The sequence below is a fragment of the Mesorhizobium sp. WSM3860 genome, assembly GCF_002294995.1.
GTDB lineage: Bacteria > Pseudomonadota > Alphaproteobacteria > Rhizobiales > Rhizobiaceae > Mesorhizobium.
Window position 1 is genome coordinate 1 of sequence record NZ_NSGF01000032.1, and the last position, 44,380, is coordinate 44,380.

Consider the following 44,380-nt stretch of genomic DNA (forward strand, 5'->3'; position numbering starts at 1 on the left):
CCGGTCCTCCCGGCTGGCGAGAAAACTGTCACCCATCTAATCGGTCCATTCTGTTACCTATCTATCCGGTTCGGACACGCTACCCAAACTTCCCCGTCCTCGGGAAACCCTTCGGCACCATGCGGCCGGCGGCAGCGCGGGCGCCGATCCACTCGGCCAATTCCTCGCGCGACTTGGTGAAGGTGCGGTCGGCCGAATCCTGCCAGGTCAGCCCCGCTGCGATCGTGAACGTTTTCAGGTCCAGCACGCCGCCGTCCTTGTATTTCTGCAGGCGCACACCCTTGCCGCGCGCCATCTCCGGGATTTCGGACAGCGGGAAGATCAGCATCTTGCGGTTCTCGCCTACGATGGCGAGATGATCGCCGGCGACCGGAATGCAGCGCTTCGCCTCGTCCGGCGCCTTGACGTTCATCACCTGCTTGCCCTTGCGGGTGTTGGCGACGACCTCTTCCTCTGAGACGACGAAGCCGTTGGCGTCGTAAGAGACCAAAAGCAGCCTGCGCTTCGGGTCGTGCACGAAGGCGGTGACGATGTCCTGGTCGTTCTCCATGTCGACGATGATGCGGATCGGCTCGCCATGGCCGCGCCCGCCCGGCAGCCGGTCGGCGCCGATGGTGTAGAACTTGCCACCGGTGGTGAAGACCAGGATCTTGTCCGTTGTCTGCGCGTGGAAGGCGAGCTTCAGGCTGTCGCCTTCCTTGAAGGCAAGCTGCGAATAGTCGGTCAGGTGGCCCTTCATCGCGCGCAGCCAGCCCTTTTCCGAAACCACGACGGTGACAGGCTCGCGCTCGATCATGGCGTGCGCGATATCGGTGAGGTCATGCTCGGGCGCGTCGGCGAACTGGGTGCGGCGTTTGCCGAGTTCGGTCTCCGGACCGAACTTCTTACGGACCTCAGCGACTTCCCACTTGATCGTCGCCCATTGCTTGGCGTCGGAGGCAAGCAATGCCTCGATCTGCTTCTTCTCCTCGGTAAGGCCGTCGAACTCCTTGCGGATCTCGATCTCTTCGAGCTTGCGCAGGGCGCGCAGCCGCATGTTGAGGATGGCTTCGGCCTGATTGTCGGTGAGCGACCAGCGGGCCATCATCACCTGCTTGGGCTCGTCCTCCTCGCGGATGATCCTGATCACCTCGTCGATGTTGAGATAGGCGATCAGATAGCCGGCCAGGATCTCCAGCCGCTTCTCGATCTCGCCCAGCCGGTGTCTCGAGCGGCGGATCAGCACGTCGCGGCGGTGATCGAGCCATTCCTTGAGCACGCCCTTCAGCGACAGGACGTTCGGCACCTTGCCGCGCGACAGCACGTTCATGTTGAGCGGGAAGCGGCTTTCGAGCTCGGTCAGCTTGAACAGCGATTCCATCAGGATGCCGGGATCGACGCTGCGGCTCTTCGGCACCAGCACGATACGGATGTCCTCGGCGCTTTCGTCGCGGACGTCTTCGAGCAGCGGCAGCTTGCGCGCCATCAGGAGCTCGGCAATCTTCTCGATCAGCCTGGCCTTCTGGACGCCGTAGGGGATTTCGGTGACGACGATGCTCCAGGTGCCCCTGCCCTGGTCCTCCTGGCTCCATTTGGAGCGCACGCGGAAACCACCGCGGCCGCTCTCATAGGCTTCGAGGATCGAGGCGCGGCTGTCAACGATGATGCCGCCGGTCGGGAAATCCGGCCCCTGGACGAAGTCCATCAGCTTCGCCACCGGCGCGTCCGGATGCTCGATCAGATGAAGTGCCGCGTCGCAAAGCTCGGCGGCGTTGTGCGGCGGGATCGAGGTCGCCATGCCGACCGCAATGCCGGACGAGCCGTTGGCGAGCAGGTTCGGGAAGGCGCCGGGAAGAACGGACGGTTCCTCGTCCTCCTCATTATAGGTCGGCCGGAAGTCGACGGCGTCCTCGGTGATGCCGGCAAGCAGCTCCGTCGCCACCTCGGTCATGCGCGCCTCGGTGTAGCGCATGGCGGCGGCGTTATCGCCGTCGATGTTGCCGAAATTGCCCTGCCCGTCGACCAGTGGGTAGCGCATCGAGAATTCCTGCGCGAGGCGCACCAGCGCGTCGTAGATCGACTGGTCGCCATGCGGATGGAACTTGCCCATCACCTCGCCGACGATGCGGGCGCACTTGGCGAAGCCCTGATCCGGGTTGAGCCGCAAGAGCCGCATGGCATGCATGATGCGGCGATGTACCGGCTTCAGTCCGTCGCGGACATCCGGCAGTGCCCGATGCATGATGGTCGACAGCGCATAGGCGAGATAACGCTTCTCGAGCGCTTCCTTCAGATCGACCGGTTCGATGTTGTCGCCGCCATTGTCTTCAGGCGGCAAATGCCTTTTGCCCATGGATTTGGACTAGCCGAGCGGGTGATTCGCGGCAAGCGCCGGGTTGGAAGTCGGCGGATTCGTCGCAAACAGCGACGTGAAGGATTTCACGGAAGCGGCAAGGCGAACATTCCAGTTTGCCCATCTGCAACAGCCCTCGGCTGCAAGCGGGGTAACCGGCCAACATCAATCTGTTACATGCGCCCCCTATCTGGGCAGGCAACGCGCCGACGGAGGAGAGCCGCGGTCTTCATGACAAATTCACCGCATCATGCAAAGCGTGCCGGCCGAGTTTGCTTTTCATCGCCGTTTTCGACAAATGTGCCGGGATACGCCTTTTTCCGGTCCCGTTCGTCGCGGAATGGTGATTGAGTAGAATTCAAAAATACTTTTCAGGACAGGGAACTCGCCATGACAATCCAACGCTCAATGCTCAAGAAACTGGCTTTTTCAACCTTTTTGCTGACCCTGCCGCTCAACACCGCCTTCGCCGCCGAGCCAGCGGTGGCCGAGCGCGTCAAGGCGGCCCTTGCCGCCCAGGGCGTCGAAATTTCCTGGACCGGCGTCTCGGGCGACGATTCGAACGCAGTGCTGCAGGGCGTCTCCATCAAGCCGGCAGCCGAGAAGGAAGCCCTGCCGATCGGCGACGTGAAGCTGGAGGGGGTCACCGAGGCCAATGGCGGCTTCGAGATCGCGACCGTTTCAAGCTCGGCATTCGAGCGCAGCCAGGACGGCGTGACGCTCAACCTCAGCCCCGTTGTCATTCACGGCATGAAGGTGCCGGCCGAAGGCAGCACCGACCCGCTCGGTTCGCTGATGATGTACAAGTCGGCCGAGCTCTCCAACATGACGGTCAAGGTCGGCGACAAGACGGCCTTCTCGATGGACGGATTGGCCGTCCAGATCACCCCGCCGGCCGACGGCAAGGCGATGGACTTCACCGCCAACACGGAAAAGTTCAACGCCGACCTGACGCTCGTCGAGGACCCGAAGTCGAAGGAGGCGATCCAGGCGCTCGGCTACCAGAACATCTCCGGTACCGTCTCGATGGCCGGCACCTGGCAGCCCAGCGACGGCAAGATGGAGCTGTCGAAATATGACATCTCGGTCGAGAATGCCGGCACGCTCGGCATGACCTTCAATCTCGGCGGCTACACCCGCGACTTCATCAAATCGATGCAGGAGATGCAGAAGAAGTTCGCCGCACAGCCCGAGGGCGCCGACAATTCCGCGCAGAGCATGGCCATGCTCGGTCTCTTGCAGCAGCTGTCCTTCAACGGCGCCTCGGTGCGCTTCGACGACGATTCGCTGACCGGCAAGGTGCTCGACTATGTCGGCAAGCAGCAGGGCATGTCCGGCAAGGACGTCGCCAACCAGGCCAAGGCGATCGTGCCGTTCGGCATGGCGCAGCTCAACAATCCCGAACTGACGGCCGAGGTGTCGGCCGCGGTCAACAAGTTCCTCGACGACCCCAAGAGCCTCGAGATCTCGGCCGAGCCGCCGGCGTCGGTGCCGTTCGCGCTGATCATGGCCGGCGCCATGTCCAACCCGCTTGACCTGCCAAAGACGCTGGGCGTCAAGGTCAAGGCGAACGAGGACTGATCGAATTAGTCGCCTTCTCCCCGTCACTATACGGGGAGAAGGTGCCGGCAGGCGGATGAGGAGCAGCGCCGACGCTTGCGAATATGAAATTCGATGCAGAACCGATTGCCTGTCAGAACGCCTCAGGCCGCTACGATTGCCCGTAAATCACCAGTTGCTCGCGCTGCCCCTCATTGTCCTGCCGGACATTTGTCCCCGTACAGTGACGGGGAGAAAGGGGCAGTTGCTACGCTGCCGTCAGTCCTTCTTAGCTACCGCGACGCGCAGCGACAGATCGCGAAGCTGCTGCGGGGTGGCTTCCGAAGGCGCGTTCATCAGCAGATCATAGGCCTGCTGGTTCATCGGGAACATGGTGACCTCGCGCAGGTTCTTGGCGCCGACCAGCAGCATGACGATGCGGTCGATGCCTGCCGCCATGCCGCCGTGCGGCGGGGCGCCGTACTGGAAGGCGCGGTAGAGGCCGCCGAAGCGGTCCTCGACCGTCGCGCGATCGAGGCCGACCATCTCGAAGGCCTTGACCATGGTCTCCGGTAGGTGATTGCGGATACCGCCGGAAGCGATCTCGAAGCCGTTGCAGACCATGTCGTACTGGAACGCCTTGATGCCGAGCGGTTCCTGGCCGCTGAGCGCATCGATGCCGCCCTGCGGCATGGAGAACGGATTGTGGGCGAAGTCGATCTTCTTCTCGTCCTCGTTCCACTCGAAGAACGGGAAGTCGACGATCCAGCAGAGCTCGAAGCGATTGCGGTCGACGAGGTTCAATTCCTCGCCGGCGCGGGTGCGCGCCGCACCCGCGAAGGAAACGAACTTCTTCGGGTCACCGGCGACGAAGAAGGCGGCATCGCCATCGGCAAGGCCGAGCTGCTGGCGAACCGCCTCGGTGCGCTCCTCGCCGATGTTCTTGGCGATCGGGCCGGCGCCTTCGAGCTTGTCGCCCTCCTTGCGCCAGAAGATGTAGCCGAGACCCGGCTGGCCCTCGCCCTGCGCCCAGGAATTCATGCGATCGCAGAAGGCGCGGCTGCCGCCGGTCTTGGCGGGGATTGCCCAGACTTCGGCCTTCGGATCGTTGGCCAGGATGTTGGCGAAGACCTTGAAGCCGGAATCGCGGAAATGATCCGAGACGGCCTGCATCTCGATCGGGTTGCGCAGGTCCGGTTTGTCGGTGCCGTAGGTCCGCATCGCCTCGTCATACGGGATGCGACGGAATTTTTGTGTCACCGGCTTGCCGGCGGCGAAGGTCTCGAAGACGCCGCGAAGCACCGGCTCCATGGTGGACAGCACGTCATCCTGCTCGACGAAGCTCATCTCGAGGTCGAGCTGGTAGAATTCGCCGGGCAGCCGGTCGGCGCGCGGATCCTCGTCGCGGAAGCACGGCGCGATCTGGAAATAGCGGTCGAAGCCGGAGACCATGATCAGCTGCTTGTACTGCTGCGGCGCCTGCGGCAGCGCGTAGAAGGTGCCGGGATGGATGCGCGACGGCACCAGGAAGTCGCGCGCACCTTCCGGCGACGACGCAGTCAGGATCGGCGTCGAGAACTCGGTGAAGCCCACATCGCCCATGCGCTTGCGCATCTCGGCGATGATCTTGGTGCGCGCAACAATGTTCTTGTGCAGCGTTTCGCGGCGCAGGTCGAGGAAGCGATATTTCAGGCGAATGTCTTCCGGATAATCCGGCTCGCCGAACACCGGCAGCGGCAGCTCCTTGGCCGCCGACAGCACCTCGATCTCGCGCGCGAACACCTCGATCTCGCCGGTCGGCAGGTTGGGGTTGACGGTCTCCGGCAGGCGCGCCTTGACCTCGCCGTCGACGCGGATAACCCATTCGCCGCGCGCGGTCTCGGCGATCTTGAAGGCCGGCGAATCCGGATCGGCGACAATCTGCGTCAGGCCGTAGTGGTCGCGCAGGTCGATGAAGAGCAGCCCGCCATGGTCGCGCACGCGATGCACCCAGCCCGACAGGCGGACGGAATTGCCGACGTCGCTCTTTCTCAATTGGGCACAGGTATGGCTGCGGTAACGATGCATTGTCATTGTGAAGTCCGGAATTGCGGGCGAAGCCCAGCTCGAAAATTGGCGCGAAAAGCGCATGAGAGGCCCGCTTTGTCAAGGCAAGCGGTCACACGCAGGCGCGGCGCCCTGGATCAGGCAAAGTGGATTTCGGCACCCAGCCGTTCGAAATCCGCAAGGATGGCTGAAGGCGCCGTCTTGTCGACCACCAGATGGCGGATCGCATCGGGCGCGGCGACGCGGTAAGGCGCCGCGGTGGCGAGCTTGTCGCTGGTGGCGGCGATGACGATGCCGGCGCTGTTCCTGGCCATAGCGCGCTTGACCTCCGCTTCCGCCGAATCGAAGGCGGTGACACCGCGCGAGGCGTCCAGCCCGCAGGAGCCGAGGAAGAACAGATCGGCGCCGAGCTGCGCCACAGCGGCAAGCGTGTCGCCGCCGACGCAGGTGCCGAGGTCGCGGACATAGCGGCCGCCGAGCACAATCAGCTCGACTAGAGGCAGGTCGGCGAGAGCCGATGTGACGCCGAGCGAATTGGTTGCCACAGTCAGCTCGACGTCGCGCGGGATTGCCCTGGCGATCGCCTCGTTTGTCGTGCCGCCGTCGATGAACAGGGTCTGTCCCGATGCGAGCACGCCAACCGCGGCCTTCGCTAGTCGCAGCTTCTCCTCGACCGCATGGCTGCCGCGCTGGCCGATGGTTGCCGCCGCAAAAGGCGCCGGTGCGACCGCGCCGCCATAAACGCGACGCAGCTGGCCGCTCTTGGCCAGTTCCCGCAAATCGCGGCGAACCGTATCTTGCGAAACGCCGAAGCGGCTGGCGAGCTCGCCAGCCAGGACCTTGCCTTCGGCTGCCAGCCGGTCGCGAATAAATTGATACCGTTCCTCGGTGAGCATGCACGATCCTATTTCTTTGTGCACGTTCTTGCATGTTTTGCGTGTTTATGCAAGAAATGCGTATTGGACCGGCGATGCCGTCCCCCTCCCCGATGGAAATGTCGCAATGACCTTTGGCTTGAAACTCGCCCCTCAGCACCGCGTCTATGCCGGTTTCGCGATCTACTCCTTCGCGATGGGCAACATTTTTCCGCGTTTGCCGGACATCAAGCGCGCCATGGCGATCGAGGACGGCACGCTGGGACTCAGCCTGATCGGAACGCCGATCGGCACTTTGACCGCACTGACGCTGGCGACGCCCGTCCTGGAGCGTGTCGGCTTTCGCCGCGCACTGCTCTGGCTCGTCCCGCTTCTGGCGCTCGTCTATTCAGTCGCGGTGCACGCGCCGGGGCCGCTTGGGCTGTTCCTGATGCTACTGCCGGTCGGTCTGATGATCGGCAGCGTCGAGATCATCCTCAATGTCGAGGCCGACAGGACGGAGTTCCTGCTCAAGCGCCGAATCATGAACCGGGCGCACTCCTTCTGGAGCGCGGGCTTCTTCGGCGCCGGGCTGTTCGGCGGCGCCATGGCGCATCTCGGCCTGTCGCCGCAGCTGCATCTGGCGCTGGTGGTGCCGACGGTGACGATTGCAATGGCTCTGTTTCTCGGCGGCTTCGAACCGGCACCCGCCCGCTTCGCCAGCTCCGGCGACAAGGCGCCGATGTTCGCGCGGCCGACATTGCCGATCCTGGTCCTCGTCGCCGTGACGCTTTCGGCGATGCTCCTGGAAGGCGCCAGCATCGACTGGTCGGCGATCTACATGCGCACCGTCTTCGACTCCGGCCCCTTCGTCGCAGGCTTCACCGTGGCGCTGTTTGCCTTCTCGCAGGCAGCTACACGCTTTTTCGCCGACTCCTTCGTCGACCGCCACTCGCCAAGCGGGGTCGCGCGCGTGCTGCTGGCCACCATGGCGGCCGGCGTGCTTATCGTCTTCTTCTCGCCATTGCCGGCCGTCTCGATGCTGGGCTTTGCCCTGTTGGGCATCGGCAGCAGCGCTCTGTTCCCGCTGGCGATCTCCGCCGCCGCGCAGCGGACGGATCGGCCGGCGGCGATCAACGTCGCAGCGCTCTCGCAGATCTCCTTCATCGCTTTCCTGCTCGGCCCGCCGCTGCTCGGCTTCGCATCGGACCATTGGGGCATCCGCTCCGCCTATGGCATCGGCATCCCCTTCATCGCGCTCAGCCTGCTGACCGTAGGTTCACTTGGCCGGAGGCCGGCAGCGGAAAGCATCCATGCGTTTCCGGGCGAGACACCTGCTACGGTCGAGCTGGAGATAGAAATCCGGGCCGGCAAAGCTTAGAGCCCGGTTGGGACCCCATCTCCTCGGCCGAGTGCAAGGATGTGACCGTGCTCGTGTCGCATTTGCCGCTGGCGTTGACCGGATCTATGGTCCAAGAAGAGGTCACAGATCCGTGATTGCCTCTCTTAGATGTCGTCCATCCGCCCGCTTATTCCGCTCCTCATTGCCGCAGGCATCCTGCTTGGCGGCAACGGACTGCAGGGCACGCTGATTGCCTTACGTGGGGCGCGGGAAGGCTTTTCCGCTTCCGACATCGGCCTCATAGGCACGTTCTATTTCGCCGGCTTCCTGCTCGGCTGCCTGGCGGTCACCCGTATCCTGAAGGCGGTGGGCCATGTCAGGACTTTTGCAGCGCTGGCCGCGATCGCTTCGGTCGGCACGCTGCTTCTGGTGCTCGTCATCGACCCCGTCATGTGGTGTGCGGTGCGCTTTGCCGGCGGCTTCTGCTTCGCCGGTCTGTTCACCGTCATGGAAGCCTGGCTGAATTCGGGCGTCGGCAACAAGGACCGCGCCCGGGTGCTCGCTATATACCGCATGGTCGACATCGGCTCGGTGACCGGCGCGCAATTCCTGATTCCGATCTTCGGCGCCGGCGGTTTCGCCATCTTCGCCGTCATGTCGATGATGATCACCTTTTCGCTGGTGCCGGTCTCGCTCGGGGACCGCTCGAACCCAGCGCCGCCCGAAGACGTCAAGCTCGACCTGCCGCGCGTCTGGCGGATCTCGCCGCTCGGCTCGATCGGCTGCATCGCCGTCGGCGTCACAAACAGCGCCTTTCGCACGCTGTCGCCGGTCTATGCCGAGGAGATCGGCATGTCGGTTGCCGATGTGGTGACCTTCGTCAGCGTCGGCATATTCGGAGGCGCCCTCATCCAGTATCCGCTGGGCTATCTCTCCGACCGCCGAGACCGGCGCTCGGTGCTGTTGGCGACGACGTGCTGCGCCATGCTTGCCGCGCTGGCGCTGGCCTTCGTGGCGCGCGCCGACCCGTTCCTCAACTTCATCATCGTCTTCATCTTCGGCAGCTTCGCCATGCCGCTCTATTCACTATCGGCCGCGCATGCCAACGACCGGGCCGGCAAAGGCGAGTTCGTGCTGATCAACGCGGCGCTGATGCTGTTCTACTCCTTTGGCGCGATCGGCGGTCCGATCGCGGCCTCGGCGGTGATGCAACATTTCGGTCCGAGCGCGCTGTTCGTCTTCAACGCCGTCGTCTATGCCGTTCTCATCATCGTGATCCTCTACCGGATGCAGGTGCGGTCGGGTGTGCCGGCCGGCAGCCGCAGCCGTTTCACCGCGCTTTTGCGCACGTCGACGCTGTTCGCGCGGCTGGCGCGGCGGGGCGGTGATTCAGACAAGCAGGCCTAGAGCGGTTCGCCGTTTCACCGAAACGCCGAACGCCCTATCTCTTTGTTTTCACGCAATTCCGGACGGAAAACCATTGCGCACTTTTCTGGAATTGCTCCAGCTGCGGCTTGACGAAAGTGTTTGCGGCTGAAATTGAAAGAGGCCTGACATGATGCCAAAAGCGATTTGATGCACGTCATCACCACCCAGAAAGAACTCGAGAGCGTCATCGCGGCGTTCGAAAAGTCCGAATTCGTCACCGTCGATACCGAATTCATCCGCGAAACGACCTTCTGGCCGATCCTCTGCCTCATCCAGATGGCCGCACCAGGTGTGACGGCGCTGATCGATCCGCTCTCGCCCGACATCGACCTCAAACCCTTCTTCCGGCTGATGGCCAACGAAGCGGTGGTCAAGGTTTTTCACGCCGCGCGCCAGGACATCGAAATCATCGTCCATCTGGGCGACCTGGTGCCGCATCCGGTGTTCGACACGCAGGTGGCGGCCATGGTCTGCGGCTTCGGCGACAGCGTCTCCTACGATCAGCTGGTGCAGCGCATCACCGGCGCGCGGCTCGACAAATCCTCGCGCTTCACCGACTGGCGGCATCGGCCGCTCTCCGACAAGCAGCTCGAATACGCGCTCGCCGACGTCACCCACCTGATCAAGGTATACGAGCACCTCAGCGCCGAGCTGGAGCGCGAGGACCGCGCCCATTGGCTGAACGAGGAGATGGACGTCCTCACCTCGCGCCAGACCTACGATCCGCATCCGGAGGATGCCTGGAAGCGGCTGAAGATGCGACTGCGCAAGCCGCAGGAACTGGCGATCGTGCAGGCGGTGGCGGCATGGCGCGAACGCGAGGCGCGCGAGCGCGACGTGCCGCGCGGCCGCGTGCTCAAGGACGATGCGATCTACGAAATCGCGCAACAGGCGCCGCGCGACGCGACCGCTTTGGGGCGGCTGCGGACGACGCCGAAGGGCTGGGAGCGTTCGGCGACGGCAACCGCGCTGCTCAGCGCCGTCAACACCGCCCTTTCCCTGCCGAAGGAAGCGATGCCCAAACTGCCGAAGACGTTCCAGCCGCCGGAGGGGTCGAGCGCGGCGGCGGAACTGCTCAAGGTGCTGCTCAGGATCGTCGCCGAAAAGGAAGGCGTCGCCTCCAAGGTGCTGGCCTCCAGCGACGACATCGACCGCATCGCCGCCGAGGGTGATGCCGCCGACGTGCCGGCGCTGCAAGGCTGGCGGCGTGCCGTGTTCGGCGAACAGGCGCTTAGACTGGTGCGTGGCGAGATCGGCATCAAGTTCGACAAGCGCAGGATAGCGGTGTTCAATCTTTAGCGCCTCTCCTTCTCCCGCTGCGGGAGAAGGTGGATCGGCGCGCAGCGCCGAGACGGATGAGGGGTGTTGGAAGGATCGCGGCGTCAGGCTGTCTGGCTCCGCGCGTCTGATTTGGACGAAGGTTCCGCCAAGCTGGAACACCCCTCATCCGACCGAGCTTCGCTCGGCCACCTTCTCCCGCAAGGGGAGAAGGGGAGTCGGCGCGCGCTCACACCGCCCCAAGCAGGTGCAGCGCGAACCAGATCCAGGCGACGAGAAGGATGCCCGCGCCGAGGAAGAAGGCGCGGCTGCGGTGCAGCAGATAGTTTCTGGTGAGATGCACCCAGGCATGCACATAGCGCGTCACGACGAAGAGCCACATCAGCGTCAGCGTCAGGTAATTCACCCCATTGGTGACGAACAGCGCCAGGCATAGCACGTGAAAGAGGACCGGCAGCTCGAACTGGTTGATGAGGTTGTTGGCGACGGTAACGCTTGAGGCCGGCTCGGCCGAGCGGACCTTATACTGGCTGATTTTCGCCTCGCCGGACTTCACGGCAAGATAACGCCGCTTCAGCATCACCAGATAGACGATGTAGACCAGCAGCACCTGCGCCAGCATCGGCCAGAAGATGGCGGTCTGGTTCATCCTGCCCCTACCGTTAGCGCCGCCGCTGCCCGGCAAGCGCCAGGACCGCGACGACGCCGAAGGGGATCGCCAGAAGCGTGAACTTTGTGACGGTCAGCGACGAAGCGAAGGCCAGCGAGTCGGGATTGGCCGACTGGAAATCCGACAAAAGCCGCGCCACGGCGAAGTTCTGCGCATAGTCGGCGATCATATAGGGCAGCACCAGCACCAATGCCGACAGCGCCTGGAACTGGGCAGGCATGGTGCGGAAATTGCTCAGCCGTCGGCCGAAGGCCAGGATCAGGCTGAGCAAGGTGAGCGACAGCAGCGCCGGGAAGAGCAGATCAAACGTCAGATAATGCCAAACGATGATGATCTCGCCGCCGCGCCGGCCCAGCGCGGTCAGCCATGCCATGCCCTCATCCGGCGTGAAGCCGGTAACGCGCATGTCAAGCGAAGGAAGCCCGCCGCTCAGGCGGCGGAAATAAAAGAACTCGAGCGCCGTCATGACGATGAAGATCGCCGCGGACGCAATGGAGAGCGCCGCCGCGTGACGCGACAGGCGCAACACCGTGACGATCAGGTTGCGCCATAGCCCCAATCGATCCGGCCGCTCGTCCGCCCGATCAAAGTCCGCCCGGATAGTTCGGGCTTTCGCGGGTGATCGTGACGTCATGGGCGTGGCTTTCACGAAGTCCGGCGTTTGATATGCGCACAAAGGTGGCGCGTTCGCGGAACTCGGCAAGATCGCGCCCACCGACATAACCCATAGCGGCTTTCAGGCCGCCTGCAAGCTGGTGCAGCACACCAGCCACAGGTCCTTTGTAGGGAACCTGCCCTTCAATGCCCTCCGGAACCAGTTTCAAGGTGTCGCGCACCTCGGCCTGGAAGTAGCGATCGGCCGAACCACGCGCCATCGCGCCGACCGAACCCATGCCGCGATAAGCCTTGAAGGAGCGGCCCTGGTGCAGATAGACCTCGCCCGGGCTCTCGTCGGTGCCGGCAAGCAGCGATCCGATCATGGCGGCACTCGCGCCGGCGGCGAGCGCCTTGGCGAGATCGCCCGAATATTTGATGCCGCCGTCGGCGATCACGCTCACGCCCGACTTCTCAGCCGTCTCCACCGCCGACATGATCGCCGAGAGCTGCGGCACGCCGACGCCGGCGACGATGCGGGTGGTGCAGATCGAGCCGGGGCCGATACCGACCTTGACGGCGTCGGCGCCGGCATCGATCAGCGCCTGCGTGCCCTCGGCGGTGGCGACGTTGCCGGCCAGGATGCGCACCGAATTGGAGAGCTTCTTTGCCCGCGTCACCGCGTCCAGCACGCGCTGCGAATGGCCGTGCGCGGTGTCGATGACCAGAAGGTCGACGCCGGCATCGATCAGGCGTTCGGCGCGCTCGAAGCCGTCGTCGCCGACGCTGGTGGCGGCGGCTGCGCGCAGCCGCCCCTGAGCGTCCTTGGTGGCGTGCGGGTTGAGCTGTGACTTCTCGATGTCCTTGACGGTAATCAGGCCGACGCAATTGCCCTTGCGGTCGACGACCACCAGCTTCTCGATCCGGTGCTTGTGCAGGAGGCGCTTGGCCTCGTCCTGGTCGACATTCTCTTTCACCGTGATCAGGTTCTCACGGGTCATCAATTCGTAGACCTTCTGCGACGGATCGGAGGCGAAGCGCACGTCGCGGTTGGTGAGGATGCCGACCAGCCGGCCGACCGTGTGGCCGCCGGTGCCGCCGTTCTCGACCACCGGAATGCCGGAAATGCCATGGGCGCGCATCAGCGCCAGGGCGTCGGCGAGCGTGGCGTCGGGGCCGATGGTAACGGGATTGACCACCATGCCGGATTCGAACTTCTTCACCTGCCTGACCTGCTCGGCCTGCTCGGCCGGCGAGAAGTTCCGGTGGATGACGCCGATGCCGCCGGCCTGCGCCATGGCGATGGCCAGCCTCGCTTCGGTGACCGTGTCCATGGCGGCCGAGAGGATCGGCACGTTGAGATCGATGTCGCCGGCAATGCGGGTGCGAATGTCGGTCTGGCCGGGCATAACCTCGGAATGGCCCGGCTGCAACAGCACGTCGTCGAAGGTCAGCGCCAGAGCGCCGGTGGACGTCTCGATGATTTTTGCCATGGCCAGTCCTTTTTGAATGCGGAAAAGGCGCTGGGCCGAAATGGCCAGCGCCGACTCTCATCTTCCCTTTCAGGATTGGCGCTGGCTGGTAACACGTCCCGCGGGCGATGAAAAGCCGATCGTTGCGTTCCATCGCAAAGTGTTGAGCATACGGCTTTTGAAACCACCAGCCATTGCGGTCGCACAAAAGTGACAGCAAATTAATGCGACAGCCGGGCCAATTGGTGGTACCGCCCCGGCGTGCCGGCTCGCCCCTAAGCCAGGCCTGGCATCGCGAAGTCAAACCAGGGCGTTCCCTTGAACCGCATCATCCCGCTCATCCTGGCGGTCGCACTTTTCATGGAGAACATGGATTCGACCGTGATCGCGACCTCGCTGCCCGCGATCGCCATCGACATCCATACCAGCCCGATCGCGCTGAAGCTGGCGCTGACGGCCTATCTGGTGTCGCTGGCGATCTTCATTCCGATCAGCGGCTGGATGGCAGACCGGTTCGGGGCCAAGAACGTGTTTCGGGCCGCGATCGCCGTCTTCATCGCCGGCTCGGTCGCTTGCGCCTTCTCCAATTCGCTGCCGGCCTTCGTGGTGTCGCGCTTCCTGCAAGGCATGGGCGGCGCCATGATGACGCCGGTCGGGCGCCTGGTGCTGGTGCGCGCGACGCCGAAGAGCGAGCTGGTCGCCGCGATGTCATGGCTGACGGTGCCGGCGTTAGTCGGGCCGCTGGTCGGCCCGCCGATCGGCGGCTTCATCACCACCTATTTCACTTGGCACTGGATCTTTTTGATCAACGTGCCGATCGGGATCGCCGGCATCTGGCTTGCTACTCGCTATTTGCCGGAAACCGACGCCACCGCAACGCCCCCGCTCGACTTCCCGGGCTTCGTGTTCAGCGGCCTCGCGGCGTCCGGCATCGTCTTCGGCCTCTCCGTGGTCAGCCTTCCCGCTTTGCCGCCGATCGCCGGCTTCATTACCGTTGCCGTCGGCCTGGTTTCGGGCGTGCTTTATCTGCTGCATGCGCGGCGCGCCAGGAACCCGCTGCTGGCGCTGGAACTCTTCCGCAACCAGGTGTTCCGTTCCTCCGTGCTCGGCGGCTCGCTGTTCCGCATCGGTATCGGCGCGGTGCCGTTTCTGCTGCCGCTGATGTTCCAGATCGGCTTCGGGCTGACGCCGTTCCAGTCCGGTATGATTACCTTCGTCTCGGCGATCGGCGCCATCGGCATGAAGTTCGTCACCGCGCTACTCTTCAGGCTGGCCGGGTTCCGGCGGGTGCTGATCTGGGGGTCGCTGATCGCCGCCGGCTCGATTGCCATCTACGGCCTTTTCACTCCCGAAACGCCTTATGCGCTGATGCTCGCGATCCTTTTGGTCGGCGGCTTCATCCGCTCGATGTTCTTCACCGGCGTCAACGCGCTGTCCTACGCCGAAGTGTCGACCGCCGACACCAGCAAGGCGACGCCGATCGTTGCCGTCTTCCAGCAGCTGTCGATCGCGCTCGGCGTGGCGCTGGCCGGCGGCATCCTAGAAGTGTCGACCTCGATCCATGGCGGCCCGCTGACGCTTCGCGATTTCCACATCGCCTTCTTCATCGTCGCGGCGGTTTCGGCGGCGGCATCGCTGACCTTCATGCGGCTGGCTCCAGACGCCGGCAATGCCGTCTCGGGACATGGCAAATTGACGACGCCGAAGACGCTGGAGGCGGTGGGGACGGCGGGGAAGTAGGCGCCCCTGCCCTTCTCTCCTTGTCAAGGGGATAAGGTTAGGCGCTACCCCTTGAACTCTTTCGCCAGCAGATAAAGCTCCACCGACTCGTCGCGCGAGGCCGGCGGCTTCACGTGATGAACCGAGCGAAAATTCTGCTTGAGCCGCGAGAGCAGCTCGTTCTCGGCCCCACCCTGAAAGGTCTTGGCGAGGAAATGCCCGCCGGGCTTCAAAACCTGCAGGGCGAAATCGGCCGCCACTTCGCACAGATGCATGGTGCGCAAATGATCTGTACGGCGGTGCCCGGTGGTGGGCGCCGCCATGTCCGACAGCACGACATCGGGCTGACCGCCGAGCGCCTCTGACAGCTTTTGCGGCGCGTCAGGATCGAGGAAATCCAACTGCAGGATGACGGCGCCCGGCACGGCGTCCATCTCGAGATAGTCGATGCCGACGACATGCGGGTTTTCCGAACTCGATTTGGTGCGCGCCGCCGCCACCTGGCACCAGCCGCCGGGCGCGGCGCCGAGGTCGATCACCTTGATGCCGGGCTTCAGAAGATGATGCTTGTCGTCGATCTCGGTGAGCTTGTAGGCGGCGCGCGAACGGTAACCATCGGCCTTGGAGCGCTGCACATAGGGGTCGTTCATGTGCCGCTCGAGCCAGCGGCGCGAGGATTCCTTTAGGCCGCTCTTCTTCTTGATCCGGGTCTTCAGCACGCGCATGCCGGCCGAGCCCGGCTTCTCTGGCTTCCTGCTCATTACCGGCCACGCCCGTCATGACGCCAGACGCCGTCATCGGCCATCAGTTCGCTCAATATGCCTTCGCGCAGGCCGCGGTCGGCGACGCGCAGCCGCTCGGACGGCCACACGCCGCGGATCGCTTCCAGGATGGCGCAGCCGGCAAGCACCAGGTCGGCGCGGTCGGCGCCGATGCAGGGATTGGCGACACGCTGCTGGAAGTCCCAGCCGATCAGTTTTTCCACCATGCGGTCGACGCTCTGACGGTCCATCCACAACCCGTCGACGCGGCGGCGATCGTAGCGCTCGAGGTCGAGATGGACGCCGGCCAGCGTCGTCACCGTGCCGGAGGTGCCGAGCAGATGGAAGTTGGGGCTGGCGAGCACATGCGCCAGCCGGTCGCGCCCGTCGAAGGCCTTGAGCCGCACTGCAACATCATCGACCATGGCGGCGAAGGTCTCGCGCGTCACCGTACGGCCGCCGAAACGTTCGGCGAGCGAGACCACGCCCACGGGCAGCGACGTCCAGGAGACGATGTGGTTGGCAAGCCTAGGCGAGCGCTGGCCGCGCGTGAGGTCGATCAACGCGATCTCGGACGAGCCGCCGCCGATGTCGAACAGCACCACGCCGCGCGTTTCGCGCTCGACCAGCGAGCCGCAGCCGGAGACGGCCAGCCGAGCCTCGGTCTGGCGATCGATGATCTCAAGCTTCAGACCGGCCTCGCGCTCGACCCGTTCGAGGAAGTCGACGCCGTTTTCAGCCGAGCGGCAGGCCTCGGTGGCAATCAGCCTCGCCTTCCTGATCTTGCGGTTGCGCAGCTTGTCGCCGCAGATTTTCAGCGCCTCGACGGCGCGATCCATGGCCGCCTGACCGAGCCGGCCGCTGGCCGAAAGCCCCTCGCCCAGCCTGACAATGCGCGAGAAGGCATCGATGACGCGGAACTGGCCGTGACGGGCGGGCACCGCGACCAGCAGCCGGCAATTGTTGGTGCCGAGATCGAGCGCTGCGAATACCGGCAGTTCCTGATGCGGCGGGCGCGCTGCATTTGGAAGCGACGGCCGCGGCTGAGGGACGATCGGCGCGGGTTCGGGGGCAAGGCTGGCGGGAGCGGCGACGGCTGCCGGCGACGATATGGCGCCGTTCCCGTCGCGTGCGAAAACCTTGCGGCCGCGCCTGCGCTTGCGGCGCTTGCGGGTTTTGCCTTTCTGGTTCTCGCCTTGATTGTCGGCATGTCTTGCGTGCGCGCCCGCTTTGCGGCTGAACCGCCCGGTGGACAGGCCCGCCGGTACCACCGGCGATGCCCCGGACACGCCCACTGCCGACGCGCCCGCGCCGGTATCGTGGTCTTCCACTTCAATTCCTTTCGGCGCCGCGCGAACCAGAAAAGGACGCAGCAGGCACCTCGATTTGTTTCAAGTTGAGAACAGACTAGCAGCGCGCTTCGCAATCACCAAGAGCGCAAGGCGGTATTTTTGGCGCCGTCAGGCAGGGGCAATCTCATGCCGGTTGAATAGCCGGCTTCAATCAGGCATGTGTCAATGAGGCTCGGAACGGGTTTGGGCGACATCATATCAAAGAGCTTAATCGCATGACGACGACGCCATGAACTGGACGCGCTATTTCTGGCCGGTCATCGGCATAGCCGCCGTGGTGTTCTCGCTCTGGCTGCTCATCCATGAGCTGCGCGGCATCTCGCTCGACGATGTCTGGGCCGGTATCGTCGCAATCCCGCCGCAGGCTTGGGTGCTGGCGGCGCTGAGCTCGGTCGTCGCCTATGCCTCCCTCGCCGGCTACGACCACATTGCGCTGCTCCATATCGGCAAGAAAGTTTCGTGGCTGTTCGTGACGCTTTGCTCGTTCACCACCTATGCGCTGTCGCACAATATCGGCGGCTCGGTGCTGTCGGGCGCCGTGATCCGCTACCGCGCCTATGGCACCAGGGGGCTGACCGGCCAGGATGTCGGCGTTCTGGTGGCCATCTGCTGGATCACCTTCGTGCTCTCCAGCCTGCTTGTCGGGGGGCTCGTGCTGGTTCTGGAGCCGCAGATCGTCGACCGTTTCACCACCACCCCGCACCACGAGCTGGCAACAGCCGCCGGCCTTGCCATGCTGATCCTGGTTGCGGTCTATGTGTTCTGCAGCTGGCTGCATCTGAGGCCGCTCAAGGTCGGCGGCTTCCAGCTGCATTACCCGGCACTGCCGATCGTGGCGCGGCAATTGCTGATCGGCCCGGTCGAACTGCTGGCGGCGGCGGCCATCATCTACTTCGCCCTGCCGGCCGCCGGCAATCCCGGCTATTTCGTCGTGCTCGGCGTCTTCATGGTATCCTTTTCGGTCGGGTTGCTGTCGCATGCGCCGGGCGCCCTAGGCGTTTTCGAGATCGTCTTCCTGGCCGGTCTGTCGCACATGGACCCGGTGGGCGTGCTGGCGGCGCTCCTCGTCTTCCGCCTGTTCTACCTGATCATCCCGCTGCTGATCGGGCTCGGCGTGGTGCTGTTCTTCGAGCATTCGCAATACAGCCGCGGCGAAGGCTGAGCGTCCCCATGCGGTCCGCGATCAAATGAGAAAAAGGCTGCGGTTGAACTGCGGCGCGGGGTTGACTATTTTCCGGCGGCGGCTACAAGGCAGCGCTCGCGGCGTTTGAGCCGCCCGCTTCGCGCGATACCGACCGCGCCTGCTGGGGAATAGGTTAACGGTAGACCCACGGACTCTGACTCCGTTAGTCCTGGTTCGAATCCAGGTTCCCCAGCCACTCAAATTCAGGAGTAAATTCAAGCTTTTAAGCAGCGCGTCAGGTAACTCAATGGTGTTGCACGGGCTTTTTCGGTCAGTCCTTCGCAACCCCATGCTTTCCAAGGATTTTCCAATCGTCCGGTCCAGTCCATGCAACACGGATGCAACACGAGCCGGGCCTTTTGTGCGCCTTCTGTTCCCTAAAAAGAGGGGCGAACATAGCCGCCCCCTCACGTTCGCCCACCGAGAGGGATTTTTTTCAGCTTCGCCGGCTGCCGAAGTGCGGGCTGACTGCGGCAACGAGAGCCTTGTGGTCTATCACGATCGACCAGGAACCGCCGTGCACGGCCTGCATCGAGGCAGCTAAGTCGTCCGCCGTACGCCTCACCCGCTCGTAAGCGTCTAACACTTCCACCCCGGAAGCGGTCTGGCCGATGACGCTCGTCGAGGCGGCGGCGACGAGGCTGGATAGAGCCGTGCGCGCCCGACGGCGCGTGACGTTGTACCCAGTCATGCGAAACCTTCCGATAGCGCCACAGTTAGTCATGCACTCGTCAAGGATATCGCCACCGTGCTCGTTCTCCTCCTCACATTCGTCGTCATGGCCTCAAAACGTTCACGCACACGTGCGAGCGATGCAACCTGGTCATCCCCTACCATGCGTATCGCACTGCACCTTTGCCCGCGTAAGAGTGCATGACGGTAGAGACCTCGCCCTCAAATGTTGCCGCCGCCGTCCATCCGTTCAGCCACTTCTTCTCGGCCGTGGCAGTCACCAGTGCCGAGTCCGCGGCCTGCGCCGTGCCGTTGACCACGAAGCTCGTGCCTGGCAGCGCCTGGAACGTTGCGGCGACCGAACGATCCGGATTGAAGTCGTGCGCCAAGGCGAGACGGCCGCGCAGCGTGAGGATGCCGTCTGCCATCGCAAAGGATTTGTCCATACGCAGGCCGAGCTCGCTGCGCGTGTCTGCAACGGTCTTGGCCGCATAATTCAGCGCGAAAGCTCCGCCGCCCGAGACGTCCGATTCCTCCGCATAGGCTGGCAGGCCGAATGTCGTGAACTGGCCCGCCGCATAGGGCGTCACGCCGATGCCGCCGCTCAACGGTGCGACGAACCGATAGCCGCCCTCGATGCGGCCGCTCCAGGCATTGACGTTGAACTCGGCGTGCAGTCGATCGGCGGACGTCACGGTACGATCGGTGGTGACGTCCTGCCATCCATACGCCAGCGCGGCCGAGATGTAGCTCGGGCCGTTGGTGTGGCGGACATAGGCGCCGGCCTGGAACAGGTCCGAGCGACCGTTGCCAATCCCGTCGACGCTGAAGCTGGTGCCGCCGCCGGCGAGCGCAAAGCCCGCGACGGAGTCCGGCGAGAAGCGATAGTCGGCGCCGACCACGGTACCGTAAAGGCCGCTGCGGAGGCCGTTCGGTTCCGCAGCGGCATTGCTGCTGGTGGTCTGCGCGCCGCCAAAAACAGACGCCCACGCATTCGAGCGCGGAACGAAGCCTGGCGCGGCCGGCGCTTTAGCGGTCATCGCGTCGTAGGGGTCGCGCTCGCCGCCCTCGGTCGACGCGTAGGGCATTGGTTCGTCCGCGAAAGCCGTCGGACCTGCCCCGACGCCAGCCGAATCGCCACGGCCGGCAACGGACGGATCCGTCATCACGCCGAGAAACTGATCCATGGCGTAGAAGGTGGTCTGCTGCACACCGGTCGCGCTTTCGCCGGAGGCTTGCGACAGCGCTCCTGTGAGGTCGCTTCCGGTGAGGCCGAACAGCGATGCCATGCCTGATGACAGCGTGCCGCCATTGTTGAAGGCATCGTTGATGATGTCGGCGATCTTCTGTTGATTGGCGGAGAGATCATTGCCGCCGCCCAGCGTGGCTTTGGTCGTCAGGAATACGTCCGTATCACTGTAGCTCAACGTGCCCGAGAAGTTCGGATTCGTGCTGCTGACGCCGCTAAAGGCTCCGTCCAGACTCGACGCACTCAATATGTCGTAAGTGGTCTTGGACGTGTAGCTGTCCGGCGTAAAGTTCGCGAGCACGGTGCCGGCCAGTGTGGCGGTGCCCAACACCGTGGCAATACTTGCCGTCGAGTGCGTGAGTGAGGCCTGGTAAATCGCGCCGGTCTGGAAGGTAAGATCGCCGTCGACCGTCAGGCCGGCGCTTTTCCCGCTGGGCAGCGACGGCGCCAGTATGCCACCGCTTGCGACGGTCACGTCGCCGACGACACCGAGGCCGGTCAATGTGCCGCCCGAATTGATCGTGGTCGCGCTCGAAGCAATCGAGCCTTCCACGTCGAGCACGCCGCCATTGACGCGCGTCGCGCCGGTGTAGCCGTTGGCTGCGGTCAGTATGGTGGTGCCGCTCAAGGTGGTAAGCGAGCCCCCACCATCGATGACTGTCGAAAACTCGTAGTCGCTCGATGTGTGATTGAGCACGATGCTGCCGGCGCCTTCACCGAACTGGATGAAGGAAGCCTGCACATATCCGGGTGCCTCGGCCGCGCTTCCCGCCGCCGATCCGATGTTGATCGTTCCGGTCGACCCGGCATTGGTCGCGACGTAGATGCCGCCATATCCGCCGCCGGCCATCACCGTGCCACCGTTGGAGAGCGTGAGAACCCCTGTCCCGGTCGAGCCATAAGGGTAGGGATAGACGCTGCCGATCGAGATGGCGCCGTCGGCCTTGAGCAGCGAATTCGCGCCGGTCACGTTCACGGTGGCGGTGCCGTTGACGCCGATGAAGATCACGCCGCTGCCATTGGGATCGCAGCACTGGTAAGCACGCGCCCAGAACGTGCCGCCGTTCGAGATGGTCATCGCCGTCACCGACCCGGCCGCGCTCGACAGGCCGACCTGGAAGCCGGTCGCGAAAAGGGAGTTCGCCCCGTCCACGGTGATGGTCGTGGTAGCGCCGTCCGCCAGTCCGCTGTTGAAATTCGAGTAGAGGTAGACCTGTCCGCCATTGGTCACGGAGATGATCGCGTTCGCCCCCTCGGCGGTCGCGACGTTGAGATCCGCATCGTACTGGTAGTAGGTCGAACCGGCGCCGTCCACGGACAAGGTGCCGGTGCCGGGTTCTGTCCCGACATAGCTATAGTACCCTGAATGGACCCAGCCGCCATTCGAGATCGACAGGGTACCGTCGACTGCAACGCCGTTCCAGTAGTACTGATATGTGCCCGGAACGTTGACGGTGCTGCCGCTGGGGATCACCGTCTGGGCCACCGCCGGAGCGACCCCAAGGAGTGCCGCTGCGAGCAATGCCGCGCGGCCAAGCCCAGCCAACATCGAATTCAAACTGATCATCGTCCCGCTTCACTGTTGGGCCAGCGGCGTCAATTGCCGTTCGCCTCGCACCCTGGAAGGCGCCCGCATTGGCGCAATGCTGCCCTCCTCCCGTCTTTGCGGTCCCATGCGGTGAAACCGAAGTCCTGATGTCGCGCTTGAGCATTCCTGAAATTTTGCTGAAACCTGCCGCTTTGGCGGTCTCTGGTGCAGAATTACCACAACCCTTCGCTAGCCCTCTTGCAGGGAGATGCCGTACCCGCATGACACGACGTAGCCACGCTGCTATCGGTGTGCGATTTCCCCACAGCATATGAGAATGGCCGGGACGTGTTTCACTTTGTCGATTTTGAACTCGATCCGCAGCGCGCCGAGTTGCGCGCAGGCAATGGCGAAACAATCAGACTTCGCCCGAAATCCTTCGATATACTGCTGCTGCTTGTCACCAGCGCCGGGCGGGTACTATCCAAGCAGGATCTGATCGAGGCGGTTTGGCCCAACGTCCATGTCAGCGACGACAGCCTGTTTCAATGTATCCGCGAGATCCGTGCAGCGCTTGGCGACGAGAAACACGAGCTGCTCCGCCTGATCTCGGGGCGCGGCTATCTCTTCGATGTCGCGGTCTCGCGCGCTCCGGTCAGCGAGCTCGGGACGCCGACGGTCATTGCGCCGGAAGCAGTGGCTGCAGTTCCCAAGATCAGGTCGCGCTTTGCCGTGCGCGGCCCGGCGATGGTCATCGTCACCGCCCTGGCCACACTTATGGGGCTTGTCGCCGCCGCACCGTTCCTCACGCCCCAGTCTATCTTCGCGGCAAAGCCGCCGGTCGTCTCGGTGATGGCGATCGCGGCCCCTGGCGGCGATGCCGAATCGGTCGCGATGGCGGCGGAAGTGACCAACCGCCTCACCAACGGGCTCGCCAAGATCGACGGAATTCGTTTGGTGGCACCCCCGGCCGCCGCACCGCAGGTGGCATCAGCCGTCCCCTCGGATTTGGTGGTGAATGGCGAACTCCAGAAGAATGCCGGCGGATGGGAAGTGCGCGCGCGCATGGTCGCGGCTGCCACGGGCGAAGTACGCTGGGCAGGGTCGGCCATGGTCGCAAACGAGACAGATCCCGCACTCGAGCAGGAACGGCTCACTGCCGGGATCGGCCACCCCATCGCGCTTCGCATCAACGCCCTGGCCAGTGGCGCCGCGCCAACAGGCCGCGACGCTGAACTTGCCGCGGACCGCGCCAGGGTGACGATCGAGCAGGCCAGCGCCGTGATCAACCAGACCTCGCGCGAGCGCTTCAGCGCCGCGCAGGCGATGCTGGAGAAGGCGCTGGCGACGGACGCCGACAATATCGACCTCGAAGTCGCACTTGCGAGCCACCTCATGCGCGGCATTCAGTTGGTGTGGTACGATCCGGCGGATGTCGCAGCAACGGAAAACCGCGCCCGTGCGATGCTCGAACACGCCCTGCGCACGAAGGCCGACTATGTGCCCGTGCTCGAAGCCTATTGCCGCTTTCTGACGGCGACCAACAGCCTCTCCGAAAGCCTCGTCGCCTGCGCCAGAGCGTTGAGCTTTGATCCCTGGCACGGAACGGCATTGTACAATCTCGGACTGACCCAAATGCTGCAGGGGCGCTTCGATGATGCGCTGTCGACCTTCAAGCAGGCCGACGAATACGGCACGCCGCAGGTCTCCCGATGGACATGGCCGCTCGGAGTAGGCCTCGTCTACACCTTGACGGAGCGCTACGAAGAGGCGTTGCCATGGATCGAACGGTCGCTTGCGATCACGCCGGGCACGGGGCGCACGCAGATGCTGCTGGCCGCGGTATACTACAAGCTCGGCCGATCTGATGAGGCAAAGGCGGAGATGGCGAAGGGACTGGCACTGAGGCCGGGTTCGAACGCCCTCAACGTCTTGCTGCCGGCCAAGCATGCCAGCACTGCCTTCATGGCGGCGTCCGATAAGCTGCTGGCAATTTTGATCGAAACCGGATTGCCGACCCGCTAAACAGAGGCGACGAAACAGGCCACTGGCTCCGCCCGCCTCCGGGGATTCAGCGAATGCCTCAAGCTTGCTCAACGGCAGGTTCATGCATCCCGACCTCCTTCACCAGTGCCCTCAATTCGGCTGGTGGCGCGACCCAGAAAATTCGAAAAGCTTCCAGGTTCCCCAGCCACTCAATAATGTTCCTGCCTCTGGAGGATGAGCGGCTCAGCGACGATTCCTAGTGGTTGAAAGCGGGCAACGGCTGCGAAACGGTGAGACTGGCAGAATATACCGGCCTGCCGGCTTCGTCGTGGACGGCAACGGTCACAGTCTCATCCAAGTCGCTCGAGGCGATTTCGTCTGCAGCGATATCGTGAAGTGCCTTTAGCGCTTCTCGTCGCATGTCGGTTAGGTTGCCGAGGTCGACCCAAGCATCGCCGAGGCTTTGCCCATTTCGGAAGACTTCGAACAGATAGTTCGGCATGCGTTATTGTGGGCTGCACGAGATGCGACCCGCATTCAAATTTGAGAGATGGAAAGCGTCCACCCTTCCGCTTGTTCGGCTTCACCACATGGCGATCTGCAGGCAGATCATAACGGGTTCAGCCGTCCCATCTTACCGGCTTCTCCTTAGCAATCCCCGGACGGCAAGAGCCCGCTCGCCTGGGAGGCCGAACGGGCTCCGGGGAACGCCACCACAAATCCCCAAACGGCGCCTCGCCTGGCAACGCGCGCCGCGACACCGAACCCAATGTCGGTCGGTAAGTTCCATTAGCGAATGCTTGAGACTCTATTTGCCGCGTCCGCTCTCGCTGCCGGCCAACCTACTTTAAGCTGGCGAGGCCTGCGTCCGGGCACCGCCTTGTTGGATCAATGCCGGAAGCGGGACCGGCCGAAAGTTCCAAGCATCTACGCCAACGTCGTACTGGCGTGGAAGCGGCTTAAGCTTCCCATGCGAGTGACCGTGCAAATTGATCGACTTCTTGCCCATCTGGTTCCAGGTGCGGAACGGATAGTGGCACAGGATGAGAAGCACCCCGTTCAACCTGAGCTCCGCGTAGTGCTGAATACTGGCCCATCCGTCGGCGGCAGTCGTTTCGTCCGGGTCGTTGTTGCCGATGATCAGGTTCTTGCGCCCATTGAGGCGCGACAGAAGCGCCTCCCCGCCTGCTTTGCCGTGCCGCGCGAAGTCGCCAAGGTGCCAGACCTCGTCCTCAGGTGTGACGGTCTCGTTCCAGAAAGAGATCAGCGCTTCGTCATGTTCAGCAAGCGATGCGAAGGGCCGCCGGTCAATCCGTAGGATGCGGGCATCATTGAAATGCGTGTCGCTCGTAAAAAATAGCATTAGGGGCATGCCGGTTTCAGGATGAGATGGCCCCGCGGCCCGACCGTTGTGAGCAGAGGTACCGCGACAGCCGCAAGTTAATAGGGTTGGCGGCTGTAACCACCGGCGCAGGAACGGGTTTCGCCCAGCGCGGCGACCCCTGTATGGATCGAAACTCACCCTTGGGCGCAAGCCTAGCAGCCTTCAGCCTTTAAGGATCTTACCATTCGCACAATGATCCGATCGTAAGGCGTCTTCTCCGATCTGCTGTAGTCAATCGTGAAAAGCGCGGCGCGGTCATTACAGACCCTTATGGCGCGAACATATCGGATCTCGCCGTTTTTGATCCCTGAATAGCTCGCCCAGGTCGAGGTGAGGCGACGGTACGTCAACTTCCAGCCGGCCATTTCGTCTTCCACCATGCGGTGCTCGATCTCGGCCCGGAAGCTGGCTCTGCCAAGTCTGGCGCCCCACACGGCAAGAAACGCGTCCTGTTCGCCTTGGAATGCAGCACCCTGATCCGAATGCTGGGTGAGTACGAAACCTGGAGGAACATCGAATGTGAAGCCCAATTGCCGGACCCCAAACGGCTGCCACTCCTGGGCCTGGAGAGAGGCGGCGCAAAAAAGAAAAGCGAATATGCTCAAAACAAACCGCATCGGCTTGATTTAGCGCCGCTTCATACGGCGTCCACACCAGATGAGACCCGGCCCACGATCCGGTGATCCATCGCAGAGCCGCAGCGGCGTTCGGGCCATGATCTCGACGGAGGCCTGGCTTGGCGCAATATGTCGCCGGACGCTGCGGGACGATTCGTCGCCGTTAGGATGCGCACGCGGGGAAGCTGCCACGAACCCGCAACCGCCGATGCGGCACACCACCCCTGAGCTAACGCCAAGGCTGCGCCGGCCGCCGTTCTGGGCCGAGCGCTAAGACTTCGGCGCAGGTCTGCCTAAGGAAAAGCTGGGCGTATACGTCCCGTTCTTCGGCTGTGATGCCTTGCTCGCTTGTCAATTGCTTGAAGGCTTCGCGCAACTGATCAAGGTCGAACGTTGAAATGTGTTTGGGGGTAGTCATTGCGCACCTTGGGTGATGTTCCACTCATTTCTTGGCAGCTCGTGAGAGGCCCTGCGAAGGCTGGCTCTCTGTCGGGTTTGCTTGGGCTGCTGTCCCAACGCGACGGCAAAGCCGACGCCAGGTCGCACCGAACTGCGCTCGGAGAGGCTTGTTCCGCTAAACGGCTTGTCTTCTTTCTAATATTAGCAAAGTCTTGACAAAGGCCCCGCCGGCCCCAGACTCGTTAACCATGCCAAACGGCTTGAGCATTGGCGGCGAAGTCGCCATCGATGCAATCATCATCAGGATCGTCGACGGCCGGACCGGTCTGTCGACCCCGGGCATCACCATCCCCATTCGATCCCGACGCCGCCGAAAGAAGGCCAAAGACAAGATGGATATTATCTGGGCCTGGCAGCGTTGCGCATGAGAGGAACGGGTAGACCCAGCGGAATGTTAACTCCGTCAGTCCCGGTTCGAATACAGGTTCGCAGCTGGAACTTACCGTGAGAATTCAATTGCTTGGGATATGTCGTCTGCCGGCATCGCTGTCCGCCGGCTTCGCCCATGACGATATATTAGCGAATTAACGAATCGTAGACCGCGCTGTCCTATTCTGGGACAGCGCGGAGACTACCCATCGGCCGCGCAGGCGGCTCCGGCTTTCAGGCAACCCTACCCCTGGCCGGAGCCGCCACGTTCTACATACCAGCAAGGGTTGAATCAACCCTTACCAAGCATCCTTACTGGTGCATTTTGCCGATCGTTAGATTTTGAAATACCGAGGATGTTATCCGTGCCGCCCGGGGGATTGCCATTGAGCGTGGTTGCACGCGGCCCGTCATGATCCTTCCGCCAGGTCCGATAGCATCCGGCAATCAGCCCAAAGGCTTCGCCGATCATATTAGCGATCAACGATGTATTAACGACTAAGGCGCAGCCTTGCCGGATCGGGGACGAGAACCGCCCCCTGATCGACGATCCGGCACTTTATGTGCCGAGACGTTCGACCGATGCGGAGCCAAACGCATGAGTGTCGAAACAGCGCTGGCGCAGCTGTTGCGCATGCTTCACCGTCGAGCCTTGAACCTGGCGGCGTTGCCGGACGATGAAAGACTTGCTCATTACGACCTTATCCGCCGCTCGTGCTGCGGAGCAGCCGAGCAAATCGGCCAAAGCCCCGACAATGCAGCCATCACGGCAAACAGCGTGGTTGAATTTACCCGGGCCATGGTGGGCATCATCGAGGCAAGGCGCGGGTAAGAAGGCGGCGAGGAGGAGCTGATCGGCTGTCGGGGGCAACCGGTCATGGCAAAGGGCGCAGCCGAGACCGCGCCCTTTCTCTATCTGCCTGCGCCGGACTTCTGCTCCGCCTACTCCGCCGCCTCGTATCCCGCGATGCCCTTGATCTCTAGAAAATCCTCCAGCCCATACTCGGCATATTCGCGGCCGTTGCCGGACTGCTTGTAGCCGCCGAAGGGCAGGCCGGCGTCCCAGGTCGGATAGTTGATGTAGACGTTGCCGGAGCGCATGCGGGCCGCGGCCTGGCGCGCCTTCTCGATGTCCTTGGCCTGGATGTAGGAGGCCAGGCCGAAGACGGTGTCGTTGGCCTGTTCGATCGCCTGCTCGACCGTGTCGTAAGGCATGATCGACAGCACCGGCCCGAAGATTTCTTCGCGCGCGATGCGCATGTCGTGCGTCACGTTGGCGAAGACGGTCGGGCGGACATAGTAGCCGCGATTGAGCTCGGCCGGACGGCCTGGGCCGCCGTCGATCAGGGTTGCGCCTTCGTCGATGCCGCTCTGGATCAGGTCTTGAATCTTGTCGAACTGCAGCTGGCTGACCACCGGGCCGAGCTTTGTTGCCGGCGCGTCAGCCGGGCCGACGGTGAATTTCTCCGCCGCCGTCCTGGCATAGCCGGCGGCCTCGTCATGCCGGTCGCGCGGGACGAACATGCGCGTCGGCGCGTTGCAGGACTGGCCGCTATTGCCGAAGCAGCCGGCCACGCCCTTGGTGACCGCCCTTTGCAGATCGACGTCGGGGAACAGGATATTGGCGGATTTACCGCCGAGCTCCTGATGCACACGCTTCACCGTGTCGGCGGCCGCCTTGGCGACGAGGATGCCGGCCCGCGTCGAGCCGGTGAAGGACATCATGTCGACATCCGGATGGCTGGCCAAAGCCTGGCCGACAGTTGGGCCGTCGCCGTTGACGAGGTTGAAGACGCCCTTCGGCACACCGGCCTCGTCCATGATCTCGGCGAAAATGATGGCATCGAGCGGCGCGATCTCTGACGGCTTCAGCACCATGGTGCAGCCGGCGGCGAGCGCCGGGCCGACCTTGCAGGTGATCTGGTTGAGCGGCCAGTTCCAGGGCGTGATCAGGCCGACGACGCCGATCGGCTCCTTGACGATGAGCGAGGAGCCTTTGACATGGCGAAACTGGAAGCTCTTCAGCACCTCGGCCATCTTCTCCAGATGCGCCTGGCCGACGCCGACCTGGCTGTCCAGCGCCATCTGGCGCGGCGCGCCCATCTCGCGCGACACGGCGAGCGCAAGGTCCTTGCTGCGCTTTCTGTAGACCTCGATCACGCGGTTAAGGATGTCGAGGCGCTCCTCGACTTCGGCGAAGCCGAAAGTGGCGAAGGCCTGCCTGGCGGCCGCGACCGCCTTGTCGACATCGGCCTTCGTGCCCAGCGAGATCTGCGCGAAGGCATCCTCGGTGGAGGGATCTATTACATCGAAATTGTTCGGCACCACCGGATCGACCCAGGCGCCGTCGATATAGAACTGCAGATCGTGCGACATATCTTCTCCCTTCGGCGCGCCTGACGGGCGTCATATTCCGCCAGAGATAACGACGCGCGTATGGCAAACGCAAGACCGCGTCGTTGAGCTAGACGCGGCGCCGTGCCGCGGTCCGCTAAGCGTTAGTCCTCGAAGGAACTGGCGGCCACATAGATCGCGGCAAGCTTCTCGATGCCGGCCTGGTCCTCCTTGTCGAAGCGGCCGGGCAGCGGGCTGTCGAGATCGAGCACGCCGAAGACGCCGTCATTGTCCCTGAGCAGGACCACCAGCTCCGAACGCGAATCGGCGTCGCAGGCGATGTGGCCCTCGAACTCGTGAACATCCTTGACCAGCATCGACATGCCCAGATCGACGGCGGTGCCGCACACGCCCTTGCCGACGGCGATACGCATGCAGGCCGGCTTGCCCTGGAAGGGGCCGAGCACCAGCTCCTCGTCCGATTGCAGGAAATAAAAGCCGGCCCAGTTGAGGTCGGGCACCATCTGGTGGATCAGCGCCGAGGTGTTGGCGGCGTTGGCGATCGAGTCGCGCTCGCCTTCCAGCAGCGCCTTCAATTGCGTGGCCAGCTCGTTGTAGAAGGCCGGCTTGTTGCTCGTGTCAATGGCCGTTGCCGCAAACATCCTGGTCGTTTCTCCGTTGCTAGGGCGCTGACGCGCCCGCTACAGTTTCGCCTTGTCTGCCACCAATGCTCCGCGCGGGAAATACAAAAATCGTGAGCGCCATCCTCGCCAACCGAAAACGCGACCGCGCGCAGCCGGAGGCACGCGAGACTCCGCTCACCTTCGCGGTGCTGGTCTTTCCCGGCTTTCCGATGATGGCGTTTTCCTCGGTTATCGAGCCGCTGCGCGGCGCCAATATTCTTGCGAAGCGCGACTGCTACCGATGGGTGATCGTCGGCGCGGATGAGGGCACGGTCGAGGCCTCCAACGGCGTCGTCATCCAGCCCGGCTTCTCGGCGGCAGAGGCGCCGAAGGTCGATCGCATCGTCGTCTGCTCCGGCGGCGATGCCGATCATGTCGTGGCCGACGAGGCGATGAGCTGGATCCGGAAAAGCCTGCGCGGCGGCGCGCATATCGGCGCGGTGGCGGATGCGGCGTTCTTCCTTGCCCGCGCCGGCCTGCTCGACGGCCATGCCTGCACCTTGCACTGGACCAGCCAGGCCGCTTTCACCGAGGCGTTTCCCGACATCGAGCTCAGGCGCGATCTCTTCGTCATCGATCGCAAACGGTTCACCTCGGCGGGCGGCGTCGGCAGCCTCGACATGATGCTGGAGATCGTCACGCGCGACTATGGCGCCGAGCTCGCCGCGGGCGTCGCGGAATGGTTCGTACACTCTCCATTGCGGTCGAGTGTCGACCGCAAGCTTATGCCGCTCCGCCTCCGCACCGGGGTGCAGAACGAGCTGGTGCTGTCGGCGATCGCCATCATGGAGGACGCGGTTGAGGAACGGCTCGGCATGGCGGAGCTGGCTGAGCGGCTTGGCGTCTCGCCCGACAAGCTCGAGCGCAATTTCCGCGCCGAGCTGGATATCTCGCCCAACGGATATTACCGGCGGCTCAGGCTAAAACGCGCCGCCGATCTGCTGGCGCATTCGACGCTGATGGTGCGCGATGTGGCGCTGGCCTGCGGGTTTGCTTCGATGTCGAGTTTCGCGCGGGCGTTTCGCGAGGAGCATGGGCACGCGCCGAAGGCGGCGCGAAGGCATTAGGGTGCGCTTTTCTGCTTCCACGCCGAGTTCTCTCACACCCCCTCTGTCCCGCCGAGATTGCAGTGACGGCATCGTTCGCGCGGCAACCGGCACGACATTTGCGGAATACCGCACAAGCTCCGTATCCTTCCCGGCTATGTTCGCGGGGACAGGAGGCGCCCATGAGCATCGTCGTTTTCGATCCCGACAGCACTGAGGATGTGGACTTCAAGGACCGCATGCGCCATCCGGCCGCGGCCGATCCCGCCGGCGGCATGTGGCTCTCCGACACCGAACCGTCCTTCATCGACGCCGACGCGCTGCGTAAGGGCAGACTTACCAAGCTGCGCGCCTGGATGCGCGAGGCGGGCTATGGCGCCATCGTGCTGTTCGACCCCTATAACCAGCGCTATGCCACCGGCTCGCGCAACATGTTCGGCTATTTCCTGCGCAATTCGACCCGCTACTTCTTCATCCCGACCGACGGGCCGATCGTGCTGTTCGAATATCCGCAGAGCTACCATGTCTCGATGGTGCTGGACACGATCGACGAGGCGCGGCCGTCGAAGCTGGTCTGGTCCTCCGTGTCCGGCCGTGACGACGAGACGGCGGGGCCGTTCGCCGACGAGATCACCGAGCTTCTGAAGAAGCATGGCGGCGGCTCGATGAAGCTCGGCCTGGACCGCTGCAGCCATCTACAGGCGCTCGCCCTGGAAAAGCGCGGCTGCGAGGTGAAGGACTGCCAGGGCGAGATTCTTGCCGTGCGCGCGGTGAAGACGCCGGAGGAAGTGAAATGCCTGCAGGCCTCCATGGCCGGCGCTGAAGCCGCGGTGGCAGCCGTGCGCGAGGCGATCAAGCCCGGCGTTTCCGAAAACGAGCTCTTCGCCATTATGTATCACGAGGTGATCCGCCAGGGCGGCGAGTTCATCGAGACCCGGCTGCTGACCTCAGGACAGCGCACCAATCCGTGGTTCAACGAGGCGAGCGGCCGCAAGATCAGGCCGGGCGAGCTGGTCGCGCTCGATACAGACACGATCGGCTGCTACGGCTATTATTCCGACTTCTCGCGCACCTTCCGCTGCGGCCCAGGCAAGCCGACGCCTTATCAGAAGTCGCTCTACCGAATGGCGCACGACCAGGTGCAGCACAACATTTCCATCGTGAAACCCGGCATGGCCTTCCGCGAGATCGCCGAGAAGGCGTGGAAAATCCCGGATCGCTTTGTCGACCAGCGCTACACTTCGGTCATGCACGGCGTCGGCATGCATGGCGAGACGCCCTTCATCGCCCACGCGATGGACTACGAGACCTACGGCCGCGACGGCATCATCCAACCCGGCATGGTGGTGAGCGTCGAAAGCTATATCGGCGAGAAGGGCGGCCGCGAGGGCGTCAAGCTGGAAGACGAGATCCTGATCACCGAAACCGGCACCGAATTGCTCTCGCGCTTCCCTTATGAGGATGAGTTCCTGGAGCCGCAGGTTTGATGCCGATTGTTCACATTGACGATGTATCGCTTACTCTCGGAATAGCCGCGGCGCCCATGGATTTCGTCATCCTAGGGCGGAGCGAGGAGCGCAGCGACGCAGCGCAGACCCTAGGATCCATGCCATGACGTCAAGGCCACACAACGGCTACAGAATTCTGCTCCGCTGCACTCCTCGGCATAAGTCACGGCATGGATCCCAGGGTCTCCGCGACGGAGCTTCGCTCCTGCTTCGCCCTGGGATGACGAAGGTGGCGACGCCCGCTGCCTGCGAACCAGCCGCATTCGCATGAAGAATCCCATTTCCATCCGGCGCGGCACGGCGGCCGCAGTGTTCATCGATCTCCAGGAGGAGCATCGCAAGGACAGGCGCTATCTGGTCGAGGGCTTTGCCAACATCCTCGCCAACGTCCAACGCCTGCAGGAGGCGGCGCGGCGCAATTTCGTGCCGCTCTATCATTGGGCCTATATCGTCGACCTCGCCGAGGCGCGGCCGTTCCATCCGCTCGACCAGAGCGGCAAGTCGGCCTTCTCCGACAAGGACGATCCGCTGACGGCAATCTGTCATGAGGTGGCGCCACGCGAAAGCGAAGCCCTGCTGGTCAAGCAGGAGGCGAGCGCCTTCGGCAAGAACGACTTCGCCGACAGGCTCAAGGCCTCCGGCGTCGAATGGCTGGTGATTGCCGGCGTATGGACCGAGGCCTGTATCGACGCCACGGTGAAAGATGCGGTGGCGCGCGGTTTTCGCGTGCTGCTGGTAAAGGACGCCTGCGGCAGCGGCAGCAGCGCCATGCACCAGACCGGCATCCTCAACCTCGCCAACCGGCTCTATGGCGGCGCCGTGACCAACACGCTCGACGCCTGCCGGCTGATGGCCGGTGACACGGTAAACGTGTGGCAGGTGGAGGGATCGGTGCCGCTGCGCTTCACCTTCGAGAACGCGGCGCAACTTTACGCAGAGCTGTGACGGCGATGACCGGCGACCCAGCCGATCCGGCAAGGCGCGCCTCTGCCGCGCGCGGAACGATCGAACGGGCGATTACCGCCGACATAGCGAGGCTGGGCGCCAGCGATGAAGCGCTGATCTCCCCCCAAGGCGGGGAGATCGCCGGCAGGCCGAAGGGGCGCGCGAAGGATCGCGACCTACCCCAATCTTGAACTCAAGCCAATTCGTCATCGCAGCGGCACTGAATAGCTGAGACGGCGGCGGGACAGCGCGCCCCTCTGCCCTGCCGGGCATCTCCCCCACGAGGGGGGAGATCGGCTGTTCGTACGCCTGCGGAACAGCGCACAACAACTGCGGAAAACCAAACATTGCGCTGCGGAAAGCGGACCTATCATCGCTGAGCAGGCAAGGGCGCCGCCAGCGGTCGCATCCGCCGCAGGCATGGCGACGCCGAAGCGCGCACAGGCTTTTCGTGCAAGTCGTTGCCCCAAAACCGCAGCACACTCTTGGGCGACATGCACCAACAGAGGGAACGACGATGAAATTCATGCTGACCGACAGAAAACTGCACCCGCGGGCAAAGCAGACCGCGGAGGATTTCAAGACGGGCGCGATCAGCCGGCGCGAGTATCTGGCGCTTATGGCCGGCTTGGGCGTCAGCGCCGTCGGCGCGCTGGCGCTGGGCGGCCTTGCCCCCTCGCCTGCCCGCGCCGAGGAGCCGAAAAAGGGGGGCACACTCCGCGTTGCGATGAACGTGAAAGGCTTCAAGGATCCGCGCACCTTCGACGGCGTAGAGATGTCGAATGTCGCGCGTCACTGCAATGAATATCTGGTGCGCTGGAAAACCGACTTCTCCTTCGAGCCGTGGCTGCTCGAAAGCTGGGAGACCAGCGACGACGCCACGACGATCACACTGCATGTGCGCAAGGGCATCACCTGGTCGAACGGCGACACCTTCAATGCCGACGACGTGATCCACAATCTCAACCGCTGGTGCGATGCCTCGGTCGCCGGCAATTCGGTCGCCGCGCGCATGGGCGCGCTGGTCAATGCCGACACCAAGAAGCCGGTCGACGGCGGCATCCAGAAGGTCGACGATTACACCGTCAAGATCAACCTGCCCAAGCCGGACATCTCTCTGATCGCCGGGATGGCCGACTATCCGGCGCTGATCATGCACCGCTCCTATGAAGGCGATGCCGATCCGAAGAAGGCTTTGGCCATCACCACCGGCCCGTGCGAGTTGGTGAGTTGGGACGCCGAGACCGGTGCGGAGGTGAAGCGCAAGGACAAGCCATGGTGGAAGGGCGAGTTCTACCTCGACGGCATCAAGTGGGTCGACTACGGCTCCGATCCCAACGCCATGCTGTCGGCCTTCGAATCCGGCGAGATCGACACCGATCACGAGACCGCCTCGGATGCCGTGTCGCAGACCGAGCAGATGGGGCTCGAAAATTCCGAGATCGCTACCGGCTCGACCATCGTCGCGCGCTTTAATGTCGGCAACGCGCCCTATGACGACGTCAAGGTGCGTCGTGCCGCCCAGCTTGCCGTCGACAATGCGGCCGTGCTGAAGCTCGGCCTCGACGGCAGAGGCAAGCCCGCCGATAACCACCATGTCGGGCCGATGCATCCGGAATTCGCCGATATCGGCCCGGCCAAACGCGATGTCGAAGCAGCGAAGAAGCTGCTGGCCGAATCCGGCAAGGCCGACCACGAATACGAGCTGATCTCGGTCGACGTCGAATGGCAAAAGAGCACCGCCGACGCGATCGCCGCCCAGATCCGCGAGGCCGGATTCAAGATCAAGCGCACCGTGCTGCCGGCCGCCACCTTCTGGAACGACTGGAGCAAGTTCCCCTACTCCTGCACCGAATGGCTCGGCCGTCCGCTCGGCGTCCAGGTGCTGGCCCTGGCCTATAAATCCGGCGCCGCCTGGAACGAAAGCGCCTATTCGAACAAGGAGTTCGACGAGCTTCTCGATAAAGCACTTGCCACGCCGGACGCCTCCCAGCGCAAGGAGATCATGGCCGAGATCGAGCAGAATTTGCGCGACTCCGGCATCATCATCCAGCCCTACTGGCGCTCGGTCTACCGCACCTACCGCAAGGGCGTGCAGGGCTGCGAACAGCACCAGGCGCTCGAGCAGCATTTCGAAAAGGTTTGGCTGGAGTCCTGATTCCTCCCAGGACCGAAAGGGCCAGCGTGGCTCGGCAGAGCCGCGCCGGCCAATCGGCATTTGCCAAGCTCCAGCCTTTCGGCTCAGATTGCGCCGGACCGCCCCCCGCCGGCTCGGAATGCGAGAAGCAGCAAGGCATGGACCATTTCGACCTCGGCACCTACAGGCGCCCTATCTCCACAACCTCGGCCGAGGCGCAGCGCTGGTTCGATATCGGGCTGAACTGGTGCCGGGATTGCAGGCGAAATTGGCCACGGCACAGGTCAAGACCGACGTCGCGATCTCCTCGTCGTGCCTGTGCCGGACGAGTGCGCAGTCAGACCACTGCTGTTGTCATTGAGACGGCGGCCGCCCCCCTATTGGAAGGCGGCCTGGCCGTTTCTAAGAGAAGATCTTCGCCAGCTCGTCGACGCTGGTGCCTTCCTTGACTTGGCGCAGTTCGATATAGCTGACCGCGGTGGCGACGGAGAGCACCATCGACACTACAGCCTGCACCACGGCGGCTCCCAGTTCAGCGAGAATCCCGCCGAAAAGGAGCAGAACCACCAGGATCCCCCACTGGATGACCATCGCGATGATGATCAGGATCAGGAAGAGACCGAATAGCGACCAGCGATTGCCCTTGGTCAGCGCGCGGCTTCGCGACATCGAGCCGAACACGCCCAATCGCTCCTGAATGAGGACTGGAACCGACATCGACCAGCCGAGCCACAGGATGATGCCGGGAACGATCAGCGCGATCATAGCAAGCGCTGAGCCGACGCCGACGAGCAGGCCGATCGCGAGCGTCGGCAGCAGGAAGCGGATGGCAATCTGCACGCTGTCGCCGAAGGATGGCCGCCTTCCGTTCAGATCCTCGATTGTTGCCCGCACCAGTGAGGACTGGAGCAGCAGCGTAAAGACGAAGGAAATCAATCCCGCGAGGATGCTGAGATAGGAGTTGCGCAGCACCGCGTTTGGATCCGCCATGGCACTCGGATCGCCATTCATCACCGCTTCCATCTGCGGCTGGGTCCATAACCTGATGAGCAGCGTCGGCAGGCCGGCGAACAAAAGCCCAAGCCCGACGCAGAGTCCTATGTTGCGCGTGATGATGGCAAAGGTGCTGTTGAACACCCTGCCGATTTCGAGTCTGCCTGGTCGTCCCAATGTCGCAGTGGTCATGATAGCTTTCCCCCGAGCCGCCGCCAATTCGGCAACTTCAAAGTAAATTTGCCAAGAACGGCGGGCTTCGTCCAGTGGACTTGCAATCGGCGATGTATTTCTGGTGTCAGCTGCGCCGGCAGCAGCTCGTCGTGGCGACGGCTGGCAGACGTTGTCAATGCATCATTGCGCCGGAGCACCCGCGGGGTATCGAACCCAGCATACGGTCAGAGCTTGGTCGTCATGATCAGGACGTTTCGATCAGGCAAAGACTTTGGCAAGATCTTCAACGCCGCCGTCATCCCGTAACCGCAAAAGTTCAATGTAGCTGACCGCCATGACAATCGCCGTCAGGACGGGCTCTGCCATGGCGCCATGATCGTAGTCTTGCGATGGGTGAAGAAATCTGACGGCATGCGCAGCGCTCGGCCTCTCACGCCAAACCCAGCCTCCGCCTCCTATGAGAATATCTCCGCCAGTTCATCGACGCTGGTGCCTTCCTTGACCTGGCGCAGTTCGACATAGCTGACGGCTGCCGCGACAGAACCCACCATCGAGCCCATGCTCTGGACCATGGCGGCCACTACGGCGGCGGCGATGCCATGGAAGAGATAGACAGCCACGCCGCTGATGGATTGGATCACCAGCCCGATGATGACCAGGATCACGAAAAGGCCCAACAGAGCCCAGCGGCTGCCTTTGGTCAGGGCGCGGCTGCGCGACATCGAGCCGAAGACGCCCAAGCGCTCCTGAATGAGCACCGGTATTGCCACCGACCAGCCGAGGCCTAGGATGATTCCGGGCACAAGCAAGGCAATCGAGGCCGCGCCCACGCCGAGCGCGACAAGCAGACCTATGGCCACCGTGGGCAACAGGAAGCGGATCGCTGTTGCAATGGAATCGCCGAAAGTCGGCTTCTTGCCGTTCAGATCCTCGATCGCCACCCGGACAACGCTCGACTGCAACAGAAACGCAAATGCGAGATAGAGTATTGCAATGACTGCGGCTCCAACGATGAGGCCGATCTTGTAGTTTGTGGTCGCCGCGGCGAAGTTCGCGGGATTTCCAGGATGGGAATTCAGGCGCAAAAGCTGCGTGACGAGCTGCGGAAGGCCTGAAAACAGCAGCGCGAGCCCGACGCAAAGTCCGATGTTGCGACCGATGACGGAAAACGTGTTGTTGAATACCCGGCCGATCTGAAAACTCTCCGGCCGTGCCAATTCGGCTGAAGTCATGCCGCCCTCCCCTGCTTGGCCGATGCAAGGCCAGCCCGTCCCCCGAAGCAAATCTGCCAGTATTGACGAGACGCGTCCAATCACTTGCAATTGTCCTGCGGTATTGCCAGTGTCGAACGGTGGGTAGCAGGGGAGCGAGTTGGTGACAGCGGCACAGCCGGCCACAGCGGACGCCGAATGGCTGGCCAAGATGCACAAGCAGCTGCTGGCGGACGATTCAATCCAGTTTGACCTGCCGGGGCTGGTACGGCCGGAACCGCCGGAATGGCTGAAGCCCTTTCTGGAAGCCCTGGCGAAGCTCGGCCCCTACATGATCTATCTGTTCTGGGGCGCGGTGATCATCGGCGTCGCGATCATCGTATTCCTGCTCCTCCTCGAGGCGAAGGGCGTCGCCTGGCGGCTGCCGTGGCGGCGCGCCCGCAAGGAGGATGAGACAAAGGAAGAATGGCGCCCGGACGCCGGAGCGGCTCAGATCCTGCTCTCCGAAGCCGACGCGCTCGCCGCGCGCGGCGACTATGACGAGGCGGTGCATCTTCTCTTGCGCCGCAGCGTCGCCGACATCGCCACCCGCCTGCCCGACTTCCTGCGCCCGTCGCTGACCGCGCGCGACATTGCCGCCGCGAGTTCCATCCCGTCCCGGCCACGCACAGCCTTCAGCGAGATCGCGCGCATCGTCGAGGCCGCGCTGTTTGCCCGCCGGCCGGTCGGCGCCGAGGGCTGGCAGCAGGCGCGCATCGCCTATGAGCGCTTTGCCTTCCGGGATGCCTGGGCATGAGCGCGGAGGCGACAGAGGCAGCACAAGAACCGTTCGGCCGCAGGACGCTGTTCTGGGGCATCTTCGCCAGCCTGTTGGCGGCTGCCGGATTCTTCCTGCTCTCGACCTACGCTCCCGACTTCCGCCAGCCCCAAGGCGGCGCCACTCCGTTTTCCAAGGGCGGTACCGGCTATGCGGGGCTCGTGGAATGGCTGAAGCTCACCAACGGGCAGGCGCCGCCCATGGCGCGCGGCGAGAAGGATCTGCAATCTCCCCTGGCATCCACCTTCCTGCTGATCGTCACCATCGCTCCCAACAGCGACCCGGCGGCGCTTCAGCGCATCATCAAGCTCCGCTCGGGCAGGCACACGCTGTTCGTGCTGCCCAAATGGGTCACCTTTCCGCAACCGGGCCAGGAGGGTTGGGAGACGAAAATCGAGCGGCTGCCCGATACGGTGGTCAACGACTGGCTCGGCCGCATCGCCAAGGCCAAGCTCGGCGAAGGCAAGCCAACGGTCGATCGGATCGATGTAGCAGGGCGCAAGATCGCCTTGCCCGAGGAGTTGCAATGGGTGGCCGACAATCATCCGCTGATTGCCGCGGGCGACGGCAAGGCTGTTCTCACCGAGCTCGACAGCGAACCGTTCTACATCTTGACCGATCCCGATCTCATCAACAACGCGGCGCTGAAGGATCCGCAGAAGGCGGCAGCGGCGCTCGACATGATCGCCATGCTGGAGCCCGCCAAGGGCGCGGTCATGTTCGACCTGACGCTGCACGGCATCGGCCAGAACTACGATCTCGGCAAGCTCCTGGTCGAGCCGCCCTTCCTGGCGCTGACGCTGTCGGTGCTGATCGCGGCCGCCCTTGCCTTCCTGCATGGGCTCGGCCGCTTCGGGCCGCCCCGCACCGAGGATCGCGCCATCGCCTTCGGCAAGCGGGCGCTGGTCGACACCACGGCAATGCTCCTGAAGCGTGCAGGACGGCTGCAAGAACTCGGCGACCGCTATGGCGCGCTGATGCGCCAGCGCGCCGCCGCGCTGCTTGGCGCGCCGCACGGGCTGCAGGGCGAAGCGCTCGACCGCTGGCTGGATTCCCGCGACAAAAACGAAGCGAACGGCTTCACCGCGCGGTTCAAGGCTGCGAACGATTCCAACACATTGGCCGCAATGCATGAAGCAGCAGAAGAGCTGCATGACTGGACGGCAAGGAGGCTCGGTGAACGTCGATGAAGTAAAAGCCCTGGCGAGCGCGATCAGGGAAGAAGTGGCTAAAGCGATCACCGGGCAGCGCGATACGGTCGATCTGATGCTGACGGCGCTGTTCGCCGGCGGGCATATATTGCTCGAAGGTCCGCCCGGTACCGCAAAGACCATGACCGCGCGCTGCTTCGCGCAGGCGCTCGGCGTCGCCTTTGGGCGCATCCAGTTCACGCCCGACCTGATGCCCGGCGACATCGTCGGCGCCAACATCTACAATTTCCAGACCGGCCAGTTCACGCTGACGCGCGGCCCGATCTTCTGCGACCTGCTGCTTGCCGACGAGATCAATCGCACGCCGCCGAAAACGCAGGCCGCCCTCCTGGAAGCCATGCAGGAGCATGCCGTTACTTTCGACGGCACGACCCATTCGCTCGGCAAGAACTTCATGGTGGTGGCGACGCAGAACCCGATCGAGCACCAGGGCGTCTATCCGCTGCCCGAGGCTCAGCTCGACCGTTTCCTGTTCAAGCACCGGGTCAGCTATCCGGACGCGCAGGAAGAACGAGCCATCATCATCCACCACGGCGGCGGCTCCGCCTCGCACAACATCGAGCAGTACGGCATCAAGGCGCAGACCGACCGCAAGACGCTGGAGGCGGCGCTGGCCACGGTGGGCGACGTCACGCTGGTCGACGACGTCGTCGGCTACATCGCGGCCCTTGTGCGCGGCACGCGCGAAAGCCCGGATCTGGAGGTCGGCGCCAGTCCCCGCGCCGGCGCCATGCTGGCGCGCGCGGCGCGCGCCCGGGCCGCGCTCGACGGCCGCAACTATGTCATCCCCGACGACGTCAAGGCTTTAGCCGTGCCGGCGCTGCGCCACCGCGTCATCCTCTCGCCGGCGGCGCAGATCGACGGACGGCTGGTCGAGCAGATCGTGTCCGACCTGGTCGACCAGACGGAAGCGCCGCGTTGATCTATCCGAGCGGCAGAGCGGTATGGGCAGCGGCGGCGGGAGCGATTCCCGCCTTCCTGATCGCGCTCGCGCTGCCGCATGTCTGGTATCTCGGGCTGCTCTGGATTTGCGCATTGCTTGCCTTCCTGGCGGTCGACGCGGCGGCCGGGCGCGGTCGCGCATCGCTCAGCGCCACGCTCACCGCGCCGCCGCACGTCGGCGTCGGCGGACGTTTCACGCTGCACATCGCGGCCGGTCTCGGGGCGTGGACGCGCCGGCTACAGGCGCGCGTCGGGCATGACCAGCGGCTGGCGCCGGTCAACGGCACGGGCGGCACACTGCCGGCTAATGGCAGCACGCTCGATCTCGAATTCGACGCCGTTCGGCGCGGCATCGCCAGCTTCGATCGGCTATGGCTGCGCTGGCAAGGTCCGTTCGGGCTGATCTGGAACCAGGCCGTGCTGCCAGTGGACCGCAAGATTGCGGTGCTGCCCGATGTCAGCCGGGCGCGCGACGAGGCGATCACGCTGCTGCAGCGCTCCGCTCTTGCCGACGGCCACGCGCAGAAGCGCGCCGGCCAAGGCCGCGAGTTCGAGGCGCTGAAGGACTACCAGCCCGGAATGGGGCGGCGCATGATCGACTGGAAGCGCAGCGCCCGCCACGGCAAATTGCTTGCCCGCGAATTCCGTATCGAAGAGAACAACAACATAGTTTTAGCTATCGATAGTGGCCGGCTGATGTGCGAGCCGGTCAAGGGCGTGCCGAAAGTCGACCGTGCCGTGACGGCCGCGCTGTTGTCCGCCTTCATTGCGCTCAAGGGCGGCGATCTCGTCAGTCTGTTCTCCTTCGACGCCAGGCCGCGCATTTCCAGCGGCGCCGTGCGCGGCTCGCCGAGCTTCACCATGATCCAGAAGCGCGCCGCCGAGATCGACTATTCGACCGAGGAGACCAATTTCACCCTGGCGCTGACGACGCTCGCGGCGAAGCTCGACCGGCGCTCGCTGGTCATCGTCTTCACCGATTTCGTCGACCCGATCAGCGCCGAGTTGATGCTGCGCACCGTCGGACGGCTGACCGAGCGGCATCTGGTGCTGTTCATGCTGATGAAGGATGTCGAGCTGGAGACCTTGGCCGATATGACGCCTATCGCCCCGGAGGATGTGGCCCGCGCGGTCACCGCCGGCGACCTGCTCAGGCAGCGGCAAGTGGTGATCGGCAGGCTCAGGCTGCTCGGCGCGCATGTCATCGAGGCCGACCATCAGCGGCTCGGCCCGGCGCTGGTCGAGCGCTATATCCAGCTCAAGGAGGAAAACCTCTTATGACGCTGCCCGCCGGCACCCATGCCGTCCGCCAGTCGCTGGCAAGCTTCCGCCAGGAGCGCGAAGCCGACTGGAAGGCGTTCGAGGCGCTGCTTGCTCGCGTCGAGAAACGGGCGCCGCGCGCGCTGTCGGAGGACGAGCTGCTGTCGCTGCCCCTGCTCTACCGCTCGGCACTGTCCTCGCTTTCGGTGGCGCGCGCCACTTCGCTCGACAGCGCGCTGATCGCTTACCTCGAAGCGCTCTGCCTGCGCGGCTATTTTTACCTCTATGGCGCGCGGCGATCCTTGAGAATGCGCATCGGCGACTTCTTCCTGCACGACTGGCCGGCGGCGATCCGCGACCTGTGGCGCGAAGTATGGACGTCTGTCGCCCTCACGGTGATCGGAGCCATCGCCGGCTATTGGCTGGTCGCCTCCGACAAGCGCTGGTACGACGCCATCATCGCACCGAGCCTCGCCGGTGGACGCAACCCGGATTCGTCGGCCGAGATGCTGCGCAGCGTGCTTTATGGCGGCGGCGACCACTTTCTCTCGGGCTTCGCTGCTTATCTTTTCACGCACAACACGCAGGTGGCGATCCTGGCGTTCGCACTCGGCTTCGCCTTCGCGGTGCCCAGCGTGCTGATCATCCTCATGAACGGCTGCATGCTTGGCGCCATCTTCCAGATCTATGCCGCCAAGCGGCTGGGTTTCGAGCTCGGCGGCTGGCTGTCGATCCACGGCACGACGGAGCTGTTCGCGATCGCCATCGCCGGCGCGGCCGGCATGCGCATCGGCACCAGCATCGCCTTTCCAGGCGAACTGACGCGCATGGCCGCGGCCGCACGAGCGGGCCGCGTGGCGGCGACCGCGATGGTCGGCGTTGCCGTGATGCTGTTGTTTGCCGGCCTGCTCGAAGGCATCGGCCGGCAGACGATCACCGGCGACATCGCCCGCTATTCGATCGGCGGCGGCATACTGGCGCTCTGGATTTCTTATTTTTACCTGTTCCGGATGATGCGGCATGGCAACGGCTAGGAATCCCGCCGCGCTGGTGCGCCCGCTGGTCACGCCGGAGGGCGTGGACCTGCGAGTCAAGCTGGCGGATGCCGGGACGCGAGCTTCGGGATTCCTGCTCGATGTGGTGATCATAGTCGTCGCCGCCGTCGCGGTCAGCCTTGTCGCGATCTTCGGCCTGGGCGGGCTCGGCGTAAAGGACGCCGAACCGCTCGTCATCGTCTGGATCATCTTCATCTTCCTGCTGCGCAACGTCTATTTCATCGCCTTCGAGGCGGGCCGGCGGGCGGCGACGCCCGGCAAGCGGATGGTCGGCGTCCGCGTCGCTTCGCGCAGCGGCGCCGGCCTCACCCTTGACCAGGTCATCGCGCGCAATCTGATGCGCGAGATCGAGGTGTTCCTGCCGCTGTCGATCCTCGCCGCACGCGGCAGCGCCGGTGTCGCCGACACGCTGTCGACCATCTTCGGCCTGGTATGGGCGCTGCTGTTCTCGCTGTTCCCGCTCTTCAACCGCGACCGGCTTAGGATCGGCGACCTGCTCGCCGGAACCTGGGTGGTCGAGGCGCCGAAGGTGGCGCTGCTCGAGGATCTGTCGCTGCGCAAGGATCCCATTACAGCCCGCTTCCAGTTCAGCGCGGCGCAGCTCGACGCCTATGGCATTGCCGAGCTGCACAAGCTGGAGGAAGTGCTACGCCGCGACGACTATTTCGCGATGAAAGCGGTGGCGGAAACGATTGGCCGCAAGATCGGCGCCAGGGTCGAGCCGGTCGATTCAAAGGCCTTCCTCACCGCATATTACGGCGAGCTGCGCGCGCACCTGGAACGCAAGCTGCTGCTGGGCAATCGGAAGGCGGATAAATACGCGCAGTAGACGCGTCAGCGAGGCCGACATGAAGACGTCGTTGTCCGAATTTGAACTTCAGGAAATGGAATCGCGGGCGGCGGCAGCCCGACCCGGTCCATGGAAGTCTTGGGTCGAAGGTCGGGATTTCGACGGAGGATCCAACTTCATCCAGACCGGCAACGGCGCAGAGCGCGGCGAGGACATTGAAATGTCCCGTGCGACCGTCGAGGATCAAGATTTCATTGCGGCTGCACGCCAGGACGTCCCTCGCCTGGTCGCGGAAGTACGCCGGCTGCGCGCACTTCTCAATCAGACCGAATAAGCCTCAGCGCCCTCGCCTAGCTGTGAGCTTTCAGAAGGTTGTCCATTCGGACCCGACCGAGGAGACTGGAGTTACCACGCTTCAGATTCGCCGGAGGGCCCGAATG

The 44,380-nt window shown here is 63.8% G+C and carries 38 protein-coding genes and 1 tRNA gene; 22 read left to right on the forward strand and 17 right to left on the reverse strand.

Annotated elements, in window-relative coordinates; translation table 11 throughout:
- Window positions 1-79: 79 nt before the first annotated feature.
- On the reverse strand, window positions 80-2,332 hold the full coding sequence (gene parC, locus CK220_RS29330) for a DNA topoisomerase IV subunit A (RefSeq protein WP_095814863.1): 2,253 nt from the start codon (window positions 2,330-2,332) through the stop codon (window positions 80-82).
- A gap of 390 nt (window positions 2,333-2,722) precedes the next feature.
- Here parC and CK220_RS29335 point away from each other — a divergent pair, with 390 nt between their 5' ends.
- The gene (locus CK220_RS29335) at window positions 2,723-3,913 is read left to right on the forward strand and encodes a hypothetical protein (RefSeq protein ID WP_095814864.1); all 1,191 of its coding nucleotides are present in this window, start codon (window positions 2,723-2,725) and stop codon (window positions 3,911-3,913) included.
- Between the two features lie 237 nt (window positions 3,914-4,150).
- Here CK220_RS29335 and aspS read toward each other — a convergent pair whose 3' ends face one another.
- Entirely contained in the window at window positions 4,151-5,938 is a 1,788-nt protein-coding gene (aspS, locus tag CK220_RS29340) for an aspartate--tRNA ligase (RefSeq protein WP_176479254.1), read from the reverse strand.
- Window positions 5,939-6,054: 116 nt separating this feature from the next.
- Window positions 6,055-6,813, reverse strand: a complete 759-nt coding sequence (locus CK220_RS29345; RefSeq protein WP_095814865.1) for a DeoR/GlpR family DNA-binding transcription regulator — start codon at window positions 6,811-6,813, stop codon at window positions 6,055-6,057.
- Window positions 6,814-6,919: 106 nt separating this feature from the next.
- Here CK220_RS29345 and CK220_RS29350 point away from each other — a divergent pair, with 106 nt between their 5' ends.
- The 3 genes from CK220_RS29350 to rnd all read left to right on the forward strand — a co-directional run bounded on the left by CK220_RS29350 (window position 6,920) and on the right by rnd (window position 10,840).
- Window positions 6,920-8,152: an MFS transporter gene (locus tag CK220_RS29350; protein ID WP_095814866.1), complete on the forward strand. Its 1,233-nt coding sequence runs from the start codon at window positions 6,920-6,922 to the stop codon at window positions 8,150-8,152.
- Between the two features lie 129 nt (window positions 8,153-8,281).
- Window positions 8,282-9,520 carry an MFS transporter gene (locus CK220_RS29355; protein WP_095814867.1) on the forward strand — a complete coding sequence of 413 codons (1,239 nt, stop codon included), beginning with the start codon at window positions 8,282-8,284 and terminating at the stop codon, window positions 9,518-9,520.
- 168 nt (window positions 9,521-9,688) lie between these two features.
- A complete protein-coding gene (gene rnd, locus CK220_RS29360) occupies window positions 9,689-10,840 on the forward strand; it encodes a ribonuclease D (RefSeq protein ID WP_095814868.1) in 1,152 nt (383 codons plus the stop codon).
- Between the two features lie 208 nt (window positions 10,841-11,048).
- On the opposite strand, the gene CK220_RS29365 is transcribed toward rnd, so the two are convergent.
- The 3 genes from CK220_RS29365 to guaB are packed head-to-tail and all read right to left on the reverse strand — an operon-like array spanning window position 11,049 to window position 13,576.
- Window positions 11,049-11,468: an MAPEG family protein gene (locus CK220_RS29365; RefSeq protein ID WP_095814869.1), complete on the reverse strand. Its 420-nt coding sequence runs from the start codon at window positions 11,466-11,468 to the stop codon at window positions 11,049-11,051.
- Between the two features lie 13 nt (window positions 11,469-11,481).
- On the reverse strand, window positions 11,482-12,030 hold the full coding sequence (locus CK220_RS29370; RefSeq protein WP_245429447.1) for a hypothetical protein: 549 nt from the start codon (window positions 12,028-12,030) through the stop codon (window positions 11,482-11,484).
- A 43-nt stretch (window positions 12,031-12,073) separates the two neighbouring features.
- Complete coding sequence (gene guaB / locus CK220_RS29375) at window positions 12,074-13,576, reverse strand: IMP dehydrogenase (protein ID WP_095814870.1); 1,503 nt, start codon at window positions 13,574-13,576, stop codon at window positions 12,074-12,076.
- Window positions 13,577-13,873: 297 nt separating this feature from the next.
- Between guaB and CK220_RS29380 the strand changes: the two genes are divergently transcribed.
- The gene (locus CK220_RS29380; protein WP_095814871.1) at window positions 13,874-15,295 is read left to right on the forward strand and encodes an MFS transporter; all 1,422 of its coding nucleotides are present in this window, start codon (window positions 13,874-13,876) and stop codon (window positions 15,293-15,295) included.
- A gap of 44 nt (window positions 15,296-15,339) precedes the next feature.
- Here the strand turns inward: CK220_RS29380 and CK220_RS29385 are convergent, their stop codons facing one another.
- The gene (locus CK220_RS29385) at window positions 15,340-16,035 is read right to left on the reverse strand and encodes an RlmE family RNA methyltransferase (protein WP_095814872.1); all 696 of its coding nucleotides are present in this window, start codon (window positions 16,033-16,035) and stop codon (window positions 15,340-15,342) included.
- Complete coding sequence (locus CK220_RS29390; protein WP_095814873.1) at window positions 16,035-17,366, reverse strand: Ppx/GppA phosphatase family protein; 1,332 nt, start codon at window positions 17,364-17,366, stop codon at window positions 16,035-16,037. Before CK220_RS29390 ends, CK220_RS29385 begins: the two co-directional genes overlap by 1 nt.
- Before the next feature lie 250 nt (window positions 17,367-17,616).
- On the opposite strand from CK220_RS29390, the gene CK220_RS29395 reads away from it, so the two are divergent.
- Together CK220_RS29395 and CK220_RS29400 are read left to right on the forward strand one after the other, a co-directional pair.
- Window positions 17,617-18,549, forward strand: a complete 933-nt coding sequence (locus CK220_RS29395) for a YbhN family protein (protein ID WP_095814874.1) — start codon at window positions 17,617-17,619, stop codon at window positions 18,547-18,549.
- 143 nt (window positions 18,550-18,692) lie between these two features.
- Window positions 18,693-18,766: transfer RNA gene (locus CK220_RS29400), tRNA-Gln, on the forward strand.
- A gap of 240 nt (window positions 18,767-19,006) precedes the next feature.
- Here CK220_RS29400 and CK220_RS29405 read toward each other — a convergent pair.
- Both CK220_RS29405 and CK220_RS29410 read right to left on the reverse strand, forming a co-directional pair.
- Window positions 19,007-19,261 carry a hypothetical protein gene (locus CK220_RS29405; protein ID WP_095814875.1) on the reverse strand — a complete coding sequence of 85 codons (255 nt, stop codon included), beginning with the start codon at window positions 19,259-19,261 and terminating at the stop codon, window positions 19,007-19,009.
- Window positions 19,262-19,400: 139 nt separating this feature from the next.
- Window positions 19,401-21,977, reverse strand: a complete 2,577-nt coding sequence (locus CK220_RS29410) for an autotransporter outer membrane beta-barrel domain-containing protein (protein ID WP_176479252.1) — start codon at window positions 21,975-21,977, stop codon at window positions 19,401-19,403.
- A gap of 390 nt (window positions 21,978-22,367) precedes the next feature.
- Here CK220_RS29410 and CK220_RS29415 point away from each other — a divergent pair, with 390 nt between their 5' ends.
- Window positions 22,368-24,044: a winged helix-turn-helix domain-containing protein gene (locus CK220_RS29415; protein WP_095814877.1), complete on the forward strand. Its 1,677-nt coding sequence runs from the start codon at window positions 22,368-22,370 to the stop codon at window positions 24,042-24,044.
- Between the two features lie 217 nt (window positions 24,045-24,261).
- On the opposite strand, the gene CK220_RS29420 is transcribed toward CK220_RS29415, so the two are convergent.
- From CK220_RS29420 to CK220_RS29430, 3 genes are all read right to left on the reverse strand, one after another.
- A complete protein-coding gene (locus tag CK220_RS29420; RefSeq protein ID WP_095814878.1) occupies window positions 24,262-24,507 on the reverse strand; it encodes a hypothetical protein in 246 nt (81 codons plus the stop codon).
- Window positions 24,508-24,852: 345 nt separating this feature from the next.
- Window positions 24,853-25,368, reverse strand: a complete 516-nt coding sequence (locus CK220_RS29425) for a metallophosphoesterase (protein ID WP_095814897.1) — start codon at window positions 25,366-25,368, stop codon at window positions 24,853-24,855.
- A gap of 173 nt (window positions 25,369-25,541) precedes the next feature.
- Entirely contained in the window at window positions 25,542-25,919 is a 378-nt protein-coding gene (locus tag CK220_RS29430; protein ID WP_245429444.1) for a hypothetical protein, read from the reverse strand.
- Window positions 25,920-26,653: 734 nt separating this feature from the next.
- On the opposite strand from CK220_RS29430, the gene CK220_RS29435 reads away from it, so the two are divergent.
- Together CK220_RS29435 and CK220_RS29440 are read left to right on the forward strand one after the other, a co-directional pair.
- Window positions 26,654-26,833 carry a hypothetical protein gene (locus CK220_RS29435; RefSeq protein WP_095814880.1) on the forward strand — a complete coding sequence of 60 codons (180 nt, stop codon included), beginning with the start codon at window positions 26,654-26,656 and terminating at the stop codon, window positions 26,831-26,833.
- A 599-nt stretch (window positions 26,834-27,432) separates the two neighbouring features.
- Complete coding sequence (locus CK220_RS29440) at window positions 27,433-27,666, forward strand: hypothetical protein (protein WP_067329916.1); 234 nt, start codon at window positions 27,433-27,435, stop codon at window positions 27,664-27,666.
- A gap of 110 nt (window positions 27,667-27,776) precedes the next feature.
- On the opposite strand, the gene CK220_RS29445 is transcribed toward CK220_RS29440, so the two are convergent.
- Both CK220_RS29445 and CK220_RS29450 read right to left on the reverse strand, forming a co-directional pair.
- On the reverse strand, window positions 27,777-29,210 hold the full coding sequence (locus CK220_RS29445; RefSeq protein WP_095814881.1) for an aldehyde dehydrogenase family protein: 1,434 nt from the start codon (window positions 29,208-29,210) through the stop codon (window positions 27,777-27,779).
- A gap of 122 nt (window positions 29,211-29,332) precedes the next feature.
- Complete coding sequence (locus CK220_RS29450; RefSeq protein ID WP_095814882.1) at window positions 29,333-29,830, reverse strand: GAF domain-containing protein; 498 nt, start codon at window positions 29,828-29,830, stop codon at window positions 29,333-29,335.
- 191 nt (window positions 29,831-30,021) lie between these two features.
- Here CK220_RS29450 and CK220_RS29455 point away from each other — a divergent pair, with 191 nt between their 5' ends.
- The 5 genes from CK220_RS29455 (at window position 30,022) to CK220_RS29475 (ending at window position 35,508) form a co-directional block, all read left to right on the forward strand.
- Complete coding sequence (locus CK220_RS29455; RefSeq protein ID WP_245429448.1) at window positions 30,022-30,918, forward strand: GlxA family transcriptional regulator; 897 nt, start codon at window positions 30,022-30,024, stop codon at window positions 30,916-30,918.
- Between the two features lie 161 nt (window positions 30,919-31,079).
- Window positions 31,080-32,384 carry a Xaa-Pro peptidase family protein gene (locus CK220_RS29460; protein ID WP_095814883.1) on the forward strand — a complete coding sequence of 435 codons (1,305 nt, stop codon included), beginning with the start codon at window positions 31,080-31,082 and terminating at the stop codon, window positions 32,382-32,384.
- Window positions 32,385-32,672: 288 nt separating this feature from the next.
- Window positions 32,673-33,350, forward strand: coding sequence for an isochorismatase family protein (locus tag CK220_RS29465; protein WP_095814884.1), 678 nt, complete (start codon window positions 32,673-32,675; stop codon window positions 33,348-33,350).
- A gap of 5 nt (window positions 33,351-33,355) precedes the next feature.
- The gene (locus CK220_RS29470; RefSeq protein WP_095814885.1) at window positions 33,356-33,541 is read left to right on the forward strand and encodes a hypothetical protein; all 186 of its coding nucleotides are present in this window, start codon (window positions 33,356-33,358) and stop codon (window positions 33,539-33,541) included.
- A 326-nt stretch (window positions 33,542-33,867) separates the two neighbouring features.
- On the forward strand, window positions 33,868-35,508 hold the full coding sequence (locus tag CK220_RS29475; protein ID WP_095814886.1) for an ABC transporter substrate-binding protein: 1,641 nt from the start codon (window positions 33,868-33,870) through the stop codon (window positions 35,506-35,508).
- A gap of 381 nt (window positions 35,509-35,889) precedes the next feature.
- Here the strand turns inward: CK220_RS29475 and CK220_RS29485 are convergent, their stop codons facing one another.
- Window positions 35,890-36,672 carry a hypothetical protein gene (locus CK220_RS29485; protein WP_095814888.1) on the reverse strand — a complete coding sequence of 261 codons (783 nt, stop codon included), beginning with the start codon at window positions 36,670-36,672 and terminating at the stop codon, window positions 35,890-35,892.
- 437 nt (window positions 36,673-37,109) lie between these two features.
- Window positions 37,110-37,970, reverse strand: a complete 861-nt coding sequence (locus CK220_RS29490; RefSeq protein WP_245429445.1) for a hypothetical protein — start codon at window positions 37,968-37,970, stop codon at window positions 37,110-37,112.
- 58 nt (window positions 37,971-38,028) lie between these two features.
- On the opposite strand from CK220_RS29490, the gene CK220_RS29495 reads away from it, so the two are divergent.
- Genes CK220_RS29495 through CK220_RS29525 form a run of 7 tightly spaced genes read left to right on the forward strand, consistent with a single transcriptional unit; the run spans window position 38,029 to window position 44,274 of the window.
- Window positions 38,029-38,661, forward strand: coding sequence for a DUF4129 domain-containing protein (locus CK220_RS29495; protein ID WP_095814899.1), 633 nt, complete (start codon window positions 38,029-38,031; stop codon window positions 38,659-38,661).
- Entirely contained in the window at window positions 38,658-39,872 is a 1,215-nt protein-coding gene (locus CK220_RS29500) for a hypothetical protein (protein ID WP_095814890.1), read from the forward strand. Before CK220_RS29495 ends, CK220_RS29500 begins: the two co-directional genes overlap by 4 nt.
- Window positions 39,859-40,815 carry a MoxR family ATPase gene (locus CK220_RS29505; protein ID WP_095814900.1) on the forward strand — a complete coding sequence of 319 codons (957 nt, stop codon included), beginning with the start codon at window positions 39,859-39,861 and terminating at the stop codon, window positions 40,813-40,815. The genes CK220_RS29500 and CK220_RS29505 overlap by 14 nt, the downstream gene beginning before the upstream one ends.
- On the forward strand, window positions 40,812-42,116 hold the full coding sequence (locus CK220_RS29510; protein ID WP_095814891.1) for a DUF58 domain-containing protein: 1,305 nt from the start codon (window positions 40,812-40,814) through the stop codon (window positions 42,114-42,116). The genes CK220_RS29505 and CK220_RS29510 overlap by 4 nt, the downstream gene beginning before the upstream one ends.
- Window positions 42,113-43,129: a stage II sporulation protein M gene (locus CK220_RS29515; RefSeq protein ID WP_095814892.1), complete on the forward strand. Its 1,017-nt coding sequence runs from the start codon at window positions 42,113-42,115 to the stop codon at window positions 43,127-43,129. The genes CK220_RS29510 and CK220_RS29515 overlap by 4 nt, the downstream gene beginning before the upstream one ends.
- Entirely contained in the window at window positions 43,116-43,979 is an 864-nt protein-coding gene (locus tag CK220_RS29520; protein ID WP_095814893.1) for an RDD family protein, read from the forward strand. Before CK220_RS29515 ends, CK220_RS29520 begins: the two co-directional genes overlap by 14 nt.
- Before the next feature lie 19 nt (window positions 43,980-43,998).
- Window positions 43,999-44,274, forward strand: coding sequence for a hypothetical protein (locus tag CK220_RS29525; protein WP_245429446.1), 276 nt, complete (start codon window positions 43,999-44,001; stop codon window positions 44,272-44,274).
- Window positions 44,275-44,380 lie beyond the last annotated feature (106 nt).

Excerpts from the sequence above, each read along its gene's own strand:
- CK220_RS29470 (WP_095814885.1), top strand. The coding sequence starts at position 33,356 with ATGACCGGCGACCCAGCCGATCCGGCAAGGCGCGCCTCTGCCGCGCGC.
- CK220_RS29350 (WP_095814866.1), top strand. The coding sequence starts at position 6,920 with ATGACCTTTGGCTTGAAACTCGCCCCTCAGCACCGCGTCTATGCCGGT.
- CK220_RS29355 (WP_095814867.1), top strand. The coding sequence starts at position 8,282 with ATGTCGTCCATCCGCCCGCTTATTCCGCTCCTCATTGCCGCAGGCATC.
- aspS (WP_176479254.1), bottom strand. The coding sequence starts at position 5,938 with ATGCATCGTTACCGCAGCCATACCTGTGCCCAATTGAGAAAGAGCGAC.
- CK220_RS29455 (WP_245429448.1), top strand. The coding sequence starts at position 30,022 with ATGATGGCGTTTTCCTCGGTTATCGAGCCGCTGCGCGGCGCCAATATT.
- CK220_RS29450 (WP_095814882.1), bottom strand. The coding sequence starts at position 29,830 with ATGTTTGCGGCAACGGCCATTGACACGAGCAACAAGCCGGCCTTCTAC.
- guaB (WP_095814870.1), bottom strand. The coding sequence starts at position 13,576 with ATGGCAAAAATCATCGAGACGTCCACCGGCGCTCTGGCGCTGACCTTC.
- CK220_RS29515 (WP_095814892.1), top strand. The coding sequence starts at position 42,113 with ATGACGCTGCCCGCCGGCACCCATGCCGTCCGCCAGTCGCTGGCAAGC.
- rnd (WP_095814868.1), top strand. The coding sequence starts at position 9,689 with ATGCACGTCATCACCACCCAGAAAGAACTCGAGAGCGTCATCGCGGCG.
- CK220_RS29520 (WP_095814893.1), top strand. The coding sequence starts at position 43,116 with ATGGCAACGGCTAGGAATCCCGCCGCGCTGGTGCGCCCGCTGGTCACG.
- CK220_RS29425 (WP_095814897.1), bottom strand. The coding sequence starts at position 25,368 with ATGCTATTTTTTACGAGCGACACGCATTTCAATGATGCCCGCATCCTA.
- CK220_RS29345 (WP_095814865.1), bottom strand. The coding sequence starts at position 6,813 with ATGCTCACCGAGGAACGGTATCAATTTATTCGCGACCGGCTGGCAGCC.
- CK220_RS29445 (WP_095814881.1), bottom strand. The coding sequence starts at position 29,210 with ATGTCGCACGATCTGCAGTTCTATATCGACGGCGCCTGGGTCGATCCG.
- CK220_RS29435 (WP_095814880.1), top strand. The coding sequence starts at position 26,654 with ATGCCAAACGGCTTGAGCATTGGCGGCGAAGTCGCCATCGATGCAATC.
- CK220_RS29465 (WP_095814884.1), top strand. The coding sequence starts at position 32,673 with ATGAAGAATCCCATTTCCATCCGGCGCGGCACGGCGGCCGCAGTGTTC.
- CK220_RS29385 (WP_095814872.1), bottom strand. The coding sequence starts at position 16,035 with ATGAGCAGGAAGCCAGAGAAGCCGGGCTCGGCCGGCATGCGCGTGCTG.
- CK220_RS29475 (WP_095814886.1), top strand. The coding sequence starts at position 33,868 with ATGAAATTCATGCTGACCGACAGAAAACTGCACCCGCGGGCAAAGCAG.
- CK220_RS29440 (WP_067329916.1), top strand. The coding sequence starts at position 27,433 with ATGAGTGTCGAAACAGCGCTGGCGCAGCTGTTGCGCATGCTTCACCGT.
- CK220_RS29525 (WP_245429446.1), top strand. The coding sequence starts at position 43,999 with ATGAAGACGTCGTTGTCCGAATTTGAACTTCAGGAAATGGAATCGCGG.
- CK220_RS29460 (WP_095814883.1), top strand. The coding sequence starts at position 31,080 with ATGAGCATCGTCGTTTTCGATCCCGACAGCACTGAGGATGTGGACTTC.
- CK220_RS29395 (WP_095814874.1), top strand. The coding sequence starts at position 17,617 with ATGAACTGGACGCGCTATTTCTGGCCGGTCATCGGCATAGCCGCCGTG.
- CK220_RS29335 (WP_095814864.1), top strand. The coding sequence starts at position 2,723 with ATGACAATCCAACGCTCAATGCTCAAGAAACTGGCTTTTTCAACCTTT.
- CK220_RS29420 (WP_095814878.1), bottom strand. The coding sequence starts at position 24,507 with ATGCCGAACTATCTGTTCGAAGTCTTCCGAAATGGGCAAAGCCTCGGC.
- CK220_RS29485 (WP_095814888.1), bottom strand. The coding sequence starts at position 36,672 with ATGACCACTGCGACATTGGGACGACCAGGCAGACTCGAAATCGGCAGG.
- CK220_RS29365 (WP_095814869.1), bottom strand. The coding sequence starts at position 11,468 with ATGAACCAGACCGCCATCTTCTGGCCGATGCTGGCGCAGGTGCTGCTG.
- CK220_RS29500 (WP_095814890.1), top strand. The coding sequence starts at position 38,658 with ATGAGCGCGGAGGCGACAGAGGCAGCACAAGAACCGTTCGGCCGCAGG.
- parC (WP_095814863.1), bottom strand. The coding sequence starts at position 2,332 with ATGGGCAAAAGGCATTTGCCGCCTGAAGACAATGGCGGCGACAACATC.
- CK220_RS29405 (WP_095814875.1), bottom strand. The coding sequence starts at position 19,261 with ATGACTGGGTACAACGTCACGCGCCGTCGGGCGCGCACGGCTCTATCC.